Source organism: Kitasatospora sp. NPDC048407 (genome assembly GCF_043200475.1).
Taxonomy (GTDB): Bacteria; Actinomycetota; Actinomycetes; order Streptomycetales; family Streptomycetaceae; genus Kitasatospora.
Genome location: NZ_JBICXW010000001.1, coordinates 951,924 through 1,007,618, shown reverse-complemented (window position 1 = coordinate 1,007,618; position 55,695 = coordinate 951,924). Strand labels below are relative to the sequence as shown.

Here is a 55,695-nt window from a genome sequence, read left to right as displayed (position 1 = left end):
ACGGGTGCCGGTACGGTGCCGCCGCTCCACCGCCGACGGGTCAGCAGCGAGAGCAGCAGGACGGTGCCGAACACCAGAGCGGGGGTCATACCGAGAATGATCTCCCACCGGCCGCGGCGCCCGTGCACCGGTCGGACGGGTTCGGTGGCCCGCTGTGTGTGTGGGGCAGCGGGTTGTCGAACGTCTGGGCGGGTATGCGGGCGGCGGCCAGGTCTTCCGGCAGGGCAGCAGAGCCGGCCGTCCGGGCCGTTTCAGGACCGGGTGGGCGGGCGCTACCGTGGGGGCCGCGCGCGGGTGGTGTTCGTCCGATGATCACTCCGGAACTCCCGTTCGCCTTCCGGTCCCTGAGCGACGAGTGCGACGAGAGCGAGCCCCCTGATGCCCCTTGCGGCCCCCGATGTGGCGCGACTGTTCACTCCGGGCAGCCAGTACGACTGCGGGCACGACCGCACCGCCACCGTGGTCGCGCTGCCCGAAGCGGTGCTGGCGCTGCCCACCGGCCGGCTGGTGGCGTGCGATCCGGTGATCGGACTGGTGGACGAGAACGAGCCGTTCCTCGCCGTCGCGCCGCCGGGCAGCTACCCCGTCACGCTCGCCGTGGTCGAGGTGCGCAACGCGTACGGCCCCGGCTCCTCGGACACCCGGATCGCCGCCGCCCTGCTGCGGGTCGGCGACCGGCCGGCGGTGCGGTGGGAGCTGGCGCTGAGCGAGGGCCAGGACGAACACCGGCTCGGCCCGGGCGACTTCTTCGGGTACGGCGTGGACGCGGGCAGCGGCTGCTTCCTGGACGCGTCCGCCGTCGGCCCGATCGGCGAACTGGTCGAGCAGGACGCCGACCCGGTCGTCGACGCCATCCACGACGCCGGCCCCCGCCCGGCCACCGTCACCGACCCCGCGAGCGGCCACACCATGGTGGCGTTCACCACCGGCTGGGGCGACGGCCACTATCCGACCTGGGTGGGCCGTGACGCCGACGGTCAAGTCACCGGATTCGTCAGCGAGTTCTTCGTCGTCCCGCAGCCCGGGCGCGGCCCCGCCGAGGGATGACCGGGCCCGGGCCGGGGCTTTTATTTGGGGGCTGCGAACTGGGCGCGCAGGGCGTCGATCACGGCCGGCGGGGCGGTCCTGACGGAGCCAGCGGTGTACGGCGGCTGCGGGTCGTACTCGATCAGCAACTGGATGCCCTGCGCGGTCGCGTCGTCGTGGATCCGGCCGGCCAGGTGCAGGCCCAGGTCGATGCCGGACGAGACGCCCGCGGCGGTCGCGTACTTGCCGTCGAACACCACCCGCTCCTCGACCGGCTCGGCACCGAACGCCGCCAGCGCCTGCGGCAGGAACCAGTGGGTGGTGGCGCGGCGGCCGGTGAGCAGCCCGGCGGCGGCCAGCAGGAGCGAGCCGGTGCAGACCGAGGTGGTCCAGGTGGTGGTGGCGTCGACGGCCCGCAGCCACTCCAGCACCTCGGGCTTCCCCTGCTGCGCCGTCGAGCCCGGCCCGCCGGGGACCAGCAGCAGGTCGGCGGAGGTGACTTCGTCCAGGGCGGCGTCGGCGGTGAGCGCGAGGCTGCCCAGGTCGGCGCGGACCGGGCCGCGCCGGTCGGCGGCGAACACCACCTCGGCGCCGGGCATCCGGGCCAGGACCTCGTACGGGCCGACGGCGTCCAGCGCGGTGAAGCGGTCGTAGAGCAGGATGGCGATCTTCATCGGGTGCCTCTCTCTCGAATGGACTGACGCTCCGTCAAGCTGTGTGGCGGAAGCGGCGGCGGTAGTCGATCGGACTGACGGACAGCGTGCGGGCGAAGGCGCGGCGCATGGCCTCCGGGTTGCGGTAGCCGCAGAGGCGGGCAACCTGTTCGACGCCGTCGTCGCTGTCCTCCAGCCGGCGGCGGGCCATCTCCAGCCGTATGCCGTCCACGTAGCGGCCGGGGGTGGTGCCGGTCTCGGTGGCGAACACCCGGGCGAACTGGCGCGGCGACAGCGCGACGCGGCGGGCCAGGGCCTCGACGGACAGGTCGGCGTCCGGGTGTTCGGTGATCCAGCGCTGCAGCTCGCGCAGTGGCTGCCGGACGGCGAGTTGGGCGGCCAGCTGGGTGGAGAACTGGGCCTGGCCGCCCGGCCGCCGCAGGAACATCACCAGGTGCCGGGCGATGCCGAGGGCGAGTTCGCGGCCGAGGTCCTCCTCGACCAGGGCGAGCGCCAGGTCGATGCCTGCCGTGACCCCGGCGGAGGTGGCCACCCGCCCGTCCCGGACGTGGATCGGGTCGGGATCGACGGTGACGTCCGGGAAGCGGCGGGCCAGTTCCGCGCTGTGTGCCCAGTGCGTGGTGGCGCGCCGTCCGGACAGCAGCCCCGCCTCGGCGAGCAGGAACGCGCCCGTGCAGACGGACGCGATGCGCTCTGCTCGCTCGGCCAACTCGCCGATCTGCTCGATGAGTTCGGGCGTCGGGTTCCGGGTGCCCGGGCCGCCGGGGGTGATCAGGGTGTGCGGGGCGGCCGCGTGGGCGAGGTCCTCGTCGGGCAGCAGGCGCAGCCCGCTGCTTGTTCGCACCGGGAGCCCGCCGGGCGAGGCGGTGCGGATCCGGTAACCGGCCGCCGCGAGCACTTCCAGCGGGCCGGTGACATCGAGGCTCTGCACCCCGTCGAAGAGCACGAAGAGCACGCTGCGATCGGCCATGTCCCCACCCTCGCAAGTGCTTACGGCGACAGCAATGACGGATACCCCACCTTTTCTGCCACGCCCGCGACGGTGGCGAGCCGGGACACGGCCGGGGGTGACGGCCGGCAAGCACGTCGGTGCTGGTCGAGATCTCTCACGGCCCGGGCACCGGCGGGAGGTGCGCGGGCGTGGGTAGGACGCGGCGACGAGCGCGGGAGCCCGGGCCGACGCAGTCACCTGCGGCGAGACCGTACTCGAGGCAGCCGTCGGGTCCTCGTCGCCCTTGACCTCTGCCGAGACCTTTGCGGGCGCCCCGAAGTGTTTGACCACCGGCCTTTGAGGATCTCCTGGACTACTGCCGGGAGGGGTCATTCCGACTGTGCACTGTTCCCGCCTCTCCCGGACGATCCTCGCCGGAGCCGTTCGGCTCAGCCCGGTTCCAGCGAGTCGGCCCGCCGCTTCAGTTCTGCCGCGATGTCGTCCCAGTCCGGTCCGTGCAGCCAGAGGCTCTCGGCGGCCTCTCGCAGCAACGCCGGCTCGTCCGGTCGCTGCAGGAGCACCAGACGGTAGGCCAGGTTGCGAACCCAGACCGGCAGGTGGCCGTCGACGAGGTGCGGGCTCAGTTCACGCAGCATGGCGAGGATCGAATCTGCGCCGGCGAAGGTCAGCTCTTCGACGAAGTAGTGCTCCCGGTGGTCGCCGTCGCACTCCGGTGCAGGCCGGTACTCGTCTCCGTAAAGGCACCGGGCGTGCTCTGTCAGGGTGCTGTGCATGCCCTGGAGCCTATGCCGCTGCCCATCGGTGACCGACAGCGGCGGCATTTTCGGACCGACACGAGTCATTCCTGATCAACTCCGAATTTCCGACGCACGTCACTGGGCCGAGGGTGCGATGCGGTAGCGCGGCCAGGAGGACGACCTGCCCGGCGACTTCAAGGCTGCCCGGACCGCGCACTGTGCCAATCGAGTCATCTCAATAGCATCCACGTTCACGAAAAGGCGGCAAGGGGAACAGTTGTTCTACAAAAAAGTTCCCCATTGATCGATGGAAAGAAAAGGGGAGAAGTGTGGCAAATGTCGAGCTTATCCGCAGCGGCTTCCTGTTCCTTGCGGACGGCCAGCAGCAACTGTATGACTACGACTTCGGCAAGAATCCGAACCAGTTCTCCTGGATTCGACCGACGGCATATTTTCACCCCTTCACTGACGCACTCTCCAGGCTCCAGTATCTGACGGAGTACTCGTACTGGGAGGGGGATAATCCGATTCCGCCCTTCTGGGGCTTGGAGCTCCAGGCGACCGGAAACACGCAGTTCGTCATTGTCCTCATGCTTGTCACTGTGTAAAACGGAGAGGTTGGTCCGGCTCATGCGCGTTCAAGTGTCGTTCGGCGCCGACGGGAGCATCATCGCCCTTGCGGAGATCATTGAGGAGGGTGACGACCGCGTCAGGGTCCGCCTTCGCCCCAGCGAGGACCGCAAAATCGCAGAACTTGACGTTCCGCCCGAGTACGTCGACCGGCCTTTTGCGGATCTGGCCGCCCGGTTCAAGGTGACAGAATCTCCTGGCGGGCCGGCATTTGCGCCTCATGTCTCGTGATTCCGTCATTTGCTCGATCCGGCAGCTTTCGTCGATGCCGGCATGGATCTCCCCATGAGGACAGCCGGCCTGCACGTGCCGCCGGAGATGGAGCCGAAGAACGCCACGCACTGGTCCACCCGCTCGATGGCCGAGCGGGTGGTGGGCCGTCAGGACGGGTCGTGGCAGAGGCAGAACGGGTGGCCGGCCGGGTCGAACAGGTCGCGCACGTGCGGCTGCGGCTGGTGGGTGGCGAGGGTGGAGCCGAGGGCGAGGGCCTCGGTGGCAGCGGCGTCGAGGTCTGCGACCTGGAAGTCCAGGTGCATCATCGGGCGCTGCTGCCCCTCCACCGGGGGGCCAGGTCGGTGGGCGGTAGCCGTCGGCCTGCTGGAAGACCAGGAACGGACCCTGCCGGGAGGCCGCGACGACGGCGGTGCCGGGCTGTTCGTGGCCGAGGTGCCAGTCGAGCAGCCCGACGTAGAACCTGGCGAGGGCGGCGGGATCGGGAGCCTCGATGGTGGTGCCCCACCACATGCCGGCGGTACGGGATTTCATGGCGGAAATGTGCCGCACGGAGCCGACAGCCCTGACCGGGCGTCAGCGGCGTTGACTGCCGTAGGCGGCGAGGGCGTGGAAGGCGGCCTTCGGCTCCCAGGGCAGGCCCGGGTGGGTGGCGGACGGGCGACCGGGCGGGAGCGGGCGGACGATGCCGAACGAGGCGCGGTCGAAGTCCCGGTCGGGGTCGTCGGAGCCGGGCAGGTGGTAGTGGGCGAAGGTCTGCACGAAGGCGGCGTCCAGGCCTGAGTTCTCGAATTCGGCGAGCAGGTCGAGCAGGTAGTCGGCCTGCTCCTGTTCGTCGCGGGCGAGCGGCTCGGCGAACCGGTCGGCGCGGCCGTGCGCGTCGAAGAGCACGGCGCGGTCGCCGCGGGCGCCGAGCGCGGCGGCGCCGGTGAAGCTGCCGCAGCCGAACTCGGTGACGGCGGCGGGCCGGCCCTGGCCGGTGAGGGCGCGCAGGCCGGGGGCGAGCAACTCGGCGTTGGTGGCGTCGCGGTAGCCCGCGTCGGTGGCGACCACGTCGAACGGGGCCCAGTCGATGCCCTCGAACGGCAGCGAGGCGTAGCCGATCCGCCCGCCGAAGCGCGACCTGGCCGCGCCGAGGACACGGGCCAGGAAGGCGTTCAGCGCGCGGTGCAGCTCGGGCAGCAGGGTGCGGAACCGGGCCTGGTCGGCGAGCACGCCGGCGCGTTCGAGGTAGTCGGCGCCGGGCAGGAAACCGTCCGTGAACAGGGAGATCTCGGAGCCGGTGAGCAGCACCACCTCGGCGCCGCCGGCCCGCAGCTTCTCGGCCCGCTCGGCGCAGTCCACCAGCAGCTCGAACAGCTGCGGCTGGGTGAGCCCGTTGGTGAACGGCGAGAACCAGACCTCGAGTCCGGCCTCGGCGGCGTACCGGGCGGCAAGCTCCAGCCGGTCCGGTTCGGCGCCGGTGATACGCACCGCGTCGCAGTGCAACTCCTCACGGATCACCAGCATTTCGCGGCGCACGGTGTCGGGGTCGAAGGGCTCCCGGGTGGTGGTTCCGGTGGTGCCGCGGAAGCCGGTGTCGTAGGTGATGCCGAAAACGCGCACGGCGAAGCCGTCCTCTCCTCGCGAAGTAGGGTACGGCTCGTACCTTACGTGGAATTGGGTACGGCCGGTACCTTGTTTCGGCAAGGACATAGCATTCGGACGGAGACCCGAAGCCGGCAATGAGTGGAGGTGGCAGGTGACAGCGACCAGACGACGCGGCGCCGAACTCGAGGACGCCATCCTCGCCGCCGCCGGCGAACTCCTGCTCGAGCAGGGCGTGGCCGGACTCACCATGGACGAAGTCGCCCGCCGGGCCGGCACCAACAAGAACGCCCTGTACCGGCGTTGGCCCCACCGCACCGCACTCGGCATCGCCGCCTACCGCCGCCTCGCCGCCGCCGAAACCCGCCCGCCCGACACCGGCAGCCTCCGCGACGACGCCCTCGACCTGCTGCGCCGCGCCAACCGCACCTGGTCCTCCCCCTACGGCGAGATCCTGCGCGGCCTCCTCGCCGCCGCCGGCGGCACACCCGAACTCCTCGCCCGACTCCGCGACCCCGACCGCCCCGACCCGCTCGACGAGGCCTGGCTGACCATCCTCGCCAACGCCACCACCCGCGGCGAGGCCCCCGCCACCGCCGTGCACCCCCGCGTCGCCGCCACGCCGATGGCCCTGCTGCGCACCGAATACCTGCTGCGCGGCGTTCCTGTCGTCCCCGACGAGGTCTTGGTGGAGATCGTCGACGAGGTCTTCCTCCCGCTGGTCCGGGGACGGGCCTGAACGCTCCTGCCGGAAGGTGGGCGGAAGTCCGTTTCGCGGTGGGCGAGTTGGACGGCGCGACAGAGCAGGGCGGCCCCGGCCGGTGCGCGGTGATGGGGCCTGCTCGAACGGGAGCGGGGTGCGGGCCGGTTGTGGATGAGGGGCGGAGGGCGGAGCTGAACGTCTCTGCCTGGCAGGCGAGTGGGAAAACCGTTCGCGGTGGGCGAGTTGGGTGGGCATCCTCGGACGCTGTGACGGATGAGAGCGACGGACCGGCGCAGTACGCGCCGGCCGACACCCTGCTCGGCCTGCTCGAACGCGGGCGGGGCGCGGGGTGGTTGAGAGCGAAGGACGACCGGGAAGCCGGGGCTGCGGCCCTGCTGGACTGCCTGCGGCGGGACACTCGGTACGACTCCAGTGACGACCGGCACGACTACCACGCCCAGCTCGTAGGGGAGTTGGCGCTGCCGATCGACCTGCTGCGACAGCAGGCCGAAGGGGCGGACCAGGGCGCCCGCGAGCGTGCCTGCGAGATTCTCGCCGCTCTCGCGCTGACCGGATCGGTCGCGGCGCGGGAGGTGCTGCGCCGGTACGTGCGGCAGGGCGAGTGCTGGCAGGACGTGCTGGACACCCTCGCCGACCGCTGGCCGGTGCCGTGGTGGGACGACCTCGCGGAGGACGCGGTGCGCCGTCTCGGTGGGGCCGAGCCCGACTACCCCGCCTCCGAACCCTGGTTGCGCTGGCGGGAGTTGATGCCGGAGAGGCCGCAGCGGGGGCCCGGACGGCATGTGCATTCGCTCGCCGCCGGTAACACCCGGCTGCTCGCGCTGCTGGCCGACGGCGGGAGTTCGCTGCCGGAGCGGGTGGCGGCCGTCCGTGCGCTGGCCGATCGCCCACCCGTGTCCGAAATCCTGCCGCTGGTACCGGGGTTGTTCACCGCGGAGCCCGCCTTCTTGGGAGATCGGGCACTGCCGCGGCTGGGCCGGGTGGTGGAGCGCCTCGGCGTGGCCGCGGTCGAGGACGCCCGCGCGTGGGCCCGGTCGCCCCGCCCCTGGCTGGCCGGGCTCGGCCTCGGGGTCCTGGCCCGGCACGGCGACGTGCGTGATCTCCCGTTGCTGCTGGCGGAGTTGGAGCGGCAGTGGGTGGCGGGTGAGTGGTGTGGCTCGCACTGGGTTGCCGACGGGCTGGCCCGGCTCGGTCCGGCCGCCGCCGAGGCCGCGCCTGTGCTGCACCGGTTCTGGGCGCACACCCCGCACTCGTACGAACGCCCCTCGTACCTGAGGGCGTTGGCGGCCATCCGGCCCGGCGAGGTGGATGCGGAACTGACCGAGTCGCTGTGGGACTGCGAGGAGGATGCCCGCCTTTTCGCCGTCGAGAATGCACCGGACGGGCCCGAACTGAGCATCCGCTTGGCCGAGTTGAGCGCGAGCCCGGTGGAGTCCCCGGCCGTGCGGGCGGCTGCGGCGCGAAGGCTGGCGGGCGGATCCCACTGACGCGCGGATACCACTGACGCGCGGAGACCGCTGACGGGCAGCCGCGGCAAGGGAGGCCGTGACTGCCCGTCGGCAGGTGGGGGTGTGGGGGTCAGAACTGCGTGGCGACGGTGACGTTGGTGAAGTCGGTCGCCGCGTACAGGCTCAGGTAGCGGTAGCCGGCCGAGGGGTTGGTGACGGTGATGGTCTGGCTGGTGCTGTTCGGGGTGGTGGAGGAGGCGGTGTACGCGCTGGGGGAGGCCCAGGTGGCGTCGTTGTAGTACAGGTACGCGGTGCCGGTGCCGCCGGTGGTGGTGATCTTCAGGGTGCTGGTGCCGGCGGGCAGGTAGACGTACAGGTAGTCGACGCTGCCGGCGGTGCGGGTGCGGCCGGTGCGCTGGCAGTTCTGGCCCATCGCGTCGGTGCGCTGGTCGGTGCAGGTCGGCAGGGTGGTGCCGCCGCCGCTGCCGGTGGTGACGGTGACACTGGCCGGGGTCGCGGTGGAGCGGCCGGTGGAGTCGGTGACGGTCAGCGCGACGGTGTAGGTGCCGGCCTTGGCGTAGGTGTGCGAGGGGTTGCGCTCGTCGGAGGAGCTGCCGTCACCGAAGGTCCAGTGCCAGGAGGTCAGCTGCGCAGGCGAGTTGGTGACCACCGAGCGGTCCGTGAGGGTGACCGTCGCGCCGTTCACCGACTGGTTGAACAGCGCGGTCGGGCCGGTGGCGAAGCACGCGCCGGCGGCGCACTGGGTCAGCCAGGCGTCGAAGTCGGCGTCGTAGGAGGTGCCGAGGCCGTTGTAGACCGCGTAGCCGCCCTGGTAGTCACCGGTGCGGAAGTGGCCGAGCATGTTGGTGACGTCCGCCGGGTGCTTCTCCATCATGTAGCGCACGGCGAGGTAGCCCCACGGGTAGACCCGGGTGGAGTCGGAGTTGAGGTACGTGTTCTGGAAGATCGTGCTGAGCTTGTAGGTGTGCTTGGCGGCCTCGGTCATCGCCTGGGTGTCGGTCACACCCCGGTAGCCGTACGACTCGTACTCGGCGACGCCTTCGATCCACCAGATGTCCGGGACGGACGTCTCGGTGGTGAAGTTGCCCTTCATGTCGTAGATGTTGTCGAGGTAGTGGGTGTACTCGTGGTTGAGGTTCCACACGTTGCCCGCGAAGTCGTCGTTCCACGACTTCTGGTACATGATCGACACCGGCTTGTTGGCCGGGTCGGTGGGATCCATGATGGTGACGCCGCCGTTGTCGGTGGAGTTGTTCCAGATCGCCCACGAGTAGGTCTGGTAGTCGGCCGCGCTGGCGAACACCGGCAGGTCCAGGGTGGAGCCGTACTGGCCCGGGATCGGGCCGTTGTCCTTGACCAGGTTGTGGAAGTACGCGTCCTCGCCGCGCAGGCTCTCGCACACGGGCTGGAGCTGGGCGACCGTCAGCGCCTGGGCGCGCAGCGTCTTGTTGTCGCAGACCAGGACGTTCGGCAGGACGGCGTTGATCAGCTTGTTCGGCAGGTCGCAGATGCCGAAGGTCGAACACTGGGCGCGGTTGAACTCGTTGGACTGGAACGCCGCGTGCACGTACAGCGGGCCGCCCGGGCCGGCGATCGGCGTCGAGTCGAGGATCTGCTTGATCAGCGGCCGGGTCGCGGCCTCGACGGTGGTGCTGTCGCCGGACATCCGGGCCAGGTCGTTGCCCGCGTTGACGTCCAGGAAGGAGTTGCCGGTGCCCAGCAGGTCCTTGTGGTTCAGGGCGAAGTTGCCGAGCGTGGTGACCAGGCTGGTGTCGGCGTTCAGCGCGTTGACGAAGTCGGTGTTCCAGTTGGCGCGCCACAGCGGGGCGAACAGCACCGCGTTCACCGCGTTGACCATCTTCGGGTACGCGTTGTAGCTGTTGTTGTAGCCGTTCAGCACCTGCTTGTACGTGTTCAGGTAGCTCGCCTGCACGTTGGCGCTGTCGGTGAGCACCAGCACGTCGTACAGCACGATGCCGTTGGCGTCCGAGACGTCCTGCCAGTGCTGCCCGGAGAGGAACGTGTCCAGGCCCGCCTTGGTGGCGGCGGTCAGCGTCGAGTCGTAGTTGCCGACCGCGCCCGAGTTGTACGACTGGACGTAGTAGCCGGCCCGCAGGAACTGCACCAGCTGGAGGATGTTGGCGCTGTTGGTGCCGTCGTACGTCGCCGCCAGGTCCTTGAAGGCGTTCGCGACGGTCAGCATGTTGGCCTGCTTGAAGATCGCGCCCGCGTCGCTGCCCGTCACGTTGTACAGCGTGCCGATGCAGCTGGTGGGCGATCCCTTGACGAACGCCACCAGGTCCGCGCCGGAGCGGCTGCCGAAGTCGGCGGGCGCGCAGGTCTGCGCGGCGAGGCCGGCCGGCTGGTTCTGCTTCTCGCCCTTCTTCACCGGGCGGGGCGTGGTCTGTACGGTGGTGCCGGCCGGCTGACCCATCACCACCTGTCCGAGCAGCGCCGGGGGCAGCGGGGCCGAGACCGGGGCGTGGGTCTCCGGGGCGGCCTCGACGATCGGGCCGAGCGGCTTGGGGGCGGCGCTGCGGTCGCTCTTGGCAGCGGATGCGGCCGGGGCGGCGGCCTTCGACTGTCCGCCGGTCGCCGCGAAGGCCGGGGCGGGCAGCAGGGTGGCCGCCGTGGCACAACCGGCCAGCAGGCCGGCCGCCAGTGCGGGAAGGGATATGCGCACTGCTTCTCCTGTGGGGGATGGGGAGCTGAGGTGGGGTGCATGCATCGTGGCACCGGGGCGGGGGCCAGAACAATGTCACAGGTCATATGACATTGCACTGCGGCGGCATAACACCGGAGGGTTGTTCTTGGGTGTTGACCTTCCCCCCGGGAGTCGTCAGGTGCGGGGCGGGCGGAAGGTCCGGCTCGCCCAACTGTGCAAGTGCGGTGCCCCGGCGGCGAGTTCGCGGTACGCGGCGGTGGCCGCCCCGAACAGGGTGTCGACGAGCGCCGGACCGAGGGCGGCCCGGCGCCACAGCAGCACGTACCGCAGCCACAACGGCGCGCCGAGCAGCGGCTTGATCAGAACCCCCGCAGCGGGCGGCGTACTGGCGGGGACCAGGGTCGCGCCCAGCCCCGCCGCCACCAGATCCTGTATCTCCCGCTGCCCGTACGGCAGTTGGCTGACCGCCACGGGCTTCGCCGTTGCCGACTCGCAGGCCGCCCGGACGAACACCGGCCACGCGGTGCCGTCGGCGGCGGGCAGCAGCCAGGTCTCGCCGGCCAGATCCGCGAGGGCCGGCTCGGCGTGGTGCCGGAGCGGGTGGGCGGCCGGCAGGGCGACGAACACCGGCTCGGTGGCGAGAACGCGCGCGGCGAGCGTCGGCGTGGGGCGCAGGCCGGAGTCGGGATGGTCGAGGGCCAGCGCGAGATCGAACGGCTCGTCGGGCCCGGCGGTGAGCGAGAACCGTATCTCCGGCCGGAGTTGCCGCGTCCGGGCCAGCGTCCCCGGCAGCAGCGCCGGACAGCCCGCGGCCACCCGCAACTCGCGGTGCGGCCGCTCACCGTTGGCGGCGACGGCGTCCCCCAGCCGGTCCACCCGGGCCAGCACCTCGCGGGCGGCGGCGAGGACCTCCGCCCCGAAAGTGGTCGGCACCACGCCGGCCGCCGTCCGCTCGAACACCATCGCCCCCAAGTGCCGCTCGATCCGCCGCAGTTGCGTACTCGTCGCCGGCTGCGAAGCGCCGATTGCCGCAGCCGCCCGCCCGACGCTGCCGGTATCCGCGATCGCGCAAAGCACCCGCAGATGCCGCAGCTCCAGGTCCATGGCCCGGCCTTCCCGTGCGAGTGGATCAGTACTATTTCACACACAACATGTCAGATGGTGCCGCTCACCTTCGCTTCTCGTCCATGCCACGTCAAGCCCCGGACCGGTTCGCGCCCTGGAGCGCCAAGGCGGTGCAGAGCGTTGTGGCGGTGGCCGACATTCTGCCCGGCCGGCCAAGAACATCATCGACCCGCTGACGGACGCTTGGCTGACCTCGGTCGTGGACGACAGCAACGCTCCCGGCCGGGCCGGATCGGCGCCCGGACCGCGCAGCGGGCCAACGACATCTGGGGCTGCGGCGCAACGCTCGGCGGGAAGATCGAGCAGGTGCCGGGCCGGTCGGACATCGGAACCGCCCAGCCGGGGAAGGCGAGCGGCACCTGCGCCGGCGTGGCCGGGCAGGTGCGCGAGAGCCCGGCCGATGGCGCCGCACCGATCGAGGACTGTGCCGTCCTGATGCCCGACAACCCCAAGACCGTGGGCCTGAGGCTGTCCGCCGCTACTCCCTTCGCTTACGAGGCCAGGCGCGGAATCGGTCCGGACCAGGGGGCGATCGAGCCGGGGACCGACGGAAGCCTCAGCTGGGCGACCGCGAAGTGCCCCGGCGGCACGGCGGTGTACCTGGGGAACCGCCTCGCACCGATGGATGCCTCGGCACGGGACGCGTTCGCCGCGTTCGCCCCGCACTCCGCCGAACGCCACGGCTGCTCGGCACCGGCCCTGCCTTGACGCCCCGCCACCCGGAGGCCCGGCCCCTGCCGCACCGCGCGGCGAGCCGGGCCTCCGGCGTGCGGGGCCGGGGGAAGGTGGTCAGGTGGACTTGCCGGGGACGTGGGCGCCGGAAAAGCACTCATTCGCTCCGGACCCGGTGAACCTTTCCGGCTGCGGCACTGGCCGGTTGGCGTGCCGCAGTGCCTGACGGCGGGCGCCGGGTGGGGCTGGCGGATCTCGGGTTCAGGCGGGGGCTTCTGCGGTCGTGCTGAAGGAGATCCAGGTGTCCGGCGGCAGGTTCGGGCGGTTCGGGACGGGGCGGTGGTGTTCGGTCCAGGTGGGGCCCGCGATGGTGGTCGCGGTGCGGCGCCAGAAGTGGGCGGCGGTGGGGTTGGTGTCCTGGAAAGCGACTTCCCAGGGGCCCGGGTGGATGGCGACGACTTGTTGGACGGCGCGGAGGCCGATGCCCGATCGCCTGGCGCCGCGGGCCACGAAGAAGGTGTTGAGGACGCGGGTGGGGGCGGTCAGGCCGCGGACGAAGGCGAAAGCGGCTGGGGTGTGGTCGGCGGTCGTGACGAGGTAGGGGGCCCAGTCGGGGTCGGCGAGGGCCTGGTGGAGGCGGTCGTCGCGGAAGGTGCCGTCGGGGTTGGGCAGTTGGCCGTTGAACTCCGACATGTCGTGGCTGAACATCAGCCAGAGGCGTTCCAGGGTGGGGCGGTCGGCGGTGGTGGCGAGGCGGACGGTCAGGTCTGACACGGGACTCCTTCGACGGACGGGTGCCGCATGTCGACTGTCTAGCAGGCGAGGTCGATCAACTTCCAATGGATGCGGCGAGGTTGGGCAGCGGGTGCGGCTGGTACCACTCGGTCTGCATCAGCCGGGCGCGGACGGACGGCGTCGCGGCGGCGAGGCGGCCGGGGAGGGCGCCGCGGGTGACCTCCGACTGGTGGGCGAAGACGGCGGCGAGTTTGCGGGGGAGCCACGCGGTGACGTCGAGGGCCTCGACGGTGGCGTCCGGGACGCTGTACGCGGTGCGGCCGGGACGCAGCAACAGGGCGCCCAACTCCTCTGCGGCGCTGTGCGGGTGGGTGGCGAGCAGGAGTCGTCGGACCGGCCAGGTGTCGCCCAGTTCGGGGTGGAGGCCGGGGAGGGCGGCCGCGTGGACGGCGAGGACGGTGAGGCGGTGGGTGTGCCGGTGGTCCGGGTGGCCCGTCAGGCCGCCGTACGCGTCGTGGGTGACCACCCACTCGGGACGGAACTCCCGTAGATGGGACACCAGTTGGGCCACCGCCTGATCGAGTGGGGCGTCGAGCAGTCGGGCCTGCCCGGGCGCGGAGTCCGGGACCTTCGCGTCCGCGTAGCCCAGAAGCCTGGGCGGCCCCGCACCCAACTCGTCCAGCGCACACGACAGTTCGGGAATCCGGTGGGTCCCCTCCGCCCATGTCGCGGTGACCACCGCCGTCCGGGCCCCGGCCTCCGCGTGGCGGGCGAGCAGGCCGCCGGCGGAGAGGGATTCGTCGTCCGGGTGTGCGAACACGCCGAGCACGCTGGGGAGTTCCAATTCGCCGTACCGCCTTCGCCCAGGAGGGAGTTCCGTTCCCCGCAGGGTGTCCGGCCCGTCGGGCGGCGAAACCGCCCGATCGGGGGAGCGGGTGGGGCTACCGAATGGCTCGGCGGGTCGGGTGGGCAGGGTCGTTGGGGCAGGTGAAGACGTTGAGTTCGCCGTCGCGGCCGTCGCGGCCGTCGCGGACGTCGCGGCCGACGCGGCCGACGCGGACCGCGGTGGTGGTGCTGCGGTGGGCGGACAGTTGGGGGAAGAGCGTCTCGGCGCCGAGCGGGTGCGGGGGAGTGGTTCGCGTCACGAGGGGCCCCAGGGGTGCTGCGGGCAGCGGCACAGCGCGTCGAACGCGGTGGTGACGGCTGCCGCGAGGTCGGTGGCGATGGTGTGTGGCGGGTGGCCGGACAGGAGGCGGTGGCGGAGTTCGCGGTGGGTGGCGCGGTGGGCGCCGATGAGGGCGCCGGCCAGGAGGAAGGTGGTGGGGGACGGGGGGAGGGTGGCCGCGAGGGCGGTCTCGGCGCGGTCGGCGATCTCGCGCTCGCGGGCGCGGAGTGCGGGGCTGGCCTCGATGGTGCGGTGGAAGGTGGCGGAGTCGGGGGTGAGGTCGGCACGGCCGATGGCGGTGCGCAGGTCGTCGCGGAGGGCGGCGACGGGGCAGGTGCCGGGCGGGCGTTCGCGGACGACGGTGGCCAGCTGCTGTTCGACCTCGTGCTGCCGGTCGAAGAACAGGTCTTCCTTGGTGGCGAAGTAGTTGAAGACCGTGTTGGTGGAGACGCCCACGTGTCGGGCGATCTCGGCGACGGTGACCTGGTCGAAGCCGCGTTCCAGGAACAGCGGAAGCGCGGCGTCCGCGATGGCGGTCCGGGTCTGCTGCTTCTTGGTCTCACGAAGGCCCATGCACCCCATGCTAGGGTCACTGAAAAATTGGTGTCACACCAAAAATATCGGCCAGGGGGTCAAATGGACGACAGGCAGCGGCAGTTCAGGTTCGGCATCTACCCGGGGGCGCTGCTCGGTGACGGGCAGGGGATCGTGCACCCGGTCAGCCCGGACGACCCGCGGCAGGTGGCGGAGGCGCTCGACGAACTGCAGGGGGAGGAGGGCGAGTTCCTGGTCCGGGTGTACCGGTCCTTCGCGACCACCGTCAGCGCGCCGGGCCAGACTCCGGACGGCTGGGAGGCGTACCTGGGCGGGCAGCGGGCGCGGAAGGTCGATCTGGTGCTGCAGTTCCGCGAGCCGACCGGCAGCCGGGACGGGTGGGAGCGGTTCGTGCGCGGGCAGGTGCGCGAACTGGGGGCGCGGCTCGGCTCGGTGCAGATCTGCGAGGAGCCGAACGCGGACCTGTCGGTGCTGGACGGCAGCGTTCCGGGGGTGCGGGAGGCGCTGGTGGCGGGCGTGGTCGCGGCGAAGGAGGAGGTGCGCGAGCTCGGCCTGTCCGCCGAGGTCGGCTTCAACGCGGTGCCGTCGTTCGGCCCGGCCGCGCCGTTCTGGGACGCGCTCGGCGAACTCGCCGACCGGCGCTTCCTGGACGCGCTCGACTACGTGGGGCTGGACTTCTTCCCGGACGTGTTCCGCCCCGTCCCGGCGGAGCGGCTGGCGGACGGGGTGGGCTGGGTGCTGAACGGTTTCCGGCACACCGATCTGCCCAAGGCGGGCATCCGGGCCACGGTGCCGATCCGGATCTGCGAGAACGGCTGGCCCACCGGGCCGGGGCGGTCGGAGCAGGCGCAGGCCCGGGCGCTGGAGACGGTGGTGCGGGCGGTGGCCGGGCAGGCGGCGGCGCTGAACATCGACGGGTACACGCTGTTCGCGCTGCGGGACGCCGACAGTCGCGGCGAGAGCCTGTTCCACGGTTTCGGCCTGCTGCGCGACGACCACGCCCGCAAGCCCGCGTTCGAGACCTACCGCCGGCTGATCGCCGAACTCGGACCGGCGCTGCGAGCCGGCTGATCGCCGAACTCGGACCGGCGCTGCGAGCCGGCTGATCGCCGAACTCGGACCCGCGCTGCGAGCCGGCTGATCGCCGAACTCGGACCGGCGACACGAGGCGCCGGCACCCGGCAAGCCGGTAGGTGAGGCCGTGTCAAGATCCCGACAACGAGTGCCGGAATCGATCGTTCTGGGCGATTCTCGGACCCTTCGGGGCGATTCCGACCGTTCAGATGCGGTTTCCGACAACTTCCGACAGAGTCCATGTTTCGAGTGGTCAAGGGAGCGCTAGACTCCGGAACGGCTCGGCCGGCGACCCTGACGGATGGTTCGCCGGGCCGGTCCGGCGCCGGGTGGGGCTTCAGTTCCGGTGCTGGGGCGGGCAGTTCGCGCGAGCCGGAGCGGGCCGATGGTGAATAGCCGCCGTGCGGTGGGGCGTTGACCCCTGAGCGGTTCATCGTGCCTGGTCGGAGCGGGTGTTGGGACACCATGGGCGGTGCCGCGCGGGCGCGGGACCGCCTCGGCTTTTTGGGTCGTTATACGGTGATACTAAGATCCATCCGTCAGAGTCCTCATCAGATTCGACCAGTTCTGAACGACTGGCCTCGTCTCCTAGGAGAATGTCCTGCGCACGCGCGCGTCTCGGCGGATCAAGGGCCGGCTGTCGCTCCGAGCGACCCTGCTCGTGCTGGCCATCGTCCCTGCAGTGGCACTGGCAGCCCTGTGGGCGGTCACCAGCGGACAGCTCCTGTACTCCTTCCAGCGACTGGCAGCCCAGGGCATGCTCGCGGAGAAGGCCGGCCAGCCGTCCAACATCGTGTACTACAACCTGCAGGAGGAACGGCGCCTGAGCGCCGAGGTCCTCGCCGGGCACACCGGGGTCACCAACGCGCTGCGCACCCAGCGCGGCAAGACCGACGAGGCCGTCAACACCTTCCAGAAGCTGTCCGGCATCGACGCCGGCAGCGCGCCGCAGGAAGTCCGCGACGCCGTCCGGGAGGCCCGCGCCGCGATCAACCAGCTGCCCGCGCAGCGCGCCCTGGTGGACAGCGGCAGCGACCAGCAGCAGGCCACGGTGTACAGCTACTACACCGACCTGATCGCGGTCGACCTGCGACTGTTCGGCGCCCTCAGCCACGTCGACGAAGGCCGGATCACCACCGTCTCCGCGCCGCTCGTCGACCTGTTCTGGGGCAAGGAGATGATCTCCCGCGCCGACGCGCTGCTCGCCCGCGGCTGGCCGACCGGCTCGCTGAGCGTCGAGGACTACCAGCAGGTCCGGCAGGCCATCTCCGAGCAGAGCTTCCAGTTCGGCACCAAGGTCGCGCCCAACCTGGAGGCCGACCAGGCCGCCATGTGGCAGCAGATCACCAACAGCCCCGGCTGGCTCGCCAAGGGCCGCGCCGAGCAGGACCTGCTGAAGCCCGTCGGCCCCGACCGCAACGGCCGGATCCCGCTCAACACCGACAAGGACACCTGGCGCCAGTCCATCGACGCCGTCAACCCGGAACTCGTCGGGCTGATGGAGTACCGCACCGCGGCCATCGTCGAGACGGCCAAGGGCATCACCATCAACCTGGCGATCCGTCTGGGCCTCACCACCCTGGCCGGCCTGGTCGCCCTCGTCGCGGTCGCCTTCACCAGCTGGCGCCTCACCCGCACGCTGCGCCGCCGGATCGGCGGACTCCAGAAGCAGGCCGAGGACCTCGAGAACGCCCTGCCCGAGGTGGTGGAGCGGCTCGGCAACGGCGAGCAGATCGACGTCGAGGAACACGCCCGCGCGATCGAACGCGACCCGTGGTCCCGCACCGAGGACGAACTCGCCAAGCTCGGCGAGGCGTTCAACCTGGCCCGCACCAGCGCCCTGCAGGCCGCCGTCGGCCAGGCCGAACAGCACCGCGCCTACGAGCGGCTGCTGCAGCGCATCGCCCGCCGCACCCAGCTGCTGATCGGTCAGCAGCTGAAGAAGCTCGACGAGTTGGAACGCAAGCACGAGGACCCCGAGATCCTCGACGGCCTGTTCGACCTCGACCACCTCACCGCGCGCCTGCGCCGCTACGAGGAGAACCTGGTCATCATGGCCGGCGGCACCCCGCACCGGCGCTGGCGCAAGCCCGTCCCGCTGCTGGACGTGATGCGCGCCGCCCAGGGCGAGGTGCAGGACTACCGACGGGTCGTCATCGACCTCGACGGCAGCCCCTGGGTGTCCGAACGCGCCGTCGGCGCCGTTGCCCACGTGCTCGCCGAACTGATCGAGAACGCGCTCAGCTTCTCCCGCCCGCCGAACCCGGTCGAGGTCCGGGCCGGCCGGGTCAGCCGCGGCGTCGCGATCGAGATCGAGGACCGCGGCCTCGGCATGGACGACGAGCAGATCGACGAAGCGAACCTGCTGATGACCCGTCCGCCCAAGGCCGACGTGCTGGCCCGCGGCGACGACATCCGCCTCGGCTTCTACGTCATCGCCCGGCTCGCCGACCAGACCGGCCTGCGGATCGAGTTCCGCCAGTCCGCGTTCGGCGGCACCCGCGTCGTGGTGCTCGTCCCCGACGAGCTGATCGTCCCCGCGCCGGACGCCCGCCCGAGGCTGGTCGCCGCGCCGCAGCCCGGCGGCCTGCCCACCCGGTCCCGCGGCCAGGCGCTGGCCGCCGCGACCTCGCTCGCGCAGACGCCCGACCAGGAGAACGCGCTGCTGGAGCTGCACGCGGCTCCCGAGGAGTCGTCGTACCCGCCGGCCGGCGACCGGTACACGCCGCCGGCCGCGCCCTACCAGCAGCAGGTCGACGCGCCCTACCAGCAGGTCGACGCCCCCTACCAGCCGATCGAGGCCGCGTACACGCCGATCACGTCGATCGACACGCCGATCACGTCGATCGACGCGCCGATCACGCCGATCGACGCGCCGTACCCGCCGACCGAGGCGCCGTACGCCGCCGCCGATCCGTTCCCGCAGCACGAGCTGTACGGCGGGCCGGACGAGGACCGTGCCCCGGCCGCCCACGCGCACCCCTTCCCCGCCGAACTGCCGCCCGCGCCGGCCACGCCCGCCCCGTACGGGGTGCCCGCGCAGTACCGGCCCGCCCCGGCGACGCCGGCCCCGGCCGTGCCCGCCCCTGCTGCGCCCGCCCCTGCTGCGCCCGCCCCGTACGTGCCGCTCACGCCGGCACTGCCGGGCGCCGAGCCGCCACTGCCGCGCCGCGTCCGCCAGGCCAGCCTGGTCGACGAGCTGCGGATCGACCCGGCCACCGCGCCGGCCGCCCCCGCTCCGCCGCGCTGGGACGAGAACCCGCTGTTCCGACCGGCCCCCCGACGGGCCGGGGCGGCGGTCGGAGCGTTCCAGCGGCGGTCCAGAGAGGCGCGGGCCGAAGCCGCCAAGTCGAACGCGGACACCACACCGCAGCCCGACGGCCGGCCTGAGCCCGGCGACACCTGGAACACCCCGACCATCCCGATGAGAGAAGACCGGTCATGACGCGCACAACCTCCACCCACCAGGACCTCGACTGGCTGCTGGACGGCCTGGTGGACTCGGTGGCCGGGACGAGGCTCGCCGTCCTGCTCTCCGACGACGGTCTGGTGGTCAGCCACTCCCGCACCATCGAACGCCCCGACGCCGAACGCCTCGCCGCCATCGCCACCGGCCAGCAGAGCCTGGCCCGCGGCGTCGGCCAGCTGTTCACCGGCGGCACCGTCCACCAGGTGATCGTCGAACTCGCCGACCTGTGGCTGTTCGTGATCGCCGCCGGCCAGGGCACCCACCTCGCCGTCGTCGCGTCCCAGGACGTCGACGCCGAGGTCATGTCGCTGGCCATGCACAACCTGGTCCAGCAGGTCGGCCAGAAGCTCAGCACCCCGCAGCGCGGAGACTTCGACGCGTTCGCCGCCCGGGGCGGGCAGCGCGGGTGAGCCCCTACTGGGACGACGACGAGCACGACGACGGCGCGGACAGCATGGTCCGCCCGTACACCATCACCAGCGGCCGCACCGCGCCCGAGCGTGACGACTTCACCCTCATCACCCTGCTCACCGCCGTGACCGAGCCGGTCGACGCCCACGGGGCGCCGGTCCGGCCGGGCCGGCTGCAGCCCGAGCACCGGCTGATCCTCAACCGGTGCCGGACCCCCGCCGCCGTCGCCGAGGTCGCCGCCGACCTCGACCTGCCGGTGTCCGTGACCAAGATCCTGCTCGGCGACCTCGTCGAACAGGGCCTCCTGACCGCCCGGGCCCCGATTTCGGTGGCCCGGGCCTCGGGCGGCGCCGACCGCGGCCTGCTCGCCGCCGTACGTGAGGGACTGAGGAGACTGTGAGATGACGACCACCCAGGCGGGAGCCGCCGCGGTCAAGATCCTGGTCGCCGGCGGCTTCGGCGTCGGCAAGACCACCCTGGTCGGTGCCGTGAGCGAAGTCGCTCCGCTGCGCACCGAGGAGTACCTCACCACCGCCAGCGTCGGCGTGGACGACCTGGCCGGCGTCGACCAGAAGACCACCACCACCGTCGCGCTGGACTTCGGCCGGATCACCGTCAGCCCCGAGCTGGTGGTGTACCTGTTCGGCACGCCCGGCCAGGAACGTTTCTGGTTCATGTGGAACGACCTGGTCAACGGCGCGCTCGGCGGTGTGGTCATCGCCGACACCCGCCGGCTGGAGAGCAGCTTCGCCTCGATCGACTTCTTCGAGAGCCGGGGCATCCCGTTCGTGGTCTCGATCAACTGCTTCCACGGCGTCAACACCCGCTCCGACGAGGAGATCCGGGCCGCGCTCGACCTCGACCCGCACGTCCCGATGCTGGTCGGCGACGTCCGCGAGCGGAACTTCGGCCGGGACGTGCTGCTCTCCCTGGTCGACCACCTGATGGCGCTGCCCGTCGGCTGAGACCTTCCTTCCCGGGCCCCAGCGCCCACTCCCGCCCAACCCCCCGAACCCACTGGAGATGACCATGGCTACACCCCTGCGTGTCCTCGTCCACGGCGGCGGCATCGGCGGACTCACTCTCGCTGTCGCACTCGCCCGCCGCGGCCACAGCGTCGAGGTCGCCGAGCTCCGCGAGCAGTTCGACGCGCTCGGCGTCGGCATCATCCAGCCCTCCAACGCCCTGCACGTGATGCGCGAGATCGGCATCCTGGACGACTGCCTGGCGGTCGGCTTCGAATGGGAGGTGCTGACCATCTGCGACCCGGCCGGCCGGCCCGTCGCGAAGATCCCGCAGCCGCGGATGGACGAGGCCCCCGCCAACAACGGCATACCCCGCCCCGCGCTCGCCCAGGTGCTCGGCCGGGCCGCCACCGAGGCCGGCGCCCGCGTCCACTTCGGCACCACCATCACCGAACTCGCCGACGACGGCGCGGGCGTGGACGTCACACTGTCCGACGGCAGCACCGGCCGCTACGACCTGGTGGTCGGCTTCGACGGCATCGGCTCCCCGCTGCGCACCCGCCTGTACGGCGACCGCTTCCGCCCCGAGTACACCGGCTTCGCCAACTGGCGGGTCACCCTGCCCCGGCGGGCCGACCTTCAGGGCGTGCTGATGAGCACCGGCAACCTGGCCGCGAAGGCGCTGCTCACCCCGATCACCGACGAGCTGATGTACCTGGGCTCGGTGTTCGCCGAGGCCGAGGACTTCCGCCCCGACCCGGAGCGCGCCCACGAGCAGCTCACCGAGCGGCTGGCCGACTTCACCGGCCCGGTCGCCGAGGCGCTCGCGCAGATCACCGACCCGTCCACCGTCGTCTACTCGCGGATCTCCCAGGTCACCGTGGACGCGCCCTGGCACGTCGGCCGGGTGGTGCTGGCCGGCGACGCCGCGCACGCCTCCACCCCGCACCTGGCGCAGGGCGCCGCGATGGCCGTCGAGGACGCCCTGGTGCTCGCCCAGGAGCTGGACGCCACCGAGGACGTGGCCGCCGCCCTCCAGGCCTGGGAGGACCGCCGCCGCCCGCGGGCGATGTTCGTCCAGTCGCTGTCCCGGGCCATCCTCAAGCAGGAGACCGGCACGCCCACCACGCCGGAGGAGGACGAGCTCCTCAAGATCGGCATCCCCGGCGCCGCGCACGTGCTGGTCAAGCCGTACTGAGTTCCCACGGGCAGGGGACGGGGCCGGGCAGCGACTGCCCGGCCCCGTTCGTTCGTCAACGCCCCTTGACGCAGGTGATCCAGCGGTTGGCGGCCAGCGCGTCGTTCTGCTCCCGGCGCGGCGCCCGGGCCAGCCCCGCCGCGTGGTCGAACGGGGTGCGGACGGTGGTCGCCCAGCCGAGCGCGTGCAGGTGCGCCGCGGTGTCCGGGCGGGGCCCGGGTGCGAACAGCGACAGCAGATCGAGGCCGATCCTGGTCCGGGCGGCCTCGTACACCGGGCTGGAGCGCACCTTGGACGCCTCCAGACCGAGCTTGACCTCGTACGCCAGCGTGGAGCCCGGCGCGCTGAGCTCGTCCAGCGTGCCCGCCACCCGCAGCTCGGCCTCGGCGGGCAGGTACAGGAACAGCCCTTCGGCGAGCCAGGCGACCGGCAGCCGCGGATCCAGCCCCGCGTCCGTCAGCGCCTGCGGCCACGGGCCGCGCAGGTCGACCGGCACGGTGCGGCGGCAGGCCGACGGGACGGCCTCCAGCTCGTCCAGCACCCGCTGCTTGAAGGCCAGCACCTCCGGCCGGTCCAGCTCCCACACGGTGGTGCCGGGCGGCCAGGGCAGGCGGTGCGCGCGCGAGTCCAGGCCCGCGCCGAGCAGCACCACCTGGCGCACCCCGGCCCGGGCGGCCGTCATCAGGTGGGCGTCCAGCACCCGGGTGCGCAGCGCGAAGTAGCTCGCCAGCCGGCCCCACAGCGGGTCGCCCGGGGCGATCTCGTCCGGATGCCGCGGCCAGTCGGCGCAGCCCGGGTCGGCGCGGACGAAGTGTTCGGCGAACTGGTCGACGGCCAGCGCGTCGGGCCGGCGGGCCTCCAGCGCGCGGGCGTGCGCGACCAGCAGTGCGGTGCGGCCGACGCCGGCGGTGACGCCCGGGTCGTCCAGAACGGTGGCGCTCACGGTCACGACTGCCCTGCCCGGGCGGTAGCGGTGGTCAATTCCGGCAGGACGAAGGGGCGTTCGTCCGCGAGGTCGGTGATCCGGGCGCCGTACACCTTGGCCATGAAATCCAGGATGTCCTGGTCGGCGAGGTGCAGCGAGGCGGTGCAGTCGCGGAGCACGGTGAGGTGGAAGCCGCGCTGGAAGGCGGTGCGGGCCGTGGAGTCGACGCACACGTCGGTGAACACGCCCGCCAGCACCAGGTGCTGGATGCCGCGGGAGCGCAGGTACGGCTCGAACGCGGGGTCGAGGAAGGCGTCGAAGCAGGCGAGCTTGGTGAACACCGCCTCGTCGGGCCGGGGCAGGGCGGCGTGGAACTCGGCGCCCCAGCTGCCCTCCAGGCACTTGGGGCGCTTGCCGAGCGCCGCGTCGCGCCGCTGCCAGGCCGGACCCTGGTGGGCTTCGTCGCCGAGGAAGCGCACGAACAGCACCTCGACGCCGAGCGCGCGGGCCCGGTCGACGGCGGTGGCGGTGCGCTCGGCGACCCGGGCCAGGCGGGCCGGATCCCCGGGGAAGCGGGCGGCGGCGACCTCGCCGGCGCAGAAGTCGTTCTGTACGTCGACGACCACCAGGGCCGTCGGTGTGGCGGTGGTTGCGGCGGTGGTACTCACCGGGCGCCCGCCCGATCGGTGCCCGAGGAGGCGGCGACGCGTGCCGAGCCGGACCTGGCGGCGGGCACGAAGGGCTTTAACGCCACCCGGAGCTCGCCCAGCACCGCGTCCACCACCTCGGTGGTGCCGGCGGTGCCGCCGAGGTCGGGCGTGCGGGCCCCGCGGGCCTGGGCGGCGGCCAGCGCCGCCTCGACGGCGGCCTCGGCGCCCGGACAGTCCGCGTGGCGTTCGGCGATCCGGGCGGCGGCCCGGACGGTGGCGACGGGGTTGACCACGTCGAGGCCGGCCAGCGCGTCGGCCGAGCCGTGCACCGTCTGGTACTCGGTGAGGCCGTTCAGCTCCGGGTGGAGGTTCACGTTCTCGGTGCAACGATTCTCCTGCCGCTCCGAGCCGTACCGGTCGAGCAGCACCACGTGCATGATGTCGGCCCATTCGTTGCCCGCGACCAGCACGGTGCGGTCCTCCGGGCCGTTGGTGATCAGATTGCGGTTGACCGTGTCGGGCTGGAACAGCGTGATCTCGATGCCGAGTTCGGCGGACAGGTCGGCCGCCCAGTCGTCCAGCGCGCCGTCCAGCAGGTGGAACTTGTAGGCCATCTGCACCCGCGCGGGGCCCTCCGGCCACAGGTCGTGGGCCCGGCGGACCGCGTAGCGCACCACCTGCTCGGTGACGGCGCGGCTGAACTCCATGGTGCGCACCACCTTGCCGGGGGTGTGCTGGTTCTCGCCGGTGTAGAAGCCCTGGGCCTGGTCGCGGACCAGCAGCAGCCGGGCGCCGGCCGCGTCCAGCGGCTCGACCTTGACGGCGGCGAGGCGCTGGCGCACCAAGTACAGCGACTGGGCGTTGATCGCGGTGCGGAACACGGCCCGGACGCCGGCCGCCGCCTGCTCGCGGCAGAACTGCTCGTAGTGCGCGGCGTCCTGCGCGGTGATCCGGGTGATCTCGGCGGTGTCGGCGTACTCGGCACGCAGCGAGAGGTACGAGTGGTAGAGCCGCGGTGACCGCACCAACTCGGCCTCCACACCGTGCAGTCGGGTGATCCGGCGGAGCACCCGTTCGAAAACGGAGGCGAGGTCCGGGCCGGTGCCGTGGCCGACGGCCAGGGCGATGAGCGGTGCGGTCAAAACGGGCTCCTTCAAAAACGGAGGAAGAGGTCAGAGCGGATTCGGGACCAGGCGGTCGCCGGCGATGCCGACCTTTTCGGGCGAGTAGTAGTCGCGAATGCCCTGGGCCCATACCCGGACCGTGATCCGGTCGGTGGCATCCGGGCCGAAGGCGTCGAACAGGGCCTCGATATTGGGCTTGTCGAAGCCGATCGCGGTCATCAGGGCGAGGAAGCGGGGCCGTTCGATCAGGCCGTCGCCGTTCGGGTCACCGAGCGCGGCCAGCGCGTCGGCGAACACGGCGGCGGTGGCGCCGAACAACTCCGGATTGAGGACGAAGCCGCGGAACTCGGTGGGGGTGATCAGGCCGTTGCCGTCGATGTCCAGCGTCTTGGCCATCACCTCCCAGTAGTTGCTGATGCTGTCGGCCAGCGCCTGCCGGTCGGCCTCCGACGAGTCGCCGGCGACGGCCAGGACGCGCTCGGTCATCAGGTCGAAGTCCTCGGCGTCGAGCACCCCGTTGTCGTTGGCGTCGAACAGGGTGAACACCAGCGCGGCCCGCTGGTAGGCCAGGTGTGGCATGGACGGCCGTCCCTTCCTCACGGCGGCCCGGCCTCGGACGGCCGGACCTGCACCCCCGCATCGGGCGGCCGCCCGGCCGGGGCTCCCACTCTCCTCCATCCACAGGTGCCAAGTGGCCGAAAATGATGAGACATCACCCCCCGGGGTGATGAATTCGACGTGGGTGAGCTTGGTCACGCCCCGTCGGGCCCGAAATAGAGCTGACATCGCGTCAGATTCGGTACCGAGCTGCACCGGAGCGGTCGAAGAGTGTCGCGGGTGTGGTCGCGATCACGTCCGCGGCGGCCCTTCGCGGCGTACCACCGCTGGTCAGCGGGGGGACCGCCCCCCGCCCGCGGGCCGGGCGAAGCTAGCATGGGGGCGCCTAGCTCTGGCTCTACCCTCGAAAGTTGAATTGTGACTGTCAACGACGACGTGTTCACGGACTGGAAGAACCGCGAGGAGCTCGCGGAGTCGATGATCCCGATCATCGGGAGGCTGCACCGCGAGCGGGACGTCACCGTCCTGCTGCACAGCCGCTCCCTGGTGAACAAGTCGGTGGTCAGCATCCTGAAGACCCACCGCTTCGCCCGCCAGATAGCCGGCGAGGAGCTCTCGATCACCGAGACCTTCCCGTTCCTTCAGGCGCTCACCGCCCTCGATCTCGGCCCGTCCCAGATCGACCTGGGCCTGCTCGCCGCCGCGTACCGTGCGGACGACCGCGGCCTGAGCGTCGAGGAGTTCACCGCCGAGGCCGTGGCCGGCGCCACCGGCGAGAACAAGCTGGAGCGCCAGGCGCCCCGCGACGTGGTCCTGTACGGCTTCGGCCGGATCGGCCGCCTGCTGGCCCGCCTGCTGGTCGAGAAGGCCGGCGGCCTGCGACTGCGCGCCATCGTGGTCCGCAGCGGCGGTGCCGACGACCTGGTCAAGCGCGCCTCGCTGCTGCGGCGCGACTCGATCCACGGCCAGTTCCAGGGCACCATCACCGTGGACGAGGCGACCAACACCATCGTCGCCAACGGCAACGCGATCCAGGTGATCTACTCGAACGACCCCAGCGAGGTGGACTACACCGCGTACGGGATCGACGACGCGATCCTGATCGACAACACCGGCCGCTGGCGCGACCGCGAGGGCCTGTCCAAGCACCTGCGCCCCGGCATCGCCAAGGTCGTGCTGACCGCCCCCGGCAAGGGTGACGTCCCGAACATCGTGCACGGCGTCAACCACGACACCATCAAGCCGGACGAGCAGATCATCTCCTGCGCGTCCTGCACCACCAACGCGATCGTCCCGCCGCTGAAGGCGATGGAGGACGAGTACGGCGTGCTCCGCGGCCACGTGGAGACCGTCCACTCGTTCACCAACGACCAGAACCTGCTGGACAACTACCACAAGGCCGACCGTCGCGGCCGTTCCGCGCCGCTCAACATGGTCATCACCGAGACCGGTGCCGCCTCCGCCGTCGCGAAGGCCCTGCCGGACCTCAAGGCGAAGATCACCGGCAGCTCGATCCGCGTTCCCGTGCCGGACGTCTCGATCGCCATCCTCAACCTGCAGCTGGCCCGCGAGACCACCCGCGAGGACGTTCTCGACCACCTGCGCGAGGTGTCGCTGACCTCCCCGCTGAAGCGGCAGATCGACTTCATCGACTCGCCCGACGCGGTCTCCAGCGACTTCATCGGCTCCCGCCACGCCTCCATCGTGGACGCGGGCGCGACCAAGGTCGAGGGCGACAACGCGATCCTCTACCTGTGGTACGACAACGAGTTCGGCTACTCCTGCCAGGTCGTCCGGGTCGTCCAGCACGTCTCCGGCGTCGAGTACCCGACCTTCCCCCGGTCGGCCGTCTGACGCGCGCGCTCCGGTAGGTCCGCGGACCCCGTTCGGCCTTCGTGGCCGGGCGGGGTTCGTTTTTTTGTCCGCCCGTCAACTCTTCCTCGTGGCACGCTTCTTGGCGTAGGCGCGGGCGGCGCGGACGCGGTCGCCGCAGCGGGTCGAGCACCAGTGCCGGGAGGCGTGGGTGCGGACGTAGAACCTGCTGCACGGGGTGCCGCCGCAGGCCGCCAGCCGGTCGGCGTCCGGGCCGGTGAGCAACTCGGCGGCGTCGGCGGCGAGTTGGGCCATCGCGTGGTCGGCGATCCGGTCGGCCGGGTGCGGGAGGGCGCGGTGCAGTCCCCGTTCGGGGTCCCAGTGCAGCAGTGCGGTGGACGGGGTGGTGGTGAGGGCGGCGTTGATTGTGGTGAGTGCTTTTGCCGGCGCCGGCTGCCCCGTGCTGCGGGCTTCGATCAACTCCCTTACCGCTGCGCGTAGTTCATGCAGCCGGTCGGTGCAGGGCCGGTATATCCGGCCGCCGGCCGGGGCGAGCTCGTGGTCGATCAGCCAGGCGGTGGCCGCCTCCGGTGAGCCGAGCAGGTCGAGCGGGCCGGCGGGCAGGCTGAGCAGCGAGTTGGCGAAGTCCAGCGCCGGGTACTGCTCGGCGCCCGGGGCGGGGGAGTTGGTGTCGGTGCGCTGGCTCATGACCCTCATGGTAGAGGCCTTCCCCGCAGGTGAGGAGTGCTCTCGCCATCCGTTCTCACGGAAAAGCTTGCAGGTTGCCGTGATGGGCCGTTAGATTCCTCTCACGGTAAACCGCTCTCTCTCCCGTGAGGTGTGTCATGGCTGCTGTCCCCGCCGTCCAGGTCTTCGGAGGCCCCACCGCGCTCATCGAGTACGGCGGCCTGCGCCTGCTCACCGACCCCACCTTCGACGCCCCCGGCGAATACCCGCTCCCGCGCGGCGGCGCCCTGGTCAAGACCCACCCCGGCGCCGCCGACCCCGCCACTCTCGGCCCGATCGACGCCGTCCTGCTCTCCCACGACGAACACCCCGACAACCTCGACCACAGCGGCCGCAAGTTCCTCGACGGCGTCCCCCTCACCCTCACCACCCGCGGCGGCGCGGAACGCCTCGGCGGCACCGCGAAGGGCCTCGCCCCTTGGCAGAGCGTCGAGTTGACCGGCCGTGACGGCCTTCCCGTGACCATCACCGCCGTCCCCGCCCAGCACGGCCCCGACGGCTGCGAGCCCGTCACCGGCGAGGTCATCGGCTTCGTCCTCACCGGCCCCGGCCTGCCCGTCGTCTACGTCTCCGGCGACAACGCCTCCCTCGACGTCGTCGAACGGATCGCCCAGCGCTACGCCCCCGTCGACACCGCCGTCCTCTTCGCCGGCGCGGCCCGCACCGGCCTGTTCGACAACGCCCTCCTCACCCTCGACAGCACCCACGCCGCCGAAGCCGCCCGCCTCCTGGGCGCCCGCCGCGTCGTCCCCGTCCACTTCGACAGCTGGGCCCACTTCACGGAGGGCCGCGAAGCGCTCGTGGCCGCCTTCGCCACCGCGGGACTGGCCGAGGTCCTCGACCTCTCGCGATAATCGGCCGATGACCACCATCGAACGTCCGCTTCCGCCCCTGAACGCCGACGAGCGCACCACGCTCGAAAGCTGGCTCGAGTTCCACCGCGTGACACTCGTCATGAAATGCGAGGGCCTGAACGACGAGCAGGCGGCCGCGACATCAGTGCCACCGTCCAACTTCACCCTGATCGGACTCGTCCAGCACATGGCAGAGGTGGAACGGAACTGGTTCCGCCGAGTCCTCGCCGGGGAACAGGCCCCGCCCATCTACGACCCGGAGGCCGACCCCGACGGCCCCGACGGCGGCTTCGACCTCGCCGAAGGCGCCACCCTGGCCGACGCCCTCGCCACCTGGCGCGCGGAGATCGCCCGCACCCGCGAGCTCTGCGCCGCCCGCGCCCTCACGGACACCGGCCGCTTCATGGACCAGGACGTCAGCCTCCGCTGGATCTACGTCCACATGATCGAGGAGTACGCCCGCCACAACGGCCACGCCGACCTCCTCCGCGAACGCATCGACGGCACCACCGGCGTGTAGCCCGGCCCGGGCGGCGCCGCCCAAGTCGCCTATCGCATTGGGTACTTGGACCCGGCAGGCGAACACGGTAGGCCGGCCGCCGACGACAGCGGGCAGGCCGTCCCCGGCGGCCGGGGGTCATCCCGGCTGCCGAGCGTCTTGCGAATGAGACCGGGCGAGGTGATGTTGCCCTCCGGGCTCCGGCATGTCAGGGGCAAGAGGCGGGAACAATCCCACCTCTTCGCTCCTGATCTGCCGGTCGCCGGGCAGCCTCGGCGAGCGCTTCCGCGAAGCCAACCGTTCCTAGCGCAGCGAGCGTGTGCAGTGCTGACATTCGGCGGCTGCCGCTCCAAGGACCCCCGGAAGGTGTGAGGAACGGTTCGACCAGCACGCCGGCAGCGTTGAACGGGCCGTGATCGAGGTACCGGAGTCCGCCTGGGCCGCAGAGGTACGTGGTCGCGCCCGTGACTGTTGCGAGATCGGCGAGCCGCTGCGAACGCCCGCGGCGGGCTGGGAGCTGACTGCTGCGGATGATCCGGCCGTGCCAGCCCAGTAGGTCGAGGAGGACCCTGGTGGAGTTCTCCGCCACGAACGAGGTGCGGTCTGAGCTGGCGAACGCCGTAAGTACGCGCTCCAGGACATCATTGACGTGCCGCCAGTGACGGCTGCGCCGGTAGCAGTGGCGGATCGCCTGTGCCGTCTGGTCACGGCTGCGCTGCTGGTTGATCAGTTGGGCGTCGCGGATCAAGGTGGCGCGGCCGTTGGGGAGATGGGTGGCCAGGCTCAGCCAGTGCTGCTGGCCGGGGCGGTCGAGTGGGGCGATGCGGGCGCGGTGCTGGTAGTCGCGGCGGGCGAACTGGACGTCGTCGAGGACGATCCAGTAGTTCGCCGCGAAGATCTTGGCCAGGGTGCTGAGCCGGGGCAGGAAGTTGGGCTGGTGGATCGCGCAGACCCCGCCCGGCCGAGGGGGAGGGTCAGTTGAGGAGGCGGCTGGTGAAGCCGTCTCGGACAAGAGCTTGGTAGGCGTCATGCACGTCCCCCGGGACTTCCTGCTCGACGGCGAAGCCGAGCTTCGGATACTCGATCACCCGCTGCAGGTCCCCGACGAGCATCTCGGCGACCTTGCGTTCGTCGCCCATGCCCTTGAGGTAGTCGTCGAAGTCGATCGGCTGGGAGGCGCACACGATCTCGATCTCGGGCCAGACCTTGCGGGTGGTGGCGTACGCGCGTCGTTCCATGTACGGCATGGCGATCAGCATCAGCGTGCTCGGGCGGATGCCGGCCTCGGCCATGACCTGGCGGGAGAGGGTGATGTTCTGGCCGGTGTTGGTGGCGTTCGGCTCGATGAGGATCGTGTCGGCCGATACGCCGAGGTCGACGGCGTGCTCGCGGAAGTGGACTGCCTCGCCGCGCGGGAAGCGTTCGGGGGCGGTGGGGTTCGGACCGCCGGAGAAGACCAGAATCGGGAAGAGGCCGGCGCGGAACAACTCGGCGCTGTAGGCGGGCACGCCCAGGTCGTGGCTGCCCAGGGCGATGGCCGCGTCGCAGGGTCGGAGCTGGTGGTGCATCTGGTGATAGTCCCAGATCAGCTGGGCAGCCTCGCGCTGGTGGTCGGTCAGGCCGGGCTTGTCGTCGTACGTCACGCGCTCTCCCTGGTCACCGTGGCCGGGGGCTGGGCAGCCCGCGGAATGAGGGTCTTAATGCCTTCGATAGCGCGGAGTTGGTGGCTGAGGCTGAACTGAGCCGCCACTGCCGCCGCTTGGTCGAGGACATGGAGACCATCATCTACGGTCGCCGGATCGGAGAGCAGGATGTGCCCGTGCGCGGTGTCCAGGCGCACGCGCTGCATCGGGGTGTCGGTCGTACCGGTGGCGCGGGCGGTGTCGATGAACTGCAGGGCGCGGGTCAGGTCGCCGGAGCCGCGGTACGCCAGGGCCAGCTTCTGTTGGGCGACGGACCAGTCCTCGGGCTCGCTGAGATCCTCGAAGTCGCGACTTGCGGCGAGCATGACCCGGGCCGCGAAGTCCTGGTTGCCGTCCTTGCTGAGCGCGGTCCCGACCCAGAGCCGGGCGCGGGCGCGGTCGCGGCGCGAGAGTCGCTCGTCGAGGGCGAGGGCCTCGTAGCGGCGGGCTGCGGCGTCCAGCTTGCCGGACATCTCGGCCACGACCGCCTGCGACAGTTCGATCTGTGCGATTCGGCGCGGAATGTCGAGCTGGGTGAAGATCTGACGGGCCTTGGCGTAGGCGTGCTGCGCGGACATCGGGCCGATGAGCACGCCTTGGTCGCGGTAAAGGTCGGCCTCCAGGACGGTGCTGCGGCCGAGCAGGTACAGCCCGCGGTCGTCCAGTTCATCGACCGGCCAGCGGGTGCTCCAACGGGAGAGCAGGCTGTGGGCGAAGCCGAAGTTCTGCCGGTTGAGCGCCACGACGGAGCGTTCCAGGTCTTCGGCCCAGGTCTCGTACTCCCACAGGCGCGGACCGGCTGCCGTGATCCGAGGCGGATGGCCCGTGGCCTGGCCGGCCTCGGAGAGAAGCACCTCGAAGCGCATGTGGACAGCTGGCTCGGCCCGAGCGAGCACCGTGTCGAGGATGGCCTGGTTGTCGGGGTAGGGCTCGGTCTTGGCGCGGTGCTTCTCCCACTTGGCGACCGTGCGAGGAGCGACGCCCAGGTGCTCGGCGAAGCCCCGAACGCTCATCCGTAAGGCGGCGCGCAGAGCAGCGGCCTCAAGCCCAGTCCAACGGTGCACCGTCGCCATGTCGTTGCCTCCCTTCGCACACATCGAAGCACCGCAGACGCAGCCGGTGGGCCAGAAGTGCAGCGAAAGTGCAACAGGTGGTCATTCCCGCGAGGACCAGTTCGGCGGCACGCTCAAGGCATCCCTAACAACCCGTTTCCCACGGTGAAGGACGGTCTGCCCATGGAACCGCTGACCGAGCACCGCTCCCTCAACAGCCCCGTCGTCTACGGGTTCCTGCACCTGGTCAAGGCACCCGCCGGACGCGACGGCGCGCTCACGGCGGCGCTCGCCGAGTACTGCGGCCAGCACGAGCTGCTGCTCGGCGCCGTGTTCGTCGAGCGTACGGCACCGGCCCAGGGCGAGCGCTCCGCCGCCTTCAGCGGTCTGCTCGATGTCCTGGCCCTCCCCGACACATACGGAGTGGTCCTGCCCGCCGCCTCGCACCTCGGCCCGCGAACCCTCGCCACCGCCCGCAGCACGAGGCTCACCGAGGCCGGCATCCGCATCCTTCTGCTCCGTCCGCGCAGCCGAGGCCGTGGCCCCGTCCCGATCTTCCCGCCCTTGCCCAAGCGCAGCCGCCGCGACCGTGTACGAGAGGTCAGAGCCCGGCACGAGCACAGCGACTGGCAGGCATGGCCCGATGCCGACGACCCCGAGCAGCCCACCGGCACCGCCGAGGACCAACAGCTGGAGGAGTCATGACCAACGACGACGTCCTGCGAGCGGTTTGGCCGCTCACACCGTTCGACGGTGCGGTGGGCTTCGCTCGTAGGCTCGTGATCGCCACCTTGCGCCTATGGGGCTTCGAACTGGGCGACCGGGCCGATGACGTGGTCCTGCTGGTCAGTGAACTGCTCACCAACGCGTTCACCTACGGTGGTGGCCAGCCCGTCACGCTCGGCCTGTACGCCAGCCGCAGCGAGAACGCCCTGACCCTCGACGTGCTCGACGGAAGCAGCAACCACCCCGAACTCCGGACCGTGGCCGACGAAGCCGAGCACGGACGCGGCCTGTTCATCGTCGATCACCTCACGGCCGGCTGCTGGACCTCGCAAGCAACCGACCACGGCAAGCGGGTCGTGGCCACACTGACTCTGGCTGCCCAGCCGAGTGCCGCGCAACCGGAGCAACTTCGCCAGCGGATCCAGGCCGCGCGGCCCCGCCCCCTCGTCTTCCGCTTCTCCACCTGAGCTGGGGTAACCCGGCGAACACCGCAGCCGGGCCGATCGACGGCACTTCTTCGACATGTTCCCCCCACAGAGGATCAGCCGCCGACCAGCCCACCATCCGGGCACCGCCCCGACGCGCCGATCGCCCACGGGCCATGTCGCCATGCCCGCCTGGCACTTCGGCTTGCAGGCAGCGCCCCCAGAGAAAGGCTACTTACATCGTGTCCTTGAGCTTCGATCCCCGGTGGTTGTCCCGATACGCGGCACAAGATCTGGTCGGCAACGCGGAGTCCTCCTGCGTCTTCTGCGGCATCGGCCGCGGCGAGGCGGAGGCCCACGTCATAGCCGAGACGCCGGACACCTTGTGCTTCCTGGACCACCTCCCAGCGACCTACGGGCACGTCCTCGTCGTTCCAAAGCAGCACTTCCAGGACCTGTTCGACATCCCCGAAAAGTTGTTTCAGCACGTCATGGCGACCGCGAAGCAGGTGGCGAACGCCCTGCGGGACTCCTGCGGCGCCTCTGGTATCAACCTGGTCCACGCCACCGGCCGGGCCGCTCACCAGACCGTCTTCCACTTCCACGTCCACGTCGTGCCGCGCTACGACGGCGATTCGATCATCGTCTTCCCTCGGCTGGCCGATCCGGCTCGCAAGCACGAGGTCGCACAGCGCCTGCGTACGGCCCTCAACAATCCGCTGCCGCCCAAGGCCGAAACAGAAAGCAGCTAACCGTGACGAGTTCACCGGACGACGCCGTCGCCCAGTTCACCGCACAGGGCTTCGTGCTCCTCAAGCGGGTCGTCCCCGACCGCGTCGTCAGCATGCTGGACACGGCCGTCCGCAGGCTCACCGACGATCGCGGCCCCGACCTGACGCACAGCTCCTTCAACACGAACCCGGCCCTGATCCACGTACGCGACGCCGCGAACACTATCGCCGAGTACCACCTGCTCTTCGAGTGCGGAGCCCTGATGTCCGTCCCCCATCGGATCCTCAACGGGTCGCTCCAGGTCCTGGGCACCGAGGTGCTGCGGCGGGGGATCTACCAGGAGGCCCACGAGCCGTGGCACCGCGACTCCGGGTCCTACCTGGAGCGTCCGTACGACGAGCTCAACGGACCGCTGCACCTCAAGGCCCAGGTGTTCTTCACCGACACGCGCCCCAAGGACAGCGGCAACCTCGTGCTCATTCCCGGCTCCCACCGGTGGCCGGCCGACCACAAGGACGACGCCTACTGGAAGACGGCGAACAACGCCCTCGCCCGGGGCGCGCTTCCCGAGGGCGCCCTGAGCATCCACGGGGCACCCGGCGACGCGGTCGTCTTCGGCAACACCATGTGGCATGCGGTACTGCCCAACCGGACCCAGGAGCGACGCAGCGCCATCATCCGCTTCGGGCAGGCGTGGCTGCGCCCGTACGACCATCCCTGCGACCCCGCCACCGCAGCCGGCCACCTCTCCGCCGAGAGCCGGCGGTTGCTGGGCTACCACTCGAACACGGTCAACCCAGTGGACCTGTACAAGGACCCGACGAGCACCGAGAGCTGGAGCGCGCGATGACCGAGTCGCCGCAGGTCGTCACCGTGCTCGGGGCAACCCGGAACTTCTTCAAGGTCGGCCACTACACGCTGCGCCGACTTGCCGCCGACGCACCGCAGCTGATGCTACGCCTGGCCATTCCGGAAGCCCGGATCGCCGGACGCGCCGTGAGCGACATCGACGTGCAGCTCCGGGACTGGGAACCGGCACAACCCGCCTCGCTGGTCGAGGCGTTGGCCGGGACGGACACCCTGCTGATGGTGCCTCCGATCGACCGGCGCGTCGACATCGGCGGGATGTACCTGCGGGCTGCGCAGAAGGCCGACGTGAAGGAGATCGTCTGTCTGGGCGTCCAGTTCACCCCGGGGCAGTGCACGATGGCCGACGAAGCGGCAGCGCTGGAAGCACTCCTGGAGAAGTCCGGGATCGCGTTCGACGTCGTCCAACTGCCCATGTTCCTGGAGAACATCCTTTACCAGTGCCAGTCGATCGCCGAGGCAGGGGCGTTCACCTTCCCCGTCGACGTCGACCGCCCGTTCTCCTACATCAGCTGCGACGACGCCGCCGAGCTGTTCTGCCGCAAGATCCTCTCTCCCGACTCGGTCAACCTGAGCGGTGCCCTGATGAGCCACCACGTGCAGGCGACCTGCGCCCAGTGGGCGTCGGCCCTCAGCGAGGTCTGCGGGCGGCCGATCACGTTCGCGAGTCAGACGGATGAGCACTTCGTGGCCAGCCTGGCCAAGTACGGGATGCGCCGCGAGGCCGCAGTGCAGGTCCTCGGCCTGTGGGAGCGGATCAGTTCCGACGGGGACGCCCCGGCGACCGGGAGCGCCGAGCAGCTCCTGGGGCGGCCCACGACCGACCTGGAGACGTGGACGAAGGCCCACACCTGCTGCTTCGGCCCCACCTTCACCTCCTGCCCCCACCCGCACCCGCCCACGCAGCACATGTTCGGCCCCGCCTGAGAAGCGGGCGCGACCGGGAAGCGGCGCGGGCCCCGCGCGGGCCCGCGCCGCACCACCTTCGCCGCCTCCCGCCTGCGGCCACGGCCGCGGGGGTACGACGGCGAGTTCGAGCAGAGGCATCCCGGCACCGGGACACGGCGGACGCTGTCCGCCCCTCGGTGCCGACCGAGACCACTGAGGACTTCTCCTATGACTCTCACCAACTGGGGCGGCAACGTCACCATCGCCGCCCGCGACGGCTGGACGCGCATCACGTCCCTGGAACAGCTGGAGTCGATGCTGACGCGCGAGGAAGGAACAGTGCGCGTCCTCGGGTCCAGGTTCACCTACCCGGCCCAGCTGCGGTGCCCGGACGGGACTCACGGCATCCTCCTGGACCTCCCCGGTCGCGGGGCCGGTCGGCTGCGGGGCGAGCACCTCTACGTCACCGGAGACACGCTGCTCGAAGACGTGTGGCGGGCGTTCGACAGCCACGGACTGGAACCGGCTGCCTGCCCGCCCGTGATCACGAGGCAGACGGTCGCTGGCGCCCTCGCCACCGGCACCCACGCGCAGGGTCTGTCCGGCGGTACCTTCTCCGACTGCGTGGCAGCCATCGAGCTCATGGACGGCACGGGCACCCTGCACCAGCTCACCCCCAGTGACGCCGACTTCGACGCTGCCATCCTCAACCTCGGGTGCCTCGGCGTGGTCGTCGGCCTGGAACTGCGCGGCCGACCGGCAAACAAGTGGCTCTGCACCCGTTTCACCGCCGCCGAGGACAGCCTGCCCGAGCGCTACGCCGCCTGGAACCGCGAATCCGCAGCTGCCAAGAGCTGGTGGTTCACCGAGCACCAGGTCGTGCATACCTGGCTCACCCACGACGACAGCTGGACGCCCACGGACTCCGCTGCCCAAGGTCCAGCCGACCTGGACCGCATCGTGGCACGCACCCGCCGTCAGTTGATGGCCGACATCGGCGACGGCCAGGGCCCGACACCGGCCGCACAGACGCTGGAGAAGTTCCTCGGCGCGACCGACTCCAAGGGGACGTTCCACGAGATCTTCAAGAACGGCATCCCGGCCCCGCAGCTGAACATGGAGATCGCCGTCCCGCTGGACGCCGTGCCCAAGGCGTACGCCGGCCTCAAGGAACTCCTGCACGTCTCCCCGTACAAGCTGCACTACCCCGTCATCCTGCGCACTACCGGCCCTGCCCGCGGCCACCTGAGTCCCGCGCGGGCAGCCCGGGCCACGTACTTCGGCTTCGTGTCCTACATGACCGCCGAGGGGTTGATCGCTGCCGCGCGCCCGCTGTTCGACGACGTCCAGCGCCTGCTCTACGGGCTGGGCGGAAGGCCGCACTGGGGCAAGTACTTCACCCCGGAATTGCTGCCCGCCTCCAACGCCGACGGCTTCCCCGAGTTCTGCCGCGCCGTCCGCAGGTTCGACCCGCGCCGACGCTTCGAGAACGACACCTTTTACCGAACGCTCGGGCTCTCCCCGGCACGCCCCCGGACCGATGAACCGGCGCCATCCGGAGGCTCCGGCCTGCCGAGCGAGCGGACGGAACCCTGCCCGGTCGCACCCGCAAGGCGCCAACAGTGAATCGCCCCAGCGCTACCGCCGTACTGTCGGTGCCGGTCCCCAGAATGGGCAGCATGACGAAGCCTTCCGCAGCGGCACCCGCTGTCGACTTTGCCGACGAGGCTGCCTACCTTGAAGGCGTCGCACAGGCGCGAAAGGCCGCCAATGCCTACTACGGCTCCGGCGAGTCGGGCTTGGACGACGAGACATACGACCGGCTGCTGCGCGGCATCGCCGCCTGGGAGGACGCACACCCTGGGCAGATCGCTGCCGACTCCCCGTCCCGGCAGGTCGCGGCAGGGGTGACCACTGGAGATGTCGAGCACAACGTCCCGATGCTCAGCCTGGGTAACGTCTTCTCGGACGAGGAGCTGACGGCATGGGCCGTCTCGCTGGAGCGGCGGCTGGGCGGGGCGACGGTGGCAGGTTGGGCGGTGGAGCCCAAGCTCGACGGTGTGGCCTTGGCCGCCCGTTACCGCGACGGCCAGTTGGTTCAACTGGTCACCCGGGGCGACGGGACGACCGGGGAGGACGTGTCCCACGCCATTGGGGACATCGCCGGTCTGCCAATGACCCTGACCGGACCCGTCACGATCGAGGTGCGGGGCGAAGTCCTCATGACAGAGGCCCAGTTCGCCGCTGCGAACGCGCTACGGACCGTGCACGGCGCCACGGCTTTCGCCAACCGTCGCAACGCCTCCTCCGGCTCGCTGCGCGCCAAGGACCGGGCCTACCGGATTGGGCAGACCTTCCTGGCCTACGCCGCGCTGACCGACCCCGAGCACACCGGCGATCCCACCCTCGCCGGGCTCACCCACACCCAGCTCGTCGCTCGCCTGGCCGCCCTTGGGCTGGGGACCACGGCCGACACCCCGGTCGCCACCATGGCCTGCACGACCCTGGACCAGGTCATGGACCGGGTACGGGAGATTGCCGCCCTGCGGGAAGGGCTCGACTTCGAACTCGACGGGGCCGTGATCAAGGCCGACAGCCCCGCCGACCAGTTCCGGGCCGGGATGGGCTCCCGTACCCCGTACTGGGCCACCGCCTTCAAGTTTCCGGCTGCCCAGAAGATCACTGTGCTGCGCGCCGTGGAGTGGAGCGTGGGCCGCACCGGCGTGATCGCCCCGCGCGCCGTCCTCGACCCCGTGGACGTTGCCGGCACCACCATCACCTACGCGACCCTGCACAACCCGGCCGACATCGCCCGCCGCGGCCTGATGCTCGGAGACCACGTCGTCGTCTACCGAGCCGGCGAAGTCATCCCCCGCGTCGAAGGCGCGGTCGCCGGCCTCCGTACCGGCAGCGAGCAGTCCATCGCCTTCCCCGAACTCTGCCCGCGCTGTGGCTCCAGCATCGACCGCAGCCAGGAGCGCTGGCGCTGTGAGCGGGGACGCGCCTGCGGCCGGACAGAGGCGATCCGGTATGCCGTCGCCCGTGACGCTCTCGACATCGACGGCATCGGCGAGAAGATCATCGTTCAACTCGTCGTCCAGGGATCGATCGAGGACTTCGCCGACCTGTTCACCCTCACCCGCGACCAGTTGCTCACCCTGGACCGCATGGGAGACAAGCGCGCCGACAACCTCATGGCCGCCATCGAGGCCGCAAAGACCAAGCCCCTCAATCGGGTCTTTTGCGCCCTCGGCGTCCTGGGCACCGGCCGCTCCATGTCGCTGCGCATCGCCGCGCACTTCGGCTCCATGCAGGCCATCCGAGACGCCGATTCCGTCGCCCTGGAGCAAGTTGACGGCATCGGCGGCGAGAAGGCCACAGTGATCGTGGCGGAACTGGCTGACCTCTCAACGCTCATCGACAAGCTCGTCGCTGCAGGCGTGAACATGGACCAGCCTGGTTTCGTCCCGCCCGCTACCGCAGATGCCAAAGCCGAGTCGACCTCCCAGCGGAACGGGAGCGAGCTGCCGCTGGCCGGGAAGACCGTGGTGGTAACCGGCGCGATGACCGGGCCTCTCTCGGACCGGTCCCGCACTGAGATGACCGAATTGATCACCAGGGCAGGGGGGCGCGCGTCCTCAAGCGTCTCGGCCCGCACCCATCTCGTCGTCGCTGGAGAGAACGCCGGCAGCAAGATCGACAAGGCCAGGGCTCTGGGCATCGAAACCATCACACCTGAGGAACTCGCTCAGCGCCTCGCGGGGCATTTGACGTGAGCGGTCGATCTATTGGCCCGAAACGGACAGGTTCCTGGCTCGTTGATCCGGACGTGACGGATCTGGTCGGAGACGCGGCGGTTGCCGCCGTCCGCGCCGGCCCGGGCGAGCATCAGGTGCTGGACCCGGACGAGCAGCAGTGCGCCCGGCAGGCTCTGCTCGATCGCGGGCCCGAAGACCTTGGCCTGGCAGGGTAGTTGGGGACACGCGCCATGGCTGGCGACCTGATCGCGATGCTCCACAGGGGCGGCTGACAGAGCAGGGAGGGCCCTCCTACCGGCTCAGTGAAGCGGTGCAGAGGCATCTGTGAACAGGAGTTGGCGGCATGCGGCTTCACGCGAAAAAGTCTCGGTCATTTGCCGCCATGAGGCCTCTTGAACCGCTTGACTCGGAAGGCTCGTCCGTCAGGAAGTTACTCGCAGTCGGGAGCCCGAAATGATGAGGGAAGAGCGCCTCAAGATCCTCGGCGCGGAAACAGTTGCGGCCATCCACCGCCGCGTGGCGGCCGCGCCGCCACCACCACCTGAACTGATCGCCGAACTGCGTCCGATTCTGGCCCCTGCAATGGAAGTCGTCCTGGCACGGGAGGCCGAGGCGGCACGTCGGGGGCGGGATGGCAGAGGCTTCACGCCGCCTGACACTGTCTTCGGTGGCTGACGTCCGGGCACGGTTTCCGGCCAGCTGGGGGTGACGGTTCGGGATGCCAGAATTGCCCCGGTTGGTGGGTTGGGCATGAGGAGGCGTGGGGTTCGTGGGAAGTGGGCGGCGGAGCAGGGAGGTTGTGGGGCGGGCTGAGAGGTTGCGGGGGGCTGCTGCGGGGGTGGTGGCGGCGTGGGGGGCTGCGGTGGGGGCCGTGGTGGAGGCGCATGGGCGGATTTTTTGGGGGCTGGTGCGGGGGGAGTTGGAGGGGATACCGGTTGAGCGGTTGAAGGAGGTGACGGAGGGGCGGTTGCAGACCGGGGTGCTGGCGGGGGCGGGGTACCGGACGGTTGCGCAGGTGTGTGGGGCGAGTGCGCAGGAGTTGGTGCGGATTCCCGGGATCGGGGGGTCCACGGCGCAGCAACTGGTGGGGGCGGCGCGGCAGATCGCGGAGGCGGTGGAGCAGAGCACGGCGGTGCGGATCGATCCCGCGCGGCCGGACGGGGACAGTACGGAGTTGCTGATCGCGTTGCACCGGCTGGTGGTGGCCGGGCCGGGGGCGCGGCGGGCGGCGGACGAGGCGAGGGAGTTGGAGGCGGTGCTGGCGGCGCCGTTGGGGGCGGCCGGGCCGGCGTGCGGGTGGGTGAGGGGGCTGGTGGCCGGGGCCGGGCGGCGGGAGGAGGCGCGGCGGGCGGTCGAGTTGTTGGAGGAGAAGGTCGGGGCGGCGGAGGCCGACGGGGCGCCGCTGCGGTTCGCGCAGGCGGGGGCCGATCTGTTGCGGCCGGGGGCGGGGGAGGTGGAGGTCTGGGTCGAGTTCGAGCACCGGGCCGCGGAGTTCTACGCCGAGCTGGCACTGTTGGTGGAGGAGGGCAGGGTCGGTGGCGTCGAGAGGGGCGCTTCCGAGGGTCATCTGCCGGACGCGCTGGCCGAGTTGGTGCGGGCGGAGCGGCTGGACGATGCCGGTTGCACGGTCTCGTTGCGTGGCTACCAGGCGTTCGGGGCGCGGTTCGCGCTGGCCCGGAAGCGGGTGATGATCGGCGACGAGATGGGTCTGGGGAAGACCGTGCAGGCGCTCGCCGTGCTGGCGCATCTGGCGGCGGCGGGGGAGCGGCACTTCCTGGTGGTGTGTCCGGCGTCCGTGCTGGTCAACTGGCAGCGGGAGACGGCGAGTCGGACGAGGTTGGGTGCCTATCGGTATCACGGTCCGGAGCGGGAGGACGCCAGAGGAAAGTGGCTGGCGGAGGGGGGTGTGCTGGTGGCCACGTACGAGTCGCTGCGGACGCTGCCCGAGGACCCGGTGGCCGCGCTGGTGGTGGACGAGGCGCACTTCGTGAAGAACCCGGCCGCGCTGCGCACCCGGCTGGTGGCGGAGTGGGCGGGCCGGACGGAGCGTGTGCTGTTCCTGACGGGCACGCCGATGGAGAACCGGGTGGAGGAGTTCCGCACCCTGATCGGTCATCTTCAGCCGGAGTTGCTGGCGGAGCTGCCCACGGGGCTGGGCGTGGCGGGGTCGGTCGCGTTCCGGCGGGCCGTCGCGCCCGCGTACCTGCGGCGCAATCAGCAGGACGTGCTGACCGAACTGCCGGACGTGGTGCGGGTGGACGAGTGGGACGAGCTGTCCGGGCCGGACCGGGCCGCGTACGCCGCGGCCGTCGCGGAGGGCAACTTCATGGCGATGCGGCGGGCCGCGTACGCGGAGCCCGCGCATTCGGCGAAGTTGCGGCGGTTGCGCGAGCTGGTGGCGGAGGCGGCCGAGAGCGGGCACAAGGTGGTGGTGTTCTCGTACTTCCGGGAGGTGCTGGGCACGGTCGGGGAGGCGCTGGGGGACGTGGTCGCCGGCACGATCTCCGGGGCGATGGCCGCCGAGGCGCGGCAGGAGTTGGTGGACGAGTTCACCGCCGTGGACGGCCATGCGGTGCTGCTGTGCCAGATCCAGGCGGGCGGGCTGGGTCTGAACCTGCAGGCGGCGAACGTGGTGGTGCTGTGCGAACCGCAGCTCAAGCCGACGCTGGAGGACCAGGCGGTGGCCCGGGCCCAGCGGATGGGTCAGATCCGCCGGGTCCGGGTGCACCGGCTGCTCGCCACCGACAGCCTGGACCGCGGTCTGGTCGAACGGCTGCGCGGCAAGGCCGAGTTGTTCGACAGCTACGCGCGGCGCAGCGATCTCGCCGAGTCGGCCCCCGAGGCGGTGGACGTCTCGGACCGCGCGCTGGCGGTGAGGATCGTGGAGGACGAGCAACTGCGGCTGGCGGCAGCGGAGTAGGAGTCACAGCCGGACCAGCATCTTTCCGGTGTTGGCGCCGGTGAGCACGCCGAGGAAGGCGTCCACGGTGCGGTCGAAGCCGTCCAGCACGGTCTCGGGCGAGGTGGCCCGGCCGGAGGCGAGGTGCGGGCCGAGCAGAGCGTACAGCTCCTCCTGGGCGTCCATGTGGTTGCGGACCAGGAAGCCCTCCAAGCGGATGCTGCGGCCGACCAGTTCGAACAGGTTGTGCGGGGCGGCGGGCGGTTCGGTGAGGTACTGGCCGATCGCGCCGCACCAGGCGATCCGGCCGAAGTCGCGCATCGAGTTGATCGCGGCGGACAGGTGGTCGACGCCGACGTTGTCGAGGTAGACGTCGATGCCGTCGGGGGCGGCGGCGGTCAGCAGGTCGGCGACCGGGCCGTCGTGGTAGTCGAACGCGGCGTCGAAGCCGAGCTGTTCGGTGAGGAAGGCGACCTTCGCGGGCGAGCCGGCCGAGCCGATCACCCGGCGGGCGCCGAGCAGCCGGGCCAGCTGACCGGCGGCGGTGCCGACGCCGCCGGCCGCCGCGGAGATGAACACGTCCTCGCCGTTGGCCAGGTGGGCGATCCGGGTGAGGCCGACGTACGCGGACAGGCCGGTGCCGCCGAGGACGCCCAGGAACGCGCTGAGCGGGACGCCCGGCAGATCGGGCAGGACGCGCACCTCCTCGCGGGTCACCACGGCGTGGGTGCGCCAGCCCTGACGGTGGAGCACTGCCGTGCCGACGGGGAGCGCGGCGCTGCGGGACTCCACCACGCGGCCCACCGTCCGGCCCTCCATCGGGGCGTTCAGTTCGTTGCCGCCGTCGGCCTCCTCCATCATGCCGAGCATGTACGGGTCCACGGACAGGTAGGCGTTCTCGACCAGCGCGCTGCCCTCGGTGAGCGGCGGCAGCTCGTCGTCCACGAAGGCGAACTGATCGGCGGTGGGCAGCCCGGTCGGACGGGCGAGCAGGTGGACGGCCCGGGCGTGGCGGGTGGCGGTGCTGGACATGGTGAACGCTCCGAGAGATGAACGGGGTTGACGAGGAGAAACGCTAGGGCGGGCGGTGCGGCCGTGGCAGAGCCCGGCGTTGATGGCAGCCCGCGATCCATGAGCGGCGTTCATGCCTGGATGCCCCCCAACGAAACCCGCCCGCTGTTCGTGGTGACGGGTGAGAGGCGAGGAGAGGGGGGAACGTGGCCGAATGGGCGGATCAACTCACCGAGTTGGTGGCGACCCGGGGCGCCGAACTGCAGCGCTACGGCTTCCTGTTGACGGGAGACCGGGCAGAGGCGGCGGACCTGGTCCAGGAGGCGCTGGTGCGGGTGTTCGCCCGCCCGCGACGCGCCTGGCGGCTCGGGGAGATCGAGGGGTACGTCCGCCGCACCATGCTCAACCGCTACCTGGACCTGTACCGGCGCAGAGCGCGCTACCGCGCGCTGGTGCCGCAGCTGGCCGAGGATCCGGTCGGCCCGGACGGCAGCGAACAGCTCGCGGACCGGCTCCAACTGGTGGTCGCGCTCGGCGCGTTGTCGCCGACCCAGCGGGCCTGCGTGGTGCTCCGGTACTACGAGGACCTGCCGGTGGCGGCGGTCGCGGAGCGGCTCGGGCGCCGCGAAGGAACGGTCAAACGACACCTCAGCGACGCGCTGGAGCGGCTGGGTGTGGCACTTACGGACGCTTGTCGAGAACTTGGGGAAGGTGTGAGCTCATGAACCCGGAAGACCTTCGAAGGGGCCTGCCCGAGGCGGCCGACCTGGCCGGACCGCTGCGGGTGGACACCGAACGGCTCACGCGGGCGGTCCGCCGACGCCGCCGGACCCGCTCGGCGCTGACGGCCGGGGCCGTCCTGGCGGTGGCGGGCGCCGTCTTCACCACGGTGGGGCCGGTGGGGCCGACGGTGGCCTCGCCCGGAGCGGGCGGAGCAGGGGCGGCGTCCGCGTCGCCGACCGGCACCGCGTGGGGTCAGACGTGCGGCCGACCGCTGAAGTCCGAGGGCGGGGGATCCAAGATCAACGGCTTCGAGATGTCGGTGAGTTCCGTTCAGCGGGTGAGCAACGAGACAGGGCCTGCCGTCGACGCCGTGCTCAACTCGGAACGGATGGTGGGCATGGGCGGGAATCCGGGCCCTGCCCTGGAGGTGCTGTACCTCAAGAACGGCGCCGTCGTCGGCGGCGGGTTCACGCTGACCGGGCGGGGCGATCCGAAGACGGAGGGGACACTCGGGGGCCAGATGTGGCTGGTCCGGGCGGGAGAGCCGTTCGCCCTGAAGCTGCACGAGCAGAACGCACTGTGCCCGTCCGTGACCTGGCCGCAGATCTGGGCGCACCCGGGCGACTACGAGGTGGTGCTGACGCTGATCTCGCCGATCGGTGAGTCGACGGACAGCAAGGAGCGGCTTCTGGTCGCCCGGGCGCCGCTGGCCGGCTGAGGCGCGGCGTCCCCCGGTCCGGCGGCCGGGGGACGTCGCGGAACCGGGTCCCGCCCGGGTGCGTCCAAGGCCTGTCCGGTTGAGGTCTGGGAGGGGTGGCGGGGATGGCTGCGGTGCGGCGGTACTGGTTCGCGTTGATGGTGTGCGGGGTGTTGCTCGCACTGTCCCTGCCGCTCTATCGGACGCCGGGTCGGTTCTGCGGGCCGGAGCTGCCTGAGGTGGAAGGGGGGTTCGGGTGTGTCGCAGCGGTTTCGTCGCCGGAGGGGGTTCTGGGCAGCTACGACCTGGCGCATCCCGGAGGGGTCCAGCTGTACTGGCTGGCCGCGTTGGTGATCGGCAGCTGCGCGCTCGGGTGGTGGTACCGGCGGGCGGGCGAGGGGCGGCGGGCCGTCGTGGGGGTGCTGGTCGCGGTGCTGCTCTCGGCGGCCACGACGGGCCTGACCTGGGCGGACTGGCACGGTTTTCGTTCGCCGTCGGCCTGGGCGGAGACACCGGTGCTGATGGTGTTCAACGGGGCCACGCCGCTGCTGGTGATCGCCCCCGTGCTGCTCGCGCTGGCGGTGGCCGAGCGCAGTGCCGGGCTGTTCGCGTTCGCGGTCGGATTCTGCGGCGTGGCCTACGTCTTCGCCACCCGCGACTCCTTCGGCGTGATGCACGATCTCGGCGTTCCGGTCGATGTGTTCAGCGACCCGGCGGGAATCCGGCAGTTGCTGAACCTGGCGATACCGGCCGCCGTGCTGCTCCTCGCGGCGGGGGCCGCGTACGGCGTCGGTGCGGTGGGTCGGCGCCGGCCCTGACGCCGTACGCTGCGCAGGTGGCAGAGGATCTTCTTCCGCAGGAGCTGCGGGTGTTGGTGGCGGTGGCCGAGAGCGGTGGGTTCACGGCGGCGGGGGAGCGGCTGGGGCTGACGCAGTCGGCGGTGTCGCACGCGGTGCGGGGGTGCGAGCGGAAGTTGGGGGCGGTGCTGTTCGAGCGGGGGCGGCGCGGGGCGTTGCCGACGGCGGCGGGGGAACGGGTGGTGGGGCACGCCCGGCGGATTCTGCGGCTGTTGGCGGCGCTGCCCGGGGAGGCGCGGCAGGGGGAGCCCGGCGGGCCGCGCGGGCCGGTGCGGATCGTCGCGTTCCGGAGTGCGGCGGGGCGGGTGCTGCCGGCGGTGCTGGCCCGGCTGGCGGTCAGTTGCCCGGAGTTGGAGCCCGAGGTGCGGGTGGTGCGGGACTTGGGGCGGGGCACCGCGGGTGAGGTCGCCGACGGCCGGGCCGATCTGGCGCTGGCCACGATGGGTGCGGCGATTCCGCGGGGGCTGGTCGCGGTGCCGCTGTACCGGGAGGGCTACGCGCTCGCCCACCAGCAGGGGCATCCGGATCCGCGCAGTCTTCCGCTGGTTGACTGGGACGAGAACTGCGGCTCGTACACGGCCGATTGGTGGCGCCGACAGGACTGGATCCCGTCCGCGACCATCAACGTCTCCGACGACACCGTGGTGCTGTCGCTCGCCGCGCAGGGCCTCGGGATGGCGATCATGCCGATGCTCACCCTGGACCGGCTGCCCGACGGGCTTGCCGTCACCGATCTCGGCGCGGAGCGTCCGTCCCGGGAGGTCGGCTACGTCACCACCCCCGAGCTGGCCCGGACGGCCGCCGTGCGGGCGGTGGTGCGGGAGTTGCGCGCCGCCCCACTGCCCGCGGGCGCGAGCGCGGTGCGCAGGTAGAAGGGGGGCGTCCCGCCGCCCGTAGCGGGGGCGCCCGGCCCGGGAGAGAGGTGGGCCGGGTGGGCGGCGGGACTGGAGTGACGAACCCCGCAAATGAGTCTGCCGGGGCGTGCTCACGTCCCACTAACGTCCCGCTGACGTGCAGGAACAACCGTGGAATATGGTTGACTTGACGCGTGGTCGATAGGCGGGGGAGGGTACGCCGGGGCAGCTGCCGGGCGGCCCGGTGAGGCGACGGGGGTGGCCATGAGAGCGCTCGCCGAGGTGCGGGACGATCCGCTGACGGACGGCGACGTGGTGCTGCGCAGGCCGCTGCCCGCGGACGCCGCACTGGTGCACCGCGGCACCCACGACCCGCTGGTGCGCGAATTCCTCCAGGCGGTGATCCCGCACCGGGACCTGGCCGCCGCCGAGCGCTGGCTGACCGAGATCCCGCCGATGCTCTGGGAGACCGGACGGGCCGCCTACTTCACCGTCGAGGAAGCCGGAGGAGCCGTCGGCTGGGCCGAGTTGGTGAACCTCGACGCGGATCAGGACAGCGCCGAGATGACCGTCTGGCTGCTGCCCGAACACCGCCGGCTGCGGACCGCGAAGAGCGCGATGCGGCTGGTGTGCCGGTTCGGGTTCGAACGGCTGGGCCTGCGCCGGATCGACGCGTTCGCCGCCGCCGACAACATGCCCAGCCAGGTGACGGGCGCCGCGATCGGCTTCCGCCGGGCCGGCTACCGCCCCGCGCTGTTCCGCAGCTCACGCACCCAGCGACTGCACGACGCCGTGTACGCGACCCTCGTACCGGAAGACCTCTGCTGACCCTCGGGGACACCACCAGGAAACTCCCCGCACCTGAACCAGGAGTGACGACATGTCAGAAAGCAGCCTCCGGCTGGAGGACAGCGCGCTCGGCGAGCTGCTGATCACCGCCGACGGGTTCCGCGCCACCCGGGACGGGCAGGAGCGCACCGGACGGGTGGACGCCGCGCTGATCGTCCGGGTGCTGTCCGCGCTCGGCGAGGCCCCCGCGCCGGTGCCCGGCGCCGCCGCCCCGACGGCCGGCCGCCGGCTCACCGTGGCCGGACTGAACGGCCGTCAGGACCGGCAGTGGGCCGACGGCACCGACGCGCCGGTGCCCGCCGCCGTCGCCCCGTTCGCGACCCTGCTGGCCCAGGCGTTCGGCGAGCCCGGCGAACCCGCCGCGCTGCCCGGCGCGGTCGCCCTCGGCCACCCGGCCGCGCACGGCGCCCGCAGCGCCGCCGCCGTCGGCACCGTCGGCGGCCGGGCCGCGTACGCCCTGGTCGAGGAGGACGGCTCGTTCGGCCTGACCGCCCTCGACGACGCCGCCTCGCTCGGCGGCTCCGACTCCGACGCCGGCCTCGCCCCGTCCGCCGTCGCCCTCGGCGAGGCCGGCGGCCGCTCGCTGTTCGCCGTCGGCGGCGGCGACGGCTCGGTGCAGGTGTGGGACGCCACCACCGGCCAGGTCGTGCACGGCTCCACCGGCGGCGAAGGCGCCCAGGCCGTGGCCGCGCTGATCTGCCGGGGCATCCCGGTGGCGTTCTCGGCCGGCCAGGGCGGCGACCTGCGCGCCGTGCGCGCCGACGACGGCCGCGTCCTCGGCAACCTGCCCACCGGCGGCCACGGCGCCACCGTGCTGCGCGCCGCGCACTGCGCCGGCATCGACCTGCTGGCCGCGGCCGCCGCCGACGGCACCGTGCGGGTCTGGGACGCCGGCACCGGCGAGCAGCTGCACCTGCTCGTCGGCCACCGCGGCGAGGTCCGCTCGATGGCCGTCCTCACCGTGGACGACCAGGCCGTGCTCGCCACCGGCGGCCACGACCGCACCGTCCGGGTCTGGGACCTCGCCACCGGCCAGCTGGTCGCCGAACTCGCCGGCCACACCGGCACCGTCACCGGCCTCGCCTTCACCACCCTCGACGAGCGCCCCGTACTCGCCTCCTGCGCCCTCGACGGCACCGTGCGCACCTGGGACGTGTACGACGGCCGCCCGCTGCACGGCTGGCCCGCCGGCAGCTGGCTCACCGCGCTGGCCGCCACCGACGGCGTCCTGTTCACCGGCGACGAGACCGGCCGGATCACCGCCTGGGACGCCGCCACCGGCGCCGCCCGCACCGTCGCCCCCGCCGGGCGCCCCGGCAGCCCGCTCACCGCGCTCGCCACCGGCGCCCTGGGCGGCCGCCCCGTCCTCGCCGCAGGCTTCGGCGACGGCACGCTCCTCGTCTGGGACGCCCCGACGGGCAGCCAGCTCCTCGACCTGGCGGCCGACGGCGGCCCCGTGCACACCCTCGACCTGACCGCCGACGGCCCCGACGGCCCGCTGCTGGTCTGCGGCACCACCGCCGGCGCCGTCCGCAGCCACCGCCTCGCCGACGGCACCGCCAACCCGCTGCCCGTCCCGCACGCCGGCGCCGTCACCGGACTCGCCTTCACCACCGGCGACCAGCCGCTGCTGGCCTCGGCCGGCCGCGACGGCGTGATCGCCGTCCGCGCCGCCGCCACCGGCGACGACAGCCGGCGCTTCGCCACCGGCCACGGACCGATCACCGCGCTGGCCGCCGTCGTCGCCGGCGGGCAGCCGATCCTCGCCACCGCCGGCGAGGACCTCAAGGTCCGGATGTGGCACGCCGGCAGCGGCGCCGCCGGACCGGTCTGCGAAGGCCTCACCCGGCCCGCCGAGGTGCTGTCCTTCACCGAGATCGGCGACCGCCCCACGCTGATCGCCGGCACCTCCGACGGCAACGTGCTGGTCTGGGACGTCCAGAGCGGCCAGCGCATCGCCCTGCTGACCGGCGGCGGCGCCGCCGTCCGCGCCGTGGTCGGCCGCGAGCTCGACGGCGAGGCACTGCTCGCCGCCGGAGACGCCGCCGGCACCCTGCGGCTGTGGCACCTGAGCAGCGCCACCCTGCTCAACGAAGCCGCGCTGGACGGCACTCCGCTGGCCATCGAACTCGACGAGGCGGGCCTGCGGATCGTCACCCCGGCCGGTGCGATGACCCTCTGACGGCCCGTCCGGACGGCCCTGATTGGGTGTACCGGATAACGACCCGGTAGCCTCCCTCACCGGACACGACTCGGGGGGAGTTGGGGGTTACTGCGGTGAAGTTCCGGCTGCTCGGGGCCGTTTCGGCGGATGACGCCGAAGGCGGCGAACTGCGACTCGGACCGGAGAAGCGGCGCAGCGTGCTCGCCCTGCTGCTGCTGCGCCGCAACCGGGCGGTCTCGGTCGCCCAGCTCACCGAGGCGCTGTGGATCGCCGAACCCCCCGCCAACGCCCGCACCGTGGTGCAGAGCCACATATCCCGGCTGCGCGCCCTGCTCACCGAGCAGGGCGCCACCGGCCAGGGCGTCCAACTCGCCACCGCCGGCGACGCCTACACCCTGCACCTGCCCGAAGGACGCCTGGACGTCGAGCAGTTCGACACCCTGGTGGCCGCCGCCCGGGTCGAGGCACGCTCGGTGGACGTGGTCGACGCGCTGGAGCACGCGCTCGCCCTGTGGCGCGGACCCGCCCTCACCGGCACCGTCGCCAGCCCCCCGCTGGAGGCCTGGCGGCAGACCCTGGAGGAGAACCGGCTCGCCGCCGTCGAATCCCTCGCCGACCACTACCAGCGGCTCGGCGACCCCGCCCGGGCCGCCGAACTGCTGCGCGCCGAAACGGTCGCCCACCCGCTGCGCGAATCGCTGGTCTCCGCGCTGATGCTGGCGCTGTTCAAGGCCGGACGGCAGTGCGACGCGCTCGACTGGTACCACCGCACCCGCGAATCGCTCGCCGACCGGCTCGGCGTCGACCCCGGGCGGGCGCTGAACGCCGCGTACGAGCGGATCCTGCGTGGCGAACCCACCGAGCCCCCGGCTCCGGCCCCGGCCCGGGTTGTTCCGTCAACTCCCGTGGTAATGGCGGAAGTCGAATGGAAGGTGCCCTCGCCCGCCGGACCGCCCGCGATCGAGAACCTCCCCGCCATCGACCTGCTGCCGCGCGCCCCGCGCGGCTTCCACGGCCGCGACGCCGAACTCGCCACCCTCGCCGACGCGGTACGCAGCGGACCGGACGGCGCGATCGCGCTGATCACCGGACCGGCCGGGGTCGGCAAGACCGCCCTCGCCCTGCACTGGGCGCACCGCAACGCCGGACGCTTCCCCGACGGCCTGCTCTTCGCCGACCTCGGCGGCTTCAGCGACCGCCCCGGCCGCGACCTCGACGAGGTGATCGCCGAATTCCTCGCCGCACTCGGCGTCGCCCGCGAGGACCTGCCGGCCGGCACCACCGCCCGCGCCGCCCTCTACCGGCGGATCACCACCGGCCGCCGACTGCTGGTGATGGTCGACAACGCCCGCGACACCGCCCAGGTCCGGCCGCTGCTGCCGGCCGGCGCCGACTCCGTCGCCGTCGTCACCAGCCGCCACCGGATGCTCGGCCTGGTCGCCGCCGAACTCGCCCGCCCGCTGCCGCTCGCCGTGCTCGGCCCCGAGGAGTCCACGGCGCTGCTCGCCCGGGTGCTCGGCCCGGCCCGGATCGCCGCCGAACCCGAGGCCGCCCGCGAACTCGCCCGGCTCTGCGACGGCCTGCCGCTGGCCCTGCGGATCGCCGCCGCCAAGATCGCCGCCGACCCGCGCCGCGGCCTAGCCGCGATCACCGAACAACTCCGCCATGAACAGCGCCGGCTCGGCCACCTCGCCGCCGAGGAGATCAGCGTGGCCAGCGCGCTGCGCATCTCCTACGAGCAACTCCCGCCCGTCACCGCCCAGTTGTTCCGCACTCTGGGCTTCCACCCCGGCCCGGTGATCGACGCCCACACCGCCGCCGCGCTCGGCGACCTGGACCCGTCGGCCGCCGCCGAGGCCCTCGACCAGCTGGCCGCCACCCACCTGATCACCGAGACCGACGGCGGCCGCTACACCCTGCACGACCTGGTCTGGCTGTACGCCCGCGAGCTGAGCAGCCGCACCCACCCCGCCGAACAGCGCCTCGCCCGGGAACGGCTCGCCGACCAGTACCTGTACACCGGCCTGGCCGCCGCCCAGGCCGCCGAACCCGGCAGCAAGCCCTGCTGCGAACCCCCGGTGGGCAGCCACCGGCCGCGCGCCGTCGCGGAGTTCGACAGCGGCGAGGACGCCATCCGCTGGCTCGGCGCGCACCGCGAAACACTCGCCCAGGTGATCGCCACCGCCTCGCCGGAACGGGTCTGGCGACTCGTCCTCACCCAGTGGCCGCTGATCCTGCGCCGTCTGCGGGACGGCTGGGTGTCCCAGCTGGAACACGCCCTGGACACCACCCTGGAGTGCGGCGACGCGGACGGCGAGAGCCAGGTGCGGGCCATGCTCGGCTGGGTGCTGGTCTCCAACCGGCGGCTGTCCGAGGCCGTCACCTGCCTGACCCCGGCCGCCGAACTCGCCGCCCGGGCCGGCAACCAGGTCGGCCGGGCCGTCGCACTGGTCAACCTGGCCGCCGTCCAGTCCGAACTCGGCGACACCACCACGGCCGGCAACAACCTCACCCAGGCCCTGGAGATCGCCCTCGCCATCGGCCACACCCACACCGTCACCCTCGCCCTCCAGCACCTGGCCCGCCACCTGCTGGTCACCGGACGTCCCGCGCACGCGATCGAACAGGCGCTGTTCGGACTGGAGTTGACGGCGGATCAGATTCCGTCCTCGCGCCGGGTCCTGCTGCACACCGCCTGCGGCGAGGGGCTGTCCGCGCTCGGCCGCCACGCCGCGGCCCGCAGCCGGCTGAACGCGGCCCTCGCCGAGGCCGAGCAGATCGGCCACGACGAGGCCACCGCCGAGGTCCTCGGCGCGCTCGCCGCCGCCGAGGACGCCGCCGGACTGGCCAACGCCGCCACCGCGCACCGGCGGCGAGCAGAGCAGCTGGGGCTGTCGTAAGCCCCTGGTGGGAGCCGGAAACCGGCGCGTTAGTGAATCGCCGGAAACCGGCGCGTTAGTGAAGCGCAAGCCGAAGGCAAACGGCTACCGCAAGGATGATTCCGTGCGGTAGCCGCGGGTGCGCGGGACTGCCCGTGGCACCGCGTACGGCCCCTCGCTCGCCCGGTCGCCCCCGGCCTCCATGCAACGCCCCTTTTACCGGCCCGCACCGTCGGGGAGCAGACATCGGGAGAGGGCGGGACGGATGGCCGGTGACGGCGTGAACATCGACCTGGACGAGGTCCAGGCGGCAGCCAAGACGATCGCAGCGCTGCTGGAGGAAATGCAAGGGCCGTTCGCCCAGCTGGAAGCCCACATCAACATGGTCGAGGACTCCGTGTACGGGACCGACCTGCTGGGCAAGTCGCTGACCGGCGGCGGCTCTTCGGTCGGCGGCTTCAACAAGCACCAGAAGGACGTGCTGGCGGGCATCAAGCTGCTGCTCAGCAACGCCACCGCGATGGGCACCAACCTGCAGACCATGGCCGCCCGGCACCAGGCCAACGACGAGGAGCACGCCTCCGCGCTCAGCCGGATCAGCGCCGGCGACGGTACCCCGCTCGCGCCGCTCACCCCGGCCGTGGCCCCGTCCCCCACGCCCACGCCTGCGCCTGCGCCCACGCCTGCGCCCGCACCCGCGCCGGTGCCGCCGCCGGACAACGGGGGTTACCACACCCAGGACGGGCCGTCGCTGGACTACAACAAGCCCAAGCCCCCGCCGGAACCGCACGGTCCGGTCGGCGGCGGCCGCAACCTGATCTGACCCACACCGCACACCCGCACCACGGCGGCTGATCCGGTGTCAGCCGCCGACGCACCCACCATCCGAGAGAGCTTCCCGCCATGATCGAGCTGCCGGCCGACCTCGCCGAAGTGCTCAAGACCGTGCAGAAGAACGAGAACGGCAAGGACATCTCGTTCCCCGACGGCAATGAGGACCTGATCGGCGACCTCGCCGCCGCCTGGGACAAGTGGAACCAGGTCGCGGACACGCACATCCGCGGCATCGCCAACGCCGCCCAGCGCGCCATGTCCTGCATGTCCGGCGACGCCGCCGACAGCTTCCAGTCGTACCTGCAGAAGTTCGCGGGCGGCGACGCCTCGCACGTCGCCACCACCGTCAAGGCCGGAACCGACATCGCCAGCGGCCTGCACGGCGCGCACCAGGCGGTGATCGACACCAAGAACGAGATGATCCGGGAACTCGACTACGCCAAGACGTACATGGCGCAGAACCCGGCGGGCAAGCACGACGACATCGCCAACTCCGAGGGCGTCAAGCAGGCCGCCAGCCTGTACCACCAGTACGTCAGCGGCGTCAGCAACCAGGTCGACGGCATCCTGCGCAACAACGCCAACCAGATCGCCGACATGAACGGCATCGGCAAGACCTGCACCCTCAACGGCGGTGGCGGTGGCGGCGGCGGCGCGGGCGCCGGAGGCGGCTCGGGCCTCGGCATCGACAGCGCGGGCGCCGGACCGGACGGGATCGGCGGCGGCGGTGCCGGCGGCGGTGCGGGTGACGGTGCGGGTGACGGGGCCGGCGGCAAGGGCGGCGGCGCGGGCGGCGGTGCCGGTGGCGGCGGTGGTGGTGCGGGCGGCCACGGCGGCGCCAAGACGCCCAGCATCCTGAAGCCGTTCTCGCCGCCGCCGCCCGGCCACGTGCCGGACCTGACCAGCGGCGGACACCCGCCGACCTTCACGCCCCTCCCGGTCAGCCCGAAGGGCTCGCTCAACCTGGCCGGCCTCGGCGACATCGGCTCCGGCGGCCCCGGCCTCGGCATCGGCCACTCCGGGCTCGGCGGCGTCGGCAGCGCCGGACTCTCCGCGTTCGGCGGCGCGGGCGGCGGCGGACTCGGCGGCGCCGGGCTCGGCGGTGGCGGCTTCGGCGGCGCCGGCGGCGCGAGCGCCTTCGGCAACGCGATGGGCGCGATGGGCCGGGCCGGCGGCGCGCTGGCCGGCGCGGGCGCCGGTGGTGCCGGCGGTGGCGGCATGCGAGGCGGCGGTGCGGCCGGTGGACGTGGTGCCGGCGCCGGTGCGCGCGGTGCCGGTGCCGCCGCCGGTGGCGCGGGCGGCGCCCACGGCGGCGGCATGGGCGGCGCCGGACGGGGCGGCAAGGGCGAGAAGAAGGGCGCCAACCGCTTCCTCGGCCCCAGCCGGTTCGGACCGGAGGGCGAGGAAGAAGAGGCACTGCTGCACGACAGCGGCATCCTCGGCCAGGCCGGCGAGGTCGACCCCCGCGACCGCAACTGGCAGCGCGCCCGCCGCCGTTGGCTCGACGACGCCCGCGCCGAGGGCGTCCTCACGGCGCCCGAGCCCGAGCCCGTGGCAGCCGCCGAAGCCGCGGCGGCCCCCGCCAGCGAGCAGGCCGTCCTCAACCAGCTCGCGGGCGTGCTGCTGGGTGCCACCGTCACTGCCGACGGCGAGGCGGCGACTCCCGTCGCGGGGGAGGCGGTGACGCCGGCTCAGGAGAGTGTCGCGGCCGAGGCGCGCGGGGAGTCGAAGGCGTCCGGGTCGTCCGGGTCGGCTGGGTCGTCCGGGTCGTCCAGCTCGTCCGGTGAGTCGAAGGCGGGCGGGGACGCCGAGTACCTGGATCGGGCCCGCAGCGTCGCCGCGCGGCGCGGACACGGCGAGGCCGCGGAGGCGGTGGCCACGCCGGCCACCCCCGCAACTCCGGTGAGCGCGGCGGCTCCTGCGGCAGCCGCCAAGCCGACTCCGATCCGGGAGGAGGGTGGCTACCAGGTTCCCAGCCCGTTCCTGCGCGCCGCACTCACCCGCCTGGCCGCCCCCGCGGACTGACCGCCGCCGCCCCGCTACCCCCGCGCTGATCCGTACTCACTAAGGAACCCCCCATGAGCAACGACGTGCCCTGGTTCGCGATCGACCCCGGCGTCGAACCCGCGCACACCATGCGCATTCCGGAAGGTGAGCGGATCGGCGTGGAGGCGCCGACGTTCGGCGAAGCCGCGCGGGTGGGCTGGGTTGAGCCGGATGTGATGCCTGCGCAGCGTGTTGAGGGGGGCGGGCCGTTTACGGAGGCCGCGCATGTGGGGCGGTTCGAATCGGATGTGATGCCTGCGCAGCGTGTTGAGGGGGGCGGGCCGTTCACGGAGGCCGCGCATGTGGGGCGGTTCGAGTCGGATGTGATGCCTGCGCAGCGGATCGAGGGCGGTGGGCCGTTCACGGAGGCGGCGCACGTTGGGCGGTTCGAGCCGGATGTGACGCCCGCGTTCCGGGTCGGGACCGCCGTTGGCGAGCCGATGGAGACCGCGCGGTTGAAGTCGTCGGAGGGTGTGCCTTTGCATGAGGCGATGCCTTCGATGCCTGCCGAGATGGGGA

At 71.9% G+C, this 55,695-nt stretch carries 56 protein-coding genes and 1 pseudogene (1 of these 57 cut by a window edge); 35 read left to right on the top strand and 22 right to left on the bottom strand.

Features of this window, described 5'->3' with window-relative positions:
- Positions 1–89 carry the start of a hypothetical protein gene (locus ACGFWJ_RS04650; protein WP_392945195.1) on the bottom strand. It extends 1,021 nt beyond the left edge of the window, so the window shows 89 of its 1,110 coding nt (coding positions 1–89); the start codon lies at positions 87–89; the stop codon falls past the left edge of the window.
- A gap of 289 nt (positions 90–378) precedes the next feature.
- Here ACGFWJ_RS04650 and ACGFWJ_RS04645 point away from each other — a divergent pair, with 289 nt between their 5' ends.
- Positions 379–1,047 carry a DUF4241 domain-containing protein gene (locus tag ACGFWJ_RS04645; protein ID WP_387859234.1) on the top strand — a complete coding sequence of 223 codons (669 nt, stop codon included), beginning with the start codon at positions 379–381 and terminating at the stop codon, positions 1,045–1,047.
- 20 nt (positions 1,048–1,067) lie between these two features.
- On the opposite strand, the gene ACGFWJ_RS04640 is transcribed toward ACGFWJ_RS04645, so the two are convergent.
- The 3 genes from ACGFWJ_RS04640 to ACGFWJ_RS04630 all read right to left on the bottom strand — a co-directional run bounded on the left by ACGFWJ_RS04640 (position 1,068) and on the right by ACGFWJ_RS04630 (position 3,425).
- Positions 1,068–1,700 carry a DJ-1/PfpI family protein gene (locus tag ACGFWJ_RS04640; protein WP_392945192.1) on the bottom strand — a complete coding sequence of 211 codons (633 nt, stop codon included), beginning with the start codon at positions 1,698–1,700 and terminating at the stop codon, positions 1,068–1,070.
- Positions 1,701–1,734: 34 nt separating this feature from the next.
- Entirely contained in the window at positions 1,735–2,670 is a 936-nt protein-coding gene (locus ACGFWJ_RS04635; protein ID WP_392945189.1) for a GlxA family transcriptional regulator, read from the bottom strand.
- Positions 2,671–3,080: 410 nt separating this feature from the next.
- Positions 3,081–3,425, bottom strand: a complete 345-nt coding sequence (locus ACGFWJ_RS04630; protein ID WP_392945187.1) for a hypothetical protein — start codon at positions 3,423–3,425, stop codon at positions 3,081–3,083.
- 293 nt (positions 3,426–3,718) lie between these two features.
- On the opposite strand from ACGFWJ_RS04630, the gene ACGFWJ_RS04625 reads away from it, so the two are divergent.
- Positions 3,719–3,997, top strand: coding sequence for a hypothetical protein (locus ACGFWJ_RS04625; RefSeq protein WP_392945185.1), 279 nt, complete (start codon positions 3,719–3,721; stop codon positions 3,995–3,997).
- A gap of 22 nt (positions 3,998–4,019) precedes the next feature.
- A complete protein-coding gene (locus ACGFWJ_RS04620; RefSeq protein WP_392945183.1) occupies positions 4,020–4,250 on the top strand; it encodes a hypothetical protein in 231 nt (76 codons plus the stop codon).
- A gap of 149 nt (positions 4,251–4,399) precedes the next feature.
- Here the strand turns inward: ACGFWJ_RS04620 and ACGFWJ_RS04615 are convergent, their stop codons facing one another.
- The 3 genes and pseudogenes from ACGFWJ_RS04615 to ACGFWJ_RS04605 form a co-directional block, all read right to left on the bottom strand.
- Positions 4,400–4,558 carry a VOC family protein gene (locus tag ACGFWJ_RS04615; protein WP_392945180.1) on the bottom strand — a complete coding sequence of 53 codons (159 nt, stop codon included), beginning with the start codon at positions 4,556–4,558 and terminating at the stop codon, positions 4,400–4,402.
- A gap of 103 nt (positions 4,559–4,661) precedes the next feature.
- Positions 4,662–4,763: pseudogene (locus tag ACGFWJ_RS04610) on the bottom strand (VOC family protein); the annotation flags it as partial.
- A gap of 63 nt (positions 4,764–4,826) precedes the next feature.
- Positions 4,827–5,855 carry a hypothetical protein gene (locus tag ACGFWJ_RS04605; RefSeq protein WP_392945178.1) on the bottom strand — a complete coding sequence of 343 codons (1,029 nt, stop codon included), beginning with the start codon at positions 5,853–5,855 and terminating at the stop codon, positions 4,827–4,829.
- 136 nt (positions 5,856–5,991) lie between these two features.
- Between ACGFWJ_RS04605 and ACGFWJ_RS04600 the strand changes: the two genes are divergently transcribed.
- Together ACGFWJ_RS04600 and ACGFWJ_RS04595 are read left to right on the top strand one after the other, a co-directional pair.
- Positions 5,992–6,576 (top strand): TetR/AcrR family transcriptional regulator, encoded by a 585-nt coding sequence (locus ACGFWJ_RS04600; protein ID WP_392945176.1) that lies wholly within the window; start codon positions 5,992–5,994, stop codon positions 6,574–6,576.
- A 230-nt stretch (positions 6,577–6,806) separates the two neighbouring features.
- Entirely contained in the window at positions 6,807–8,048 is a 1,242-nt protein-coding gene (locus ACGFWJ_RS04595) for a hypothetical protein (RefSeq protein ID WP_392945174.1), read from the top strand.
- 91 nt (positions 8,049–8,139) lie between these two features.
- Here the strand turns inward: ACGFWJ_RS04595 and ACGFWJ_RS04590 are convergent, their stop codons facing one another.
- Positions 8,140–10,758, bottom strand: a complete 2,619-nt coding sequence (locus ACGFWJ_RS04590) for a collagenase (RefSeq protein WP_392945172.1) — start codon at positions 10,756–10,758, stop codon at positions 8,140–8,142.
- A 111-nt stretch (positions 10,759–10,869) separates the two neighbouring features.
- The gene (locus ACGFWJ_RS04585; RefSeq protein WP_392945170.1) at positions 10,870–11,799 is read right to left on the bottom strand and encodes a LysR family transcriptional regulator; all 930 of its coding nucleotides are present in this window, start codon (positions 11,797–11,799) and stop codon (positions 10,870–10,872) included.
- 204 nt (positions 11,800–12,003) lie between these two features.
- Here ACGFWJ_RS04585 and ACGFWJ_RS04580 point away from each other — a divergent pair, with 204 nt between their 5' ends.
- Complete coding sequence (locus ACGFWJ_RS04580) at positions 12,004–12,528, top strand: hypothetical protein (protein WP_392945168.1); 525 nt, start codon at positions 12,004–12,006, stop codon at positions 12,526–12,528.
- Positions 12,529–12,753: 225 nt separating this feature from the next.
- Here the strand turns inward: ACGFWJ_RS04580 and ACGFWJ_RS04575 are convergent, their stop codons facing one another.
- From ACGFWJ_RS04575 to ACGFWJ_RS04560, 4 genes are all read right to left on the bottom strand, one after another.
- Positions 12,754–13,266 carry a GNAT family N-acetyltransferase gene (locus ACGFWJ_RS04575; RefSeq protein ID WP_392945166.1) on the bottom strand — a complete coding sequence of 171 codons (513 nt, stop codon included), beginning with the start codon at positions 13,264–13,266 and terminating at the stop codon, positions 12,754–12,756.
- Positions 13,267–13,321: 55 nt separating this feature from the next.
- Positions 13,322–14,071 (bottom strand): PIG-L deacetylase family protein, encoded by a 750-nt coding sequence (locus ACGFWJ_RS04570; RefSeq protein WP_392945163.1) that lies wholly within the window; start codon positions 14,069–14,071, stop codon positions 13,322–13,324.
- Between the two features lie 97 nt (positions 14,072–14,168).
- Positions 14,169–14,372 carry a hypothetical protein gene (locus ACGFWJ_RS04565; protein WP_392945160.1) on the bottom strand — a complete coding sequence of 68 codons (204 nt, stop codon included), beginning with the start codon at positions 14,370–14,372 and terminating at the stop codon, positions 14,169–14,171.
- Entirely contained in the window at positions 14,369–14,965 is a 597-nt protein-coding gene (locus tag ACGFWJ_RS04560) for a TetR/AcrR family transcriptional regulator (RefSeq protein WP_392945158.1), read from the bottom strand. Before ACGFWJ_RS04560 ends, ACGFWJ_RS04565 begins: the two co-directional genes overlap by 4 nt.
- Before the next feature lie 63 nt (positions 14,966–15,028).
- Here ACGFWJ_RS04560 and ACGFWJ_RS04555 point away from each other — a divergent pair, with 63 nt between their 5' ends.
- From ACGFWJ_RS04555 to ACGFWJ_RS04530, 6 genes are all read left to right on the top strand, one after another.
- Positions 15,029–16,018 carry a hypothetical protein gene (locus tag ACGFWJ_RS04555; protein WP_392945156.1) on the top strand — a complete coding sequence of 330 codons (990 nt, stop codon included), beginning with the start codon at positions 15,029–15,031 and terminating at the stop codon, positions 16,016–16,018.
- Positions 16,019–16,703: 685 nt separating this feature from the next.
- A complete protein-coding gene (locus tag ACGFWJ_RS04550; RefSeq protein ID WP_392945153.1) occupies positions 16,704–19,466 on the top strand; it encodes a nitrate- and nitrite sensing domain-containing protein in 2,763 nt (920 codons plus the stop codon).
- Positions 19,463–19,900, top strand: coding sequence for a roadblock/LC7 domain-containing protein (locus ACGFWJ_RS04545; protein ID WP_387635661.1), 438 nt, complete (start codon positions 19,463–19,465; stop codon positions 19,898–19,900). The genes ACGFWJ_RS04550 and ACGFWJ_RS04545 overlap by 4 nt, the downstream gene beginning before the upstream one ends.
- 44 nt (positions 19,901–19,944) lie before the next feature.
- On the top strand, positions 19,945–20,301 hold the full coding sequence (locus tag ACGFWJ_RS04540) for a DUF742 domain-containing protein (protein ID WP_387636844.1): 357 nt from the start codon (positions 19,945–19,947) through the stop codon (positions 20,299–20,301).
- Position 20,302: 1 nt separating this feature from the next.
- A complete protein-coding gene (locus tag ACGFWJ_RS04535) occupies positions 20,303–20,866 on the top strand; it encodes an ATP/GTP-binding protein (protein WP_387635658.1) in 564 nt (187 codons plus the stop codon).
- A 64-nt stretch (positions 20,867–20,930) separates the two neighbouring features.
- Complete coding sequence (locus ACGFWJ_RS04530; protein ID WP_392945150.1) at positions 20,931–22,064, top strand: FAD-dependent monooxygenase; 1,134 nt, start codon at positions 20,931–20,933, stop codon at positions 22,062–22,064.
- A gap of 55 nt (positions 22,065–22,119) precedes the next feature.
- Here ACGFWJ_RS04530 and ACGFWJ_RS04525 read toward each other — a convergent pair whose 3' ends face one another.
- The 4 genes from ACGFWJ_RS04525 to ACGFWJ_RS04510 are packed head-to-tail and all read right to left on the bottom strand — an operon-like array spanning position 22,120 to position 25,342.
- Positions 22,120–23,007, bottom strand: coding sequence for an SAM-dependent methyltransferase (locus tag ACGFWJ_RS04525; RefSeq protein ID WP_392945148.1), 888 nt, complete (start codon positions 23,005–23,007; stop codon positions 22,120–22,122).
- Between the two features lie 2 nt (positions 23,008–23,009).
- Positions 23,010–23,657, bottom strand: coding sequence for a cysteine hydrolase family protein (locus ACGFWJ_RS04520; protein ID WP_392945146.1), 648 nt, complete (start codon positions 23,655–23,657; stop codon positions 23,010–23,012).
- Positions 23,654–24,781 (bottom strand): isocitrate/isopropylmalate family dehydrogenase, encoded by a 1,128-nt coding sequence (locus ACGFWJ_RS04515; RefSeq protein ID WP_387635650.1) that lies wholly within the window; start codon positions 24,779–24,781, stop codon positions 23,654–23,656. The genes ACGFWJ_RS04520 and ACGFWJ_RS04515 overlap by 4 nt, the downstream gene beginning before the upstream one ends.
- A gap of 30 nt (positions 24,782–24,811) precedes the next feature.
- On the bottom strand, positions 24,812–25,342 hold the full coding sequence (locus ACGFWJ_RS04510) for an EF-hand domain-containing protein (protein ID WP_387635648.1): 531 nt from the start codon (positions 25,340–25,342) through the stop codon (positions 24,812–24,814).
- 396 nt (positions 25,343–25,738) lie between these two features.
- Between ACGFWJ_RS04510 and ACGFWJ_RS04505 the strand changes: the two genes are divergently transcribed.
- Positions 25,739–27,175, top strand: coding sequence for a glyceraldehyde-3-phosphate dehydrogenase (locus ACGFWJ_RS04505; protein WP_387635645.1), 1,437 nt, complete (start codon positions 25,739–25,741; stop codon positions 27,173–27,175).
- A 75-nt stretch (positions 27,176–27,250) separates the two neighbouring features.
- Here ACGFWJ_RS04505 and ACGFWJ_RS04500 read toward each other — a convergent pair whose 3' ends face one another.
- Complete coding sequence (locus ACGFWJ_RS04500) at positions 27,251–27,850, bottom strand: CGNR zinc finger domain-containing protein (RefSeq protein WP_392945142.1); 600 nt, start codon at positions 27,848–27,850, stop codon at positions 27,251–27,253.
- A gap of 128 nt (positions 27,851–27,978) precedes the next feature.
- Here ACGFWJ_RS04500 and ACGFWJ_RS04495 point away from each other — a divergent pair, with 128 nt between their 5' ends.
- Together ACGFWJ_RS04495 and ACGFWJ_RS04490 are read left to right on the top strand one after the other, a co-directional pair.
- Positions 27,979–28,734 (top strand): MBL fold metallo-hydrolase, encoded by a 756-nt coding sequence (locus ACGFWJ_RS04495; RefSeq protein ID WP_392945140.1) that lies wholly within the window; start codon positions 27,979–27,981, stop codon positions 28,732–28,734.
- A 7-nt stretch (positions 28,735–28,741) separates the two neighbouring features.
- Positions 28,742–29,254 carry a DinB family protein gene (locus tag ACGFWJ_RS04490; RefSeq protein ID WP_392945137.1) on the top strand — a complete coding sequence of 171 codons (513 nt, stop codon included), beginning with the start codon at positions 28,742–28,744 and terminating at the stop codon, positions 29,252–29,254.
- A 187-nt stretch (positions 29,255–29,441) separates the two neighbouring features.
- Here ACGFWJ_RS04490 and ACGFWJ_RS04485 read toward each other — a convergent pair whose 3' ends face one another.
- The 3 genes from ACGFWJ_RS04485 to ACGFWJ_RS04475 are packed head-to-tail and all read right to left on the bottom strand — an operon-like array spanning position 29,442 to position 31,988.
- The gene (locus ACGFWJ_RS04485) at positions 29,442–30,263 is read right to left on the bottom strand and encodes a WbqC family protein (RefSeq protein ID WP_392945135.1); all 822 of its coding nucleotides are present in this window, start codon (positions 30,261–30,263) and stop codon (positions 29,442–29,444) included.
- Entirely contained in the window at positions 30,208–30,876 is a 669-nt protein-coding gene (locus tag ACGFWJ_RS04480) for a YdcF family protein (RefSeq protein ID WP_392945133.1), read from the bottom strand. The genes ACGFWJ_RS04485 and ACGFWJ_RS04480 overlap by 56 nt, the downstream gene beginning before the upstream one ends.
- On the bottom strand, positions 30,873–31,988 hold the full coding sequence (locus tag ACGFWJ_RS04475) for a hypothetical protein (RefSeq protein WP_392945130.1): 1,116 nt from the start codon (positions 31,986–31,988) through the stop codon (positions 30,873–30,875). Before ACGFWJ_RS04475 ends, ACGFWJ_RS04480 begins: the two co-directional genes overlap by 4 nt.
- Before the next feature lie 162 nt (positions 31,989–32,150).
- Between ACGFWJ_RS04475 and ACGFWJ_RS04470 the strand changes: the two genes are divergently transcribed.
- From ACGFWJ_RS04470 to ACGFWJ_RS04425, 10 genes are all read left to right on the top strand, one after another.
- The gene (locus tag ACGFWJ_RS04470; RefSeq protein WP_392945128.1) at positions 32,151–32,672 is read left to right on the top strand and encodes a hypothetical protein; all 522 of its coding nucleotides are present in this window, start codon (positions 32,151–32,153) and stop codon (positions 32,670–32,672) included.
- Positions 32,669–33,160, top strand: coding sequence for an ATP-binding protein (locus ACGFWJ_RS04465; RefSeq protein WP_392945126.1), 492 nt, complete (start codon positions 32,669–32,671; stop codon positions 33,158–33,160). The genes ACGFWJ_RS04470 and ACGFWJ_RS04465 overlap by 4 nt, the downstream gene beginning before the upstream one ends.
- A gap of 227 nt (positions 33,161–33,387) precedes the next feature.
- A complete protein-coding gene (locus tag ACGFWJ_RS04460; protein ID WP_387635624.1) occupies positions 33,388–33,870 on the top strand; it encodes an HIT family protein in 483 nt (160 codons plus the stop codon).
- A gap of 2 nt (positions 33,871–33,872) precedes the next feature.
- Positions 33,873–34,700 (top strand): phytanoyl-CoA dioxygenase family protein, encoded by an 828-nt coding sequence (locus tag ACGFWJ_RS04455; protein WP_392945123.1) that lies wholly within the window; start codon positions 33,873–33,875, stop codon positions 34,698–34,700.
- Entirely contained in the window at positions 34,697–35,644 is a 948-nt protein-coding gene (locus ACGFWJ_RS04450; RefSeq protein WP_392945120.1) for a hypothetical protein, read from the top strand. The genes ACGFWJ_RS04455 and ACGFWJ_RS04450 overlap by 4 nt, the downstream gene beginning before the upstream one ends.
- Before the next feature lie 189 nt (positions 35,645–35,833).
- Positions 35,834–37,231 (top strand): D-arabinono-1,4-lactone oxidase, encoded by a 1,398-nt coding sequence (locus ACGFWJ_RS04445; protein ID WP_392945118.1) that lies wholly within the window; start codon positions 35,834–35,836, stop codon positions 37,229–37,231.
- A 53-nt stretch (positions 37,232–37,284) separates the two neighbouring features.
- Entirely contained in the window at positions 37,285–39,381 is a 2,097-nt protein-coding gene (gene ligA, locus ACGFWJ_RS04440; protein ID WP_392945116.1) for an NAD-dependent DNA ligase LigA, read from the top strand.
- 53 nt (positions 39,382–39,434) lie between these two features.
- Positions 39,435–39,578, top strand: a complete 144-nt coding sequence (locus tag ACGFWJ_RS04435; RefSeq protein WP_392945114.1) for a hypothetical protein — start codon at positions 39,435–39,437, stop codon at positions 39,576–39,578.
- Between the two features lie 238 nt (positions 39,579–39,816).
- Positions 39,817–40,038 (top strand): hypothetical protein, encoded by a 222-nt coding sequence (locus ACGFWJ_RS04430; protein ID WP_392945111.1) that lies wholly within the window; start codon positions 39,817–39,819, stop codon positions 40,036–40,038.
- Between the two features lie 94 nt (positions 40,039–40,132).
- Positions 40,133–42,283, top strand: a complete 2,151-nt coding sequence (locus ACGFWJ_RS04425) for a DEAD/DEAH box helicase (RefSeq protein ID WP_392945474.1) — start codon at positions 40,133–40,135, stop codon at positions 42,281–42,283.
- Positions 42,284–42,286: 3 nt separating this feature from the next.
- Here ACGFWJ_RS04425 and ACGFWJ_RS04420 read toward each other — a convergent pair whose 3' ends face one another.
- Positions 42,287–43,294, bottom strand: coding sequence for an NADP-dependent oxidoreductase (locus ACGFWJ_RS04420; RefSeq protein WP_392945109.1), 1,008 nt, complete (start codon positions 43,292–43,294; stop codon positions 42,287–42,289).
- 185 nt (positions 43,295–43,479) lie between these two features.
- On the opposite strand from ACGFWJ_RS04420, the gene ACGFWJ_RS04415 reads away from it, so the two are divergent.
- From ACGFWJ_RS04415 to ACGFWJ_RS04370, 10 genes are all read left to right on the top strand, one after another.
- A complete protein-coding gene (locus ACGFWJ_RS04415) occupies positions 43,480–43,998 on the top strand; it encodes a sigma-70 family RNA polymerase sigma factor (RefSeq protein ID WP_392945106.1) in 519 nt (172 codons plus the stop codon).
- Positions 43,995–44,714 (top strand): hypothetical protein, encoded by a 720-nt coding sequence (locus ACGFWJ_RS04410; protein WP_392945104.1) that lies wholly within the window; start codon positions 43,995–43,997, stop codon positions 44,712–44,714. Before ACGFWJ_RS04415 ends, ACGFWJ_RS04410 begins: the two co-directional genes overlap by 4 nt.
- A 104-nt stretch (positions 44,715–44,818) precedes the next feature.
- A complete protein-coding gene (locus ACGFWJ_RS04405; RefSeq protein ID WP_392945102.1) occupies positions 44,819–45,511 on the top strand; it encodes a hypothetical protein in 693 nt (230 codons plus the stop codon).
- 17 nt (positions 45,512–45,528) lie between these two features.
- Positions 45,529–46,422, top strand: a complete 894-nt coding sequence (locus ACGFWJ_RS04400; protein ID WP_392945100.1) for a LysR family transcriptional regulator — start codon at positions 45,529–45,531, stop codon at positions 46,420–46,422.
- Positions 46,423–46,668: 246 nt separating this feature from the next.
- A complete protein-coding gene (locus ACGFWJ_RS04395; RefSeq protein WP_387859276.1) occupies positions 46,669–47,232 on the top strand; it encodes a GNAT family N-acetyltransferase in 564 nt (187 codons plus the stop codon).
- Between the two features lie 52 nt (positions 47,233–47,284).
- On the top strand, positions 47,285–49,435 hold the full coding sequence (locus tag ACGFWJ_RS04390; RefSeq protein ID WP_392945097.1) for a PQQ-binding-like beta-propeller repeat protein: 2,151 nt from the start codon (positions 47,285–47,287) through the stop codon (positions 49,433–49,435).
- Between the two features lie 95 nt (positions 49,436–49,530).
- The gene (locus tag ACGFWJ_RS04385) at positions 49,531–52,317 is read left to right on the top strand and encodes a BTAD domain-containing putative transcriptional regulator (protein WP_392945094.1); all 2,787 of its coding nucleotides are present in this window, start codon (positions 49,531–49,533) and stop codon (positions 52,315–52,317) included.
- A gap of 244 nt (positions 52,318–52,561) precedes the next feature.
- Positions 52,562–53,119: a WXG100 family type VII secretion target gene (locus ACGFWJ_RS04380; protein ID WP_392945092.1), complete on the top strand. Its 558-nt coding sequence runs from the start codon at positions 52,562–52,564 to the stop codon at positions 53,117–53,119.
- Between the two features lie 80 nt (positions 53,120–53,199).
- A complete protein-coding gene (locus tag ACGFWJ_RS04375; RefSeq protein ID WP_392945089.1) occupies positions 53,200–55,155 on the top strand; it encodes a hypothetical protein in 1,956 nt (651 codons plus the stop codon).
- A gap of 53 nt (positions 55,156–55,208) precedes the next feature.
- Positions 55,209–55,695, top strand: a 487-nt coding sequence (locus ACGFWJ_RS04370) for a hypothetical protein (protein WP_392945087.1), incomplete at its 3' end; no start/stop codon positions are given.

Coding starts and splice junctions, on each gene's coding strand:
- ACGFWJ_RS04510 (WP_387635648.1), bottom strand. CDS start 25,342: ATGCCACACCTGGCCTACCAGCGGGCCGCGCTGGTGTTCACCCTGTTC.
- ACGFWJ_RS04465 (WP_392945126.1), top strand. CDS start 32,669: ATGACCAACGACGACGTCCTGCGAGCGGTTTGGCCGCTCACACCGTTC.
- ACGFWJ_RS04560 (WP_392945158.1), bottom strand. CDS start 14,965: ATGGGCCTTCGTGAGACCAAGAAGCAGCAGACCCGGACCGCCATCGCG.
- ACGFWJ_RS04380 (WP_392945092.1), top strand. CDS start 52,562: ATGGCCGGTGACGGCGTGAACATCGACCTGGACGAGGTCCAGGCGGCA.
- ACGFWJ_RS04640 (WP_392945192.1), bottom strand. CDS start 1,700: ATGAAGATCGCCATCCTGCTCTACGACCGCTTCACCGCGCTGGACGCC.
- ACGFWJ_RS04410 (WP_392945104.1), top strand. CDS start 43,995: ATGAACCCGGAAGACCTTCGAAGGGGCCTGCCCGAGGCGGCCGACCTG.
- ACGFWJ_RS04450 (WP_392945120.1), top strand. CDS start 34,697: ATGACCGAGTCGCCGCAGGTCGTCACCGTGCTCGGGGCAACCCGGAAC.
- ACGFWJ_RS04495 (WP_392945140.1), top strand. CDS start 27,979: ATGGCTGCTGTCCCCGCCGTCCAGGTCTTCGGAGGCCCCACCGCGCTC.
- ACGFWJ_RS04405 (WP_392945102.1), top strand. CDS start 44,819: ATGGCTGCGGTGCGGCGGTACTGGTTCGCGTTGATGGTGTGCGGGGTG.
- ACGFWJ_RS04470 (WP_392945128.1), top strand. CDS start 32,151: ATGGAACCGCTGACCGAGCACCGCTCCCTCAACAGCCCCGTCGTCTAC.
- ACGFWJ_RS04555 (WP_392945156.1), top strand. CDS start 15,029: ATGGACGACAGGCAGCGGCAGTTCAGGTTCGGCATCTACCCGGGGGCG.
- ACGFWJ_RS04390 (WP_392945097.1), top strand. CDS start 47,285: ATGTCAGAAAGCAGCCTCCGGCTGGAGGACAGCGCGCTCGGCGAGCTG.
- ACGFWJ_RS04645 (WP_387859234.1), top strand. CDS start 379: ATGCCCCTTGCGGCCCCCGATGTGGCGCGACTGTTCACTCCGGGCAGC.
- ACGFWJ_RS04500 (WP_392945142.1), bottom strand. CDS start 27,850: ATGAGGGTCATGAGCCAGCGCACCGACACCAACTCCCCCGCCCCGGGC.
- ACGFWJ_RS04420 (WP_392945109.1), bottom strand. CDS start 43,294: ATGTCCAGCACCGCCACCCGCCACGCCCGGGCCGTCCACCTGCTCGCC.
- ligA (WP_392945116.1), top strand. CDS start 37,285: ATGACGAAGCCTTCCGCAGCGGCACCCGCTGTCGACTTTGCCGACGAG.
- ACGFWJ_RS04395 (WP_387859276.1), top strand. CDS start 46,669: ATGAGAGCGCTCGCCGAGGTGCGGGACGATCCGCTGACGGACGGCGAC.
- ACGFWJ_RS04620 (WP_392945183.1), top strand. CDS start 4,020: ATGCGCGTTCAAGTGTCGTTCGGCGCCGACGGGAGCATCATCGCCCTT.
- ACGFWJ_RS04540 (WP_387636844.1), top strand. CDS start 19,945: ATGGTCCGCCCGTACACCATCACCAGCGGCCGCACCGCGCCCGAGCGT.
- ACGFWJ_RS04535 (WP_387635658.1), top strand. CDS start 20,303: ATGACGACCACCCAGGCGGGAGCCGCCGCGGTCAAGATCCTGGTCGCC.
- ACGFWJ_RS04630 (WP_392945187.1), bottom strand. CDS start 3,425: ATGCACAGCACCCTGACAGAGCACGCCCGGTGCCTTTACGGAGACGAG.
- ACGFWJ_RS04375 (WP_392945089.1), top strand. CDS start 53,200: ATGATCGAGCTGCCGGCCGACCTCGCCGAAGTGCTCAAGACCGTGCAG.
- ACGFWJ_RS04430 (WP_392945111.1), top strand. CDS start 39,817: ATGATGAGGGAAGAGCGCCTCAAGATCCTCGGCGCGGAAACAGTTGCG.
- ACGFWJ_RS04485 (WP_392945135.1), bottom strand. CDS start 30,263: ATGACGCCTACCAAGCTCTTGTCCGAGACGGCTTCACCAGCCGCCTCC.
- ACGFWJ_RS04585 (WP_392945170.1), bottom strand. CDS start 11,799: ATGGACCTGGAGCTGCGGCATCTGCGGGTGCTTTGCGCGATCGCGGAT.
- ACGFWJ_RS04635 (WP_392945189.1), bottom strand. CDS start 2,670: ATGGCCGATCGCAGCGTGCTCTTCGTGCTCTTCGACGGGGTGCAGAGC.
- ACGFWJ_RS04545 (WP_387635661.1), top strand. CDS start 19,463: ATGACGCGCACAACCTCCACCCACCAGGACCTCGACTGGCTGCTGGAC.
- ACGFWJ_RS04475 (WP_392945130.1), bottom strand. CDS start 31,988: ATGGCGACGGTGCACCGTTGGACTGGGCTTGAGGCCGCTGCTCTGCGC.
- ACGFWJ_RS04490 (WP_392945137.1), top strand. CDS start 28,742: ATGACCACCATCGAACGTCCGCTTCCGCCCCTGAACGCCGACGAGCGC.
- ACGFWJ_RS04615 (WP_392945180.1), bottom strand. CDS start 4,558: ATGATGCACCTGGACTTCCAGGTCGCAGACCTCGACGCCGCTGCCACC.
- ACGFWJ_RS04590 (WP_392945172.1), bottom strand. CDS start 10,758: ATGCATGCACCCCACCTCAGCTCCCCATCCCCCACAGGAGAAGCAGTG.
- ACGFWJ_RS04445 (WP_392945118.1), top strand. CDS start 35,834: ATGACTCTCACCAACTGGGGCGGCAACGTCACCATCGCCGCCCGCGAC.
- ACGFWJ_RS04530 (WP_392945150.1), top strand. CDS start 20,931: ATGGCTACACCCCTGCGTGTCCTCGTCCACGGCGGCGGCATCGGCGGA.